At 60.5% G+C, this 51,086-nt stretch carries 47 protein-coding genes and 2 pseudogenes; 27 read left to right on the forward strand and 22 right to left on the reverse strand.

All coding sequences use genetic code 11. The features are described from left to right. Positions 1-495: 495 nt before the first annotated feature. From MUB52_RS18145 to MUB52_RS18160, 4 genes and pseudogenes are all read right to left on the reverse strand, one after another. Positions 496-1,143 (reverse strand): annotated as a pseudogene (locus MUB52_RS18145) (NapC/NirT family cytochrome c). A 109-nt stretch (positions 1,144-1,252) separates the two neighbouring features. Next, positions 1,253-2,395: an aldo/keto reductase gene (locus MUB52_RS18150; protein WP_263845571.1), complete on the reverse strand. Its 1,143-nt coding sequence runs from the start codon at positions 2,393-2,395 to the stop codon at positions 1,253-1,255. A 51-nt stretch (positions 2,396-2,446) separates the two neighbouring features. Next, positions 2,447-3,013: a nuclear transport factor 2 family protein gene (locus tag MUB52_RS18155; protein WP_263845572.1), complete on the reverse strand. Its 567-nt coding sequence runs from the start codon at positions 3,011-3,013 to the stop codon at positions 2,447-2,449. 84 nt (positions 3,014-3,097) lie between these two features. Further along, positions 3,098-4,012, reverse strand: coding sequence for a LysR family transcriptional regulator (locus MUB52_RS18160; protein ID WP_263845573.1), 915 nt, complete (start codon positions 4,010-4,012; stop codon positions 3,098-3,100). Between the two features lie 85 nt (positions 4,013-4,097). Between MUB52_RS18160 and MUB52_RS18165 the strand changes: the two genes are divergently transcribed. The 3 genes from MUB52_RS18165 to MUB52_RS18175 all read left to right on the forward strand — a co-directional run bounded on the left by MUB52_RS18165 (position 4,098) and on the right by MUB52_RS18175 (position 6,753). Then, positions 4,098-5,021 (forward strand): DMT family transporter, encoded by a 924-nt coding sequence (locus MUB52_RS18165; RefSeq protein WP_263845574.1) that lies wholly within the window; start codon positions 4,098-4,100, stop codon positions 5,019-5,021. After that, a complete protein-coding gene (locus tag MUB52_RS18170) occupies positions 5,018-5,713 on the forward strand; it encodes an SDR family oxidoreductase (RefSeq protein WP_263845575.1) in 696 nt (231 codons plus the stop codon). The genes MUB52_RS18165 and MUB52_RS18170 overlap by 4 nt, the downstream gene beginning before the upstream one ends. 314 nt (positions 5,714-6,027) lie before the next feature. Further along, positions 6,028-6,753, forward strand: coding sequence for an SdiA-regulated/phytase-like domain-containing protein (locus MUB52_RS18175; RefSeq protein ID WP_263845576.1), 726 nt, complete (start codon positions 6,028-6,030; stop codon positions 6,751-6,753). A gap of 165 nt (positions 6,754-6,918) precedes the next feature. On the opposite strand, the gene MUB52_RS18180 is transcribed toward MUB52_RS18175, so the two are convergent. Further along, positions 6,919-8,148: an L-rhamnose isomerase gene (locus MUB52_RS18180; RefSeq protein WP_263845577.1), complete on the reverse strand. Its 1,230-nt coding sequence runs from the start codon at positions 8,146-8,148 to the stop codon at positions 6,919-6,921. A gap of 18 nt (positions 8,149-8,166) precedes the next feature. Continuing rightward, positions 8,167-10,269: a bifunctional rhamnulose-1-phosphate aldolase/short-chain dehydrogenase gene (locus MUB52_RS18185; protein ID WP_263845578.1), complete on the reverse strand. Its 2,103-nt coding sequence runs from the start codon at positions 10,267-10,269 to the stop codon at positions 8,167-8,169. A 187-nt stretch (positions 10,270-10,456) separates the two neighbouring features. On the opposite strand from MUB52_RS18185, the gene MUB52_RS18190 reads away from it, so the two are divergent. The 7 genes from MUB52_RS18190 to MUB52_RS18220 all read left to right on the forward strand — a co-directional run bounded on the left by MUB52_RS18190 (position 10,457) and on the right by MUB52_RS18220 (position 17,573). Beyond that, positions 10,457-11,260: a DeoR/GlpR family DNA-binding transcription regulator gene (locus MUB52_RS18190; RefSeq protein WP_263845579.1), complete on the forward strand. Its 804-nt coding sequence runs from the start codon at positions 10,457-10,459 to the stop codon at positions 11,258-11,260. Positions 11,261-11,307: 47 nt separating this feature from the next. Continuing rightward, positions 11,308-12,306: a rhamnose ABC transporter substrate-binding protein gene (gene rhaS / locus MUB52_RS18195; RefSeq protein WP_263845580.1), complete on the forward strand. Its 999-nt coding sequence runs from the start codon at positions 11,308-11,310 to the stop codon at positions 12,304-12,306. Positions 12,307-12,378: 72 nt separating this feature from the next. Continuing rightward, positions 12,379-13,926: a sugar ABC transporter ATP-binding protein gene (locus MUB52_RS18200; RefSeq protein ID WP_263845581.1), complete on the forward strand. Its 1,548-nt coding sequence runs from the start codon at positions 12,379-12,381 to the stop codon at positions 13,924-13,926. After that, positions 13,923-14,903 carry an ABC transporter permease gene (locus MUB52_RS18205; protein ID WP_263845582.1) on the forward strand — a complete coding sequence of 327 codons (981 nt, stop codon included), beginning with the start codon at positions 13,923-13,925 and terminating at the stop codon, positions 14,901-14,903. The genes MUB52_RS18200 and MUB52_RS18205 overlap by 4 nt, the downstream gene beginning before the upstream one ends. Beyond that, a complete protein-coding gene (locus MUB52_RS18210; RefSeq protein ID WP_263845583.1) occupies positions 14,900-15,883 on the forward strand; it encodes an ABC transporter permease in 984 nt (327 codons plus the stop codon). The genes MUB52_RS18205 and MUB52_RS18210 overlap by 4 nt, the downstream gene beginning before the upstream one ends. Continuing rightward, complete coding sequence (rhaM, locus tag MUB52_RS18215) at positions 15,883-16,197, forward strand: L-rhamnose mutarotase (RefSeq protein ID WP_263845584.1); 315 nt, start codon at positions 15,883-15,885, stop codon at positions 16,195-16,197. Before MUB52_RS18210 ends, rhaM begins: the two co-directional genes overlap by 1 nt. After that, positions 16,194-17,573 carry an FGGY-family carbohydrate kinase gene (locus MUB52_RS18220; RefSeq protein WP_263845585.1) on the forward strand — a complete coding sequence of 460 codons (1,380 nt, stop codon included), beginning with the start codon at positions 16,194-16,196 and terminating at the stop codon, positions 17,571-17,573. The genes rhaM and MUB52_RS18220 overlap by 4 nt, the downstream gene beginning before the upstream one ends. A gap of 108 nt (positions 17,574-17,681) precedes the next feature. On the opposite strand, the gene MUB52_RS18225 is transcribed toward MUB52_RS18220, so the two are convergent. After that, a complete protein-coding gene (locus MUB52_RS18225) occupies positions 17,682-18,128 on the reverse strand; it encodes a MarR family winged helix-turn-helix transcriptional regulator (protein ID WP_263845586.1) in 447 nt (148 codons plus the stop codon). A gap of 78 nt (positions 18,129-18,206) precedes the next feature. Between MUB52_RS18225 and MUB52_RS18230 the strand changes: the two genes are divergently transcribed. The 7 genes from MUB52_RS18230 to MUB52_RS18260 all read left to right on the forward strand — a co-directional run bounded on the left by MUB52_RS18230 (position 18,207) and on the right by MUB52_RS18260 (position 22,991). Next, entirely contained in the window at positions 18,207-18,611 is a 405-nt protein-coding gene (locus MUB52_RS18230) for a VOC family protein (RefSeq protein WP_263845587.1), read from the forward strand. Then, entirely contained in the window at positions 18,611-19,075 is a 465-nt protein-coding gene (locus MUB52_RS18235) for a VOC family protein (RefSeq protein WP_263845588.1), read from the forward strand. Before MUB52_RS18230 ends, MUB52_RS18235 begins: the two co-directional genes overlap by 1 nt. A gap of 10 nt (positions 19,076-19,085) precedes the next feature. Further along, positions 19,086-19,439 carry a DUF1428 domain-containing protein gene (locus MUB52_RS18240; RefSeq protein ID WP_263845589.1) on the forward strand — a complete coding sequence of 118 codons (354 nt, stop codon included), beginning with the start codon at positions 19,086-19,088 and terminating at the stop codon, positions 19,437-19,439. A gap of 48 nt (positions 19,440-19,487) precedes the next feature. Further along, a complete protein-coding gene (locus MUB52_RS18245) occupies positions 19,488-20,648 on the forward strand; it encodes a WD40/YVTN/BNR-like repeat-containing protein (RefSeq protein ID WP_263845590.1) in 1,161 nt (386 codons plus the stop codon). 222 nt (positions 20,649-20,870) lie between these two features. Further along, positions 20,871-21,686: a winged helix-turn-helix domain-containing protein gene (locus MUB52_RS18250; RefSeq protein WP_263845591.1), complete on the forward strand. Its 816-nt coding sequence runs from the start codon at positions 20,871-20,873 to the stop codon at positions 21,684-21,686. 102 nt (positions 21,687-21,788) lie between these two features. Next, positions 21,789-22,355, forward strand: coding sequence for a tetratricopeptide repeat protein (locus MUB52_RS18255; RefSeq protein WP_263845592.1), 567 nt, complete (start codon positions 21,789-21,791; stop codon positions 22,353-22,355). Positions 22,356-22,439: 84 nt separating this feature from the next. Further along, entirely contained in the window at positions 22,440-22,991 is a 552-nt protein-coding gene (locus MUB52_RS18260; protein WP_263845593.1) for a hypothetical protein, read from the forward strand. Positions 22,992-23,078: 87 nt separating this feature from the next. Here MUB52_RS18260 and MUB52_RS18265 read toward each other — a convergent pair whose 3' ends face one another. Beyond that, on the reverse strand, positions 23,079-23,426 hold the full coding sequence (locus MUB52_RS18265; RefSeq protein WP_263845594.1) for an EamA family transporter: 348 nt from the start codon (positions 23,424-23,426) through the stop codon (positions 23,079-23,081). Between the two features lies 1 nt (position 23,427). Further along, positions 23,428-23,682 carry a hypothetical protein gene (locus MUB52_RS18270; protein ID WP_263845595.1) on the reverse strand — a complete coding sequence of 85 codons (255 nt, stop codon included), beginning with the start codon at positions 23,680-23,682 and terminating at the stop codon, positions 23,428-23,430. Positions 23,683-23,767: 85 nt separating this feature from the next. Here MUB52_RS18270 and MUB52_RS18275 point away from each other — a divergent pair, with 85 nt between their 5' ends. Next, positions 23,768-25,360, forward strand: a complete 1,593-nt coding sequence (locus MUB52_RS18275) for a glucan biosynthesis protein (RefSeq protein WP_263845596.1) — start codon at positions 23,768-23,770, stop codon at positions 25,358-25,360. A gap of 537 nt (positions 25,361-25,897) precedes the next feature. Here the strand turns inward: MUB52_RS18275 and MUB52_RS18280 are convergent. Together MUB52_RS18280 and MUB52_RS18285 are read right to left on the reverse strand one after the other, a co-directional pair. After that, positions 25,898-27,805 carry a S9 family peptidase gene (locus tag MUB52_RS18280; RefSeq protein ID WP_263845597.1) on the reverse strand — a complete coding sequence of 636 codons (1,908 nt, stop codon included), beginning with the start codon at positions 27,803-27,805 and terminating at the stop codon, positions 25,898-25,900. Positions 27,806-28,332: 527 nt separating this feature from the next. After that, a complete protein-coding gene (locus MUB52_RS18285; protein ID WP_263845598.1) occupies positions 28,333-29,016 on the reverse strand; it encodes an ArsR/SmtB family transcription factor in 684 nt (227 codons plus the stop codon). 75 nt (positions 29,017-29,091) lie between these two features. Between MUB52_RS18285 and MUB52_RS18290 the strand changes: the two genes are divergently transcribed. The 4 genes and pseudogenes from MUB52_RS18290 to MUB52_RS18305 all read left to right on the forward strand — a co-directional run bounded on the left by MUB52_RS18290 (position 29,092) and on the right by MUB52_RS18305 (position 31,591). Continuing rightward, positions 29,092-29,424 carry an NIPSNAP family protein gene (locus MUB52_RS18290; RefSeq protein WP_263845616.1) on the forward strand — a complete coding sequence of 111 codons (333 nt, stop codon included), beginning with the start codon at positions 29,092-29,094 and terminating at the stop codon, positions 29,422-29,424. Positions 29,425-29,429: 5 nt separating this feature from the next. Continuing rightward, a pseudogene (locus tag MUB52_RS18295) lies at positions 29,430-30,260 on the forward strand (alpha/beta hydrolase); the annotation flags it as partial. Between the two features lie 93 nt (positions 30,261-30,353). Next, entirely contained in the window at positions 30,354-30,698 is a 345-nt protein-coding gene (locus tag MUB52_RS18300) for an antibiotic biosynthesis monooxygenase family protein (RefSeq protein WP_263845617.1), read from the forward strand. Next, positions 30,695-31,591, forward strand: a complete 897-nt coding sequence (locus MUB52_RS18305) for a DMT family transporter (RefSeq protein WP_263845599.1) — start codon at positions 30,695-30,697, stop codon at positions 31,589-31,591. Before MUB52_RS18300 ends, MUB52_RS18305 begins: the two co-directional genes overlap by 4 nt. Before the next feature lie 459 nt (positions 31,592-32,050). Here the strand turns inward: MUB52_RS18305 and MUB52_RS18310 are convergent, their stop codons facing one another. From MUB52_RS18310 to MUB52_RS18340, 7 genes are all read right to left on the reverse strand, one after another. Further along, positions 32,051-32,518: an SRPBCC family protein gene (locus MUB52_RS18310; protein ID WP_263845600.1), complete on the reverse strand. Its 468-nt coding sequence runs from the start codon at positions 32,516-32,518 to the stop codon at positions 32,051-32,053. Further along, a complete protein-coding gene (locus MUB52_RS18315; protein WP_263845601.1) occupies positions 32,515-32,856 on the reverse strand; it encodes an ArsR/SmtB family transcription factor in 342 nt (113 codons plus the stop codon). The genes MUB52_RS18310 and MUB52_RS18315 overlap by 4 nt, the downstream gene beginning before the upstream one ends. A 310-nt stretch (positions 32,857-33,166) precedes the next feature. Next, complete coding sequence (locus MUB52_RS18320; protein ID WP_263845602.1) at positions 33,167-33,436, reverse strand: hypothetical protein; 270 nt, start codon at positions 33,434-33,436, stop codon at positions 33,167-33,169. Positions 33,437-33,598: 162 nt separating this feature from the next. Next, positions 33,599-34,225, reverse strand: coding sequence for an ATP-binding cassette domain-containing protein (locus tag MUB52_RS18325; RefSeq protein WP_263845603.1), 627 nt, complete (start codon positions 34,223-34,225; stop codon positions 33,599-33,601). Between the two features lie 111 nt (positions 34,226-34,336). Next, positions 34,337-35,986: an alpha-glucosidase gene (locus tag MUB52_RS18330; RefSeq protein WP_263845604.1), complete on the reverse strand. Its 1,650-nt coding sequence runs from the start codon at positions 35,984-35,986 to the stop codon at positions 34,337-34,339. A 68-nt stretch (positions 35,987-36,054) separates the two neighbouring features. Beyond that, positions 36,055-37,407, reverse strand: coding sequence for an ABC transporter substrate-binding protein (locus MUB52_RS18335; RefSeq protein ID WP_263845605.1), 1,353 nt, complete (start codon positions 37,405-37,407; stop codon positions 36,055-36,057). A gap of 121 nt (positions 37,408-37,528) precedes the next feature. Further along, a complete protein-coding gene (locus tag MUB52_RS18340) occupies positions 37,529-38,551 on the reverse strand; it encodes a LacI family DNA-binding transcriptional regulator (protein WP_263845606.1) in 1,023 nt (340 codons plus the stop codon). A gap of 84 nt (positions 38,552-38,635) precedes the next feature. On the opposite strand from MUB52_RS18340, the gene MUB52_RS18345 reads away from it, so the two are divergent. Continuing rightward, positions 38,636-40,216 carry an alpha-amylase family glycosyl hydrolase gene (locus MUB52_RS18345; RefSeq protein ID WP_263845607.1) on the forward strand — a complete coding sequence of 527 codons (1,581 nt, stop codon included), beginning with the start codon at positions 38,636-38,638 and terminating at the stop codon, positions 40,214-40,216. Positions 40,217-41,258: 1,042 nt separating this feature from the next. Here the strand turns inward: MUB52_RS18345 and MUB52_RS18350 are convergent. Both MUB52_RS18350 and MUB52_RS18355 read right to left on the reverse strand, forming a co-directional pair. Beyond that, positions 41,259-42,917, reverse strand: coding sequence for an alkaline phosphatase (locus MUB52_RS18350; RefSeq protein WP_318527442.1), 1,659 nt, complete (start codon positions 42,915-42,917; stop codon positions 41,259-41,261). A gap of 179 nt (positions 42,918-43,096) precedes the next feature. Beyond that, positions 43,097-44,125: a permease gene (locus tag MUB52_RS18355; protein ID WP_263845609.1), complete on the reverse strand. Its 1,029-nt coding sequence runs from the start codon at positions 44,123-44,125 to the stop codon at positions 43,097-43,099. Between the two features lie 85 nt (positions 44,126-44,210). On the opposite strand from MUB52_RS18355, the gene MUB52_RS18360 reads away from it, so the two are divergent. Next, a complete protein-coding gene (locus MUB52_RS18360) occupies positions 44,211-45,068 on the forward strand; it encodes a LysR substrate-binding domain-containing protein (RefSeq protein ID WP_263845610.1) in 858 nt (285 codons plus the stop codon). A 17-nt stretch (positions 45,069-45,085) separates the two neighbouring features. On the opposite strand, the gene MUB52_RS18365 is transcribed toward MUB52_RS18360, so the two are convergent. Beyond that, positions 45,086-45,604 carry a TetR/AcrR family transcriptional regulator gene (locus MUB52_RS18365; protein ID WP_263845611.1) on the reverse strand — a complete coding sequence of 173 codons (519 nt, stop codon included), beginning with the start codon at positions 45,602-45,604 and terminating at the stop codon, positions 45,086-45,088. A 131-nt stretch (positions 45,605-45,735) separates the two neighbouring features. Here MUB52_RS18365 and MUB52_RS18370 point away from each other — a divergent pair, with 131 nt between their 5' ends. Next, a complete protein-coding gene (locus MUB52_RS18370) occupies positions 45,736-46,527 on the forward strand; it encodes a crotonase/enoyl-CoA hydratase family protein (RefSeq protein ID WP_263845612.1) in 792 nt (263 codons plus the stop codon). Positions 46,528-46,763: 236 nt separating this feature from the next. Here the strand turns inward: MUB52_RS18370 and MUB52_RS18375 are convergent, their stop codons facing one another. Next, positions 46,764-48,842 (reverse strand): ATP-binding protein, encoded by a 2,079-nt coding sequence (locus tag MUB52_RS18375; protein ID WP_263845618.1) that lies wholly within the window; start codon positions 48,840-48,842, stop codon positions 46,764-46,766. Between the two features lie 60 nt (positions 48,843-48,902). Here MUB52_RS18375 and MUB52_RS18380 point away from each other — a divergent pair, with 60 nt between their 5' ends. Continuing rightward, a complete protein-coding gene (locus MUB52_RS18380; protein ID WP_263845613.1) occupies positions 48,903-49,301 on the forward strand; it encodes a hypothetical protein in 399 nt (132 codons plus the stop codon). A 667-nt stretch (positions 49,302-49,968) separates the two neighbouring features. After that, positions 49,969-50,910 carry a PAS domain-containing protein gene (locus tag MUB52_RS18385; RefSeq protein ID WP_263845614.1) on the forward strand — a complete coding sequence of 314 codons (942 nt, stop codon included), beginning with the start codon at positions 49,969-49,971 and terminating at the stop codon, positions 50,908-50,910. Positions 50,911-51,086: the final 176 nt, after the last annotated feature.

The following is a 51,086-nucleotide window of genomic DNA, read 5'->3' on the forward strand; positions in this document are numbered from 1 at the left end:
GGCAGCTTGGCCGAAAGCAGCCGGCCTGCGCTCCTCTGCTATTTCTCGTGCTGCGGACGTAGGGGCCGGGTCAATGCGCAAGAAGGTGAGAAGATTTTTCTTAACGCGGAATTCATTGCGCGTTCATTTGCCGTTTATTGGACTGTCAGGAGGTCGGCCAAAATCCCCCGCCAGCCTTCGAAAGCAGCAGTTTTCTGCTTGCTGTGTGGCTGTCGCGATGGCGCGTCCGACAACGTGCTTTCCGAGCGGAGTCGGACCTGTTGGGCCGCTGCACGTCACGAAGCCAAAACAACGGATCAGACGTATTGCGCCTGGGGTTGGACGACAGCGGTGCATTGCAAAACCGAGTGACCTTGCCCGCGCTCGACGAGACATATGCGCAAGATTAGGGGCTCAGAACCGGGAGATAAGGCAGGCTCAGCGGGTTGTCACCGATGGTTTCAACCAAGTTAACCCTCCTAACGTCTTCAGAGGTGGGCAGATCTTTCTTGCGCCTCATTCAGTATCCTTCATCGGGAGGAAACCGCGCAGTTGCGCGATGGGCTCCCCTCCCGCGCGGAGCGATGCCGGATGGCCTGCCATGAAGTCGTCGGCGATCTTCCGATACTGCTCAAGATGCCTGGCGGGCAGCGAATGCGCGACACCCTGATGGCAATCAATGCAACTCAGCCCGTGATCGAGCGCGCGCTTATGCTCGCCAGCCGCGCGGGTCTTTTGCAAGCTGGGATCCATGTATTCGAACGCATGGCAATTGCGGCACTCGCGGCTGTCGGAGGCATTCATCTTGCGCCAGACGGCGGTGGCCATGGTCAGGCGATGCGCGTCGTAGGCGGCAAGCGCTGCAATGGTACCGGCACTCTCGTGGTCGCCGTCTTTCACGGTCATGATCTCGACCTTCATCTTGTGGTTCTATTCCTTAAGCCGATGGCAATCGGAACAGACAGCGCGCACGTCGGAGTGGTTGTTGTCGTGGATCCTCTCGCAGTATTCGTCCAGGCTGGTTTCCATGGCATGGCACGACACGCAGTAGTCCTCGCTCTTCGTGATCTCCAGCGGCCATGGAACCCACCCCAGGACAAGATCCCCGCACCGAAGCCTGCAAAACGCGCAAAGCCCAGACTGAGGACGGGGATCGGGCTCCAAAACCAGTCTCAGAGGCGAAGGATGAAGTTGCAGCGGTTTTGAGGGTCGGTCTGCTCTGCGATCTCAAGTCTCCTGGCGCGCGGTCTGTTCATTTTGCAGTGGCGGACGATCAGACGTCCGGCGCCTCGACATCTGACCATTCAGCCACAAGCGCCGGAGCGCGGCCGCCTTGCACCTCGATGGCATCCAAAGCTGTCGTCAGTTCGGCCAACTCATCAGAAGTGAATGTGACCTCGGCGGCAGCGATGTTGGTCCGCAGATGCGGCATCTGCGTCGTGCCGGGGATCGGGACGATATTGTCGCCCTGGGCCAACAGCCAAGCGAGCGCGATCTGACCGGGCTTGGCACCTTTGCGCTCGGCCCACTCCCGGGCCAGTTCGACCAGAGCCATGTTCGATGCACGGTTCTCGGGCGCCATCCGCGAGGTGTTCGCGCGGAAATCGCTGGGTGCAAAGCTCGTCTCCATGTCGATGGCCCCGGTCAGAAAGCCGTAGCCCAAGGGCGCGAAGGGCACAAAACCGATGCCCAGCTCTGCGCAAAGCGGAAGGATATCCGCTTCACGTGCGCGCCACATCATTGAGTATTCACTCTGAACCGCGCTGACGGGTAAGAGTTCGTGCGCGCGCCGCAGCGTCCGCGGCCCCATCTCGGACAGCCCCCAGTGCAGAACCTTCCCTTCAGCCATCAGGTCCTGGACGGTCCCGGCAACATCCTCGATCGGGACATCGGGGTCGACGCGGTGCTGATAGAGCAAGTCGATCCGATCTGTGCCGAGACGCTGAAGCGAGCCTTCGACCGCGCGCCGGATCCGCTCGGGACGGCTGGTAACGGTGAAGTCCCACACGCCCGTTTCTGGATCGACGCCAAAGCCGAACTTCGTGGTCACTTGAATGTCGTCGCGGAACGGGGCCATCGCCTCGCCCAGAATGCGTTCGCACTCGAACGGGCCGTAGACTTCGGCGCAATCAAAGAAGGTCACACCTTGCTCGTAGGCCGCCCGGATCAGGGCGATCATGTCATCGCGGTCCGGCACGATGGTATGGAACGTGCGGTGCATGTTCTGGACGCCGAGGCCAAGCTCGGACACCTCCAGATTGCCGAGCATCCTGCGTCCGGGCGCGGCTGTCGCCGCTGTCTGCGTCGTCTGGGCCGCTGCGGGCGCGGCACCCAGAGCGAACGCTGCGGCCGTGGCGGGAATGCCGGCGAGAAATGCGCGGCGGTTGCGATTGATGTCGGGAGTGTCAACGGTCATATCAGGCTCCTTGGGTTCAGTCAGTGTCTCTGTTGTGTGAGGCGCTTTGGGTCAGCTGCCGGGTGTGTTGCGGACGAAGCTGTTGCCGCGTTCCGCAGTGGCGAAAAAGCTCATGGCATCCACGCGCCAGCCGTCTTCGGTGCGGGTGAAGCTGTGCTCATAGGTGCCCCAGACTTCCCAGAGCGCGTCACCGCCGTTCTCGGGCAAGGCGCCGCGATCCATGCGGTTCCAGGCATAGCCATGGCTGACCATGGTGGCTGCATCCTCGCTCTCGAAGGTGATGCGATGGTTGCCGCGCAGGTGGAACGAGGCCTTCTCCGCGGTCAGGTTTGCCGACCAGCCGTCGATCAGCGCATCCGCAGGGATCGTCGCCGGCGCGCCACCTGCCAGTGAGGTGAAGTCTATGCGGATCTCGTCGGTGAAGAAGCTGCGCGCAAGCGCCCAGTCCTTGGCATCGACGGCGGCATCAATGGCATCGGCGATGCGGATCATCTCGGCATGGGCAACAAGTGTGTCGACCGTGACCGGCGTTCCGGCTGTGGTCTCAGCGGGTGCCGGCGCGCTCATTGCAAGGGCAACGGCAGTGCTGGCGAGGGCGACTTTGAGTGTCCGTGTCATGTCTTGTCTCCGTCGTTGCGTGTTTCGATGGGATAGACATGGCAATCAGATTGGATAATTAAAAAGTCTGTTTAGGCATGAAATCTATAACTTTTCAGCATCTAATTTAAGAACAGTGTCGACCAGCAGCTGCGTCAGGCTGCCCCGCGTGCTTTGTGTAAGAAACAGGAACTCGAGGGGCACCGACAGCCCGTCCACCTCGCGGAACTGCACCCGGCGCGGTGGGCGCTGCATGTTGGCGGAATTGACAAAGGCACAGCCGACGCCGGCAGACACAAGGCTCAGCATCGTGGTCTCGTCAACCGCTTCCTGCACGATCTGCGGCGCGAACCCGATATCGGCGAGCGCACCGAACAGCCTATCATGGTAGGCCGGGGCGACGCTTCTGGGAAAGGTGACGATCGGCAGACCATCGATGTCTTCGAAGGACAGCGGCCCCTCCCGGTCGAAGACCAGATCGACGGAAGCGGCGAGCACCACGTCATCGATGCGCAGCGGGTGCACGGCCAGCGCGTCCTCGAGAATATTGTCCTGCCGATAAACGAAGGCCGCATCGATCTCGCCGGCCAGAAGCGCATCGATCTGCTCAACCGAACTCATGGGCCGAATGTCGAGCCGTATCCCGTCATGCTGTCGCTTGAAGCGACTGAGTGTCAGCGGCACGTGACCCGCCCAGGAGGCGCTTTCCAAAAGACCAACACGGATGGTGCCAGCTTCACCCTTGGCAATGCGGCGGGCCGCCTCCGCGGCGTCCTCCGTTTCTCTCAGAATGCCCCGTGCACGCTCCGCGAAAGCGCGCCCGGCATCGGTCAGGACCACCCGGCGTCCTTCTCGCGACAAGAGGTCGAAGCCAAGTTCGAGCTCCAGATCTCTGATCTGACGCGATACGGCGGGTTGTGCGATGTGCAGACGCTCCGCAGCATGGCTGATCCCACTGTGCTCGGCAACGGCCACGAAGTAGCGCAAGTGGCGAAGCTCCAATACATAACCCTCCGGCATGAGAACGATCAGGTCATAGCATTGGAAAGTATCAAATCAAAACGACATCTTGGTTTGTGCAGATACCGCGGGGAGGACCGATCCAATGCCCAGCACAACGACATCACCAGTTTCCGGGGTGGCCCTCGGCACTTTGACCGTGTTGTGCTGGGCCGGTTACAATGTTGCAGCGAAAGCGGGGATCGACGCCGGGCTGTCTCCGGCCGCGCTGAGTTTTCTGCGTTACCTCACACCCGGCCTCGTCGCGGTGCCGCTGTGGGTCTGGCAGCGGCGACGGTGGGAGAGCACTGGTCTACCCTTCATCCGCCTTATTGCGCTCGCAATCCTCGGGGGCCCCCTCTTCGGATTGATCGCGGTTGCCGGATACCAATTCGCGCCGCTGTCTTACGGGCTGCTCTTTGCGCCCGTTGCGGTCTTCATGACCGGATTGCTCTGGGGCGGGATTCTGCTGAATGAACCGATCACCGCCCCCCGCATTTTCGGGGCCATCGTGATGTTCGGTGGCCTCGCGCTTGTTGTCGGCGTTCATAGGGGCGGGCTCGGGCCCCAATGGCCCATCGGCATAGCGCTCTTCGTGATGGCGGGCTGCATGTGGGGCAGTTACACCGCATTGGTCAGATACTGGCGCATCCCGACGCTGGAAGGGACCGCTGCTGTCGCGTCGCTCGGCGCTGTCATCGCAGCTATTGCGCTTGGTCCCTGGGCCGTGGTGTCATTTGGAGAAGCGGAGGCCTCAATGCTTCTGACGCAGATCATCATGCAGGGGTTGGTGGGCGGCGTCCTGAGCGTCGTTGCGCTGATCGCGCTGCTGCGACGCGTGCCGGCCCAGATCGCGGCGATGCTGCCGACCTTCACACCGGCAGTCGCGCTGTTCATCGCCTGGGCCGCGCTTGGCACCAGACCGCAACCGGCCGAGCTTGTTGGTGCGGCCATCATCTTTGCTGGCTTCATGCTCGCGACCAGACCGGAGCTATGCACGCCCCCATTCATGAGACGGAGCACACCATGAGCAAACAAAGAAGACTGGCCCTCGTCACGGGTGCGAACCGGGGCATCGGCAAGGAGGTGGCGCGGCAGCTTGCGTCCGAGCATGACCTCCACACGCTCGTCGGATCGCGCGACCTTGCGAAAGGAGACGCCGCCGCAGCCGAGATCGGGCATGGCGCTGAGGCGATCCAGTTGGACGTGGCCGACGATGCCTCCGTGGCGAAAGCGTTCGATGAGATCGAGCAGCGTTTCGGCAGGCTCGACGTTCTGGTGAACAATGCGGGCGTCGACTACGACACCGACCAACGCGCAAGCTCCGCCGATCTCGGCAGAGTTCGCCAGACCTTCGCGACCAACCTCTTTGGCGCCTGGGCGGCCGCCCTCGCAGCGATCCCGCTTCTGCGTCGCGGCAGGTCGGCCCGCATCGTCAACGTCTCGTCAGGATCCGGATCCCTGAGCGACATGGGCGGCGGAACGCCCGGCTACGGGGTCTCGAAGGCGGCCTTGAATGCGTTGACGTTGAAACTCGCCGATGAGTTGCGGCGCGACCACATTCTCGTCAACGCGGTCTGCCCGGGTTGGGTGGCGACCGATATGGGTGGCGGCGGTCGGCCGATCCCGGAGGGTGCGCGCGGCGTGGTTTGGGCGGCGACACTGCCGGATGACGGACCGACCGGGGGTTTCTACAGAGATGGCAAGCGCATTGCGTGGTGAAACAGAGCCGAAACCCCCAGACATCAGCTCAGACAATGCAAGCAAGGATGCCCCAACGCAGTGTCAGCGGCGCGTCCGGCAGCCATATGTGCGGCTCATATGATGCCGCTGCGCGCCTGAGCGGAGGGCTTGGAAGACGGTGGTCGCCCGGCGGATTACGAGACGTCGACTGACACAGGGCTCACCCAAAGGCGCGACGACGACCCCAAGACCATTGACCCGCGTGTAAATCGAAACAGGTCAGGCACAGGAGCGGACTGTCGGGGGGTCAAATGCGCAGAAGGTTCACATGTGCCGCAGCGATGGTTGTCGCGATGCCTGCGACCGCCCTGGATCTGCAGGAAACGGGCCGATACGACCTCAACCGCCCCGCCAGCCTGGATTATGATCCGACCTTCTGCGGCCTCTGGATCGCCAACGAGGGACCCGAGGCTGTGCTGGTCACGCTGCAGGGCGAAGAGCTCAGGCGTGTGAGCAGTGATCTGTCCCGCATCAAGGCGATTTCGCTGGAAGGCGATCACCTGCTTGTGGCCGACGGGTTTGGCCAGATGCAACGGTTGACGAAAGACGGCGAAGTCATGGAGCCGCCTTTCGATCTGGACGGCGGGTATGCGGATACCGAAGGCATCGCGATTGCCGCGAGTGGCGACATCGTCACCGTCGAGGACGATCCCGAGCGCCTGTCCTGGTTCAGCCCGGCCGGTGAGCTGAAAACCCAGATTGACACGATGGATCTGTCCCCGCCGCTGAGCGAGGCGCAGGGGATCGCGATTGACCCGCGCACGGGCCACCTGCTGATCGTTGACGATTGGGAAGGGTCCAACAGCCTCTACGAGTTCACCTCGACGGGTGAGCTGCTCGCCCAGGCGAGTTTGCTGGAATATGGCACTGACCCGGAGGGCATCGCTATACGGCCCGGCTCCGATCAGCTGTTCATCGCATTTGACGGTGGGGCGCAGATCGTGACATTCGATTACACGCCCACCCTGCCGCCCGGTGCCGCGCCGTTGCCGCCTGGCGCCGACTGCATGATGTTTTGAACGCAAAGAGTCTGCCGAGTTGCGGGTCGTCCGTCTGGGCGTGCGCCGAAGGCGGGAAACGTCGGTCGGCCAGGTCGCTCGAAGACCGTGACGCGGCCCAAAAACAGCCGAAGAGCCACCGCAAGCGACGTTGTTCGCCGGTCCAGTCCGCAAGCACCCGCCTTGTCAGCGGTCGGCGACGGATGCCTGATACGCGTCGAGATCGCGAACCAGCGTCTGACCGGATGTCACATCGCTTCGCGCACAGAATTCGGCCCAAACACTGCCATAAGGAAGGTCCTTCAGCTCCTCCGTCAGGGTCAGCCGGGTGGTGAAGTCCAATGCGTCTTCCGCCGCGCGCAGGCGGCCCCACGGCTTCAGCAGCGCATTCAAAAGCGCCTTTTGCATGTTGCGGGTGCCGATCACCCAGGCAGCGGTCCGGCTGATCGTGGCGTCGAAGAAATCAAGCCCGATATGCGTGCGGCCGAGCAAGTCCGCGCTAACGAGTTCCTGCGCCATCGCGAGGATGTCGTCGTTCAGCAGGATCACGTGGTCGCTGTCCCATCGCATGGGCCGGGAGACGTGCAAAAGGATCTCGGGCAGCGACAGGGCAACGGCGGACAGCTTGTCGGCGATGCTTTCCGTGGGATGAAAGTGCCCCATGTCGAGGCAGAGCAGCGTGCCCTTGCGGATCGCGTAGCCGAGGTAGAATTCGTGGCTGCCCACGGTGCAGGCCTCGACCCCGATCCCGAAGAGCTTGGATTCGACCGCGTCGCGCATGTTCGGCTTCGTCTCACTCAGCATCGTATCGAGTGACTCTTCCAGCCGGCCGCGCGCCGCCATCCGATCGATCGGAAGGTCCTTGTAGCCATCAGGCACCCAGATGTTGTTGATCGCTGGGGAACCGAGGTCCCGCCCCATCTGGGCCGCGATATCGCGTGTCCGCTTTCCGTGTTCGATCCAGAACGCGCGGATGCCCGCATCGGGATGCGAAAGCGTCAGGTTGTCGTCGGCCTTGACGTGGGCGAAAAAGGTCGGGTTGAAATCGAGGCCGATGCCCTGATCTTTCGCCCAGTCGACCCATGGCACGAAATGACGATACTCGATTTCATCTCGGTCGGGCGCTTCGTCGGTGTCGAGGTACATGGCGTGCAGGTTTAGGCGGTGTTTGCCCGGAATCTGAGAGTAGGCAAACTCCAGATCCGCCCGCAACTCGTCCGGGTTGCGCGCCCGCCCCGGATGATTTCCCGTCGCCTGAATGCCGCCACCCGAAGAGCCCGTTCGGCTTTCGAACCCGACAACGTCGTCGCCCTGCCAGCAATGGACGGAAATCGGAATGCCCTTCAATCGCGCGATGGCAGCCTCGGTATCGACACCCCACTCCGCGAATTGTGCCTTGGCGGTTTCATATCCCATGACCGATGCCCCCCCTCTCTATCGCGTGAAGGCCTGAACGTTGCCTGCATCGACGTTCAGGATGTTGCCCGTCGACTTGGATGACGTGTCAGCCGCGAAGAAATAGCACGCCTCGGCGATGTCCTCCGGCAGGACAGAGCGTTTGAGCATCGAGCGGTTGCGGTACATCTCCTGCAGCCCCTGCTTGTCGGTTCCATAAGTCGTCGCGCGTTGTTCCAGCCATTCGCCTTCCCAGATTTTGGAGCCTTGCAGCACGGCATCCGGGTTCACCACGTTGACCCTGATCCCAACGTCGGCGCCCTCCAGCGCCAGACAGCGGGCAAGGTGGATTTCCGAGGCTTTCGCAGTGCAGTAGGCCGAGGCGTTGGGGGAGGCCGCAAGCCCGTTTTTCGACGCGACGAAGACGACCGACCCGCCCATGCCTTGGGTGCGCATGACCTTGAAGGCCTCGCGGCTCACGAGGAAGTAGCCGGTCGAGAGGATGTCCATGTTCCGGTTCCACAGCTCCAGCGTCGTGTCCTCGACGGGCGCAGATGACGCGATACCAGCGTTCGAGACCATTATGTCGATGCCACCAAACTCCACCGCCGTCTCTGCCAGCGCGTTTACCACTGCGGCCTCATCCGTCACATCCATCAGAACGGATCGCACCACATCCTGGCCGAACTTTTGCGTCAGAGCGGCTTTGGTGGCCTGCAGACCGTCGGCGTTGATATCGGCCAACATCACGCAGGCGCCTTCGGACAGATAGCGGTCCGCCGTTGCCGAGCCGATCCCGCCGGCGCCGCCGGTGATCAGTGCGACACGGCCGGCCAGTGATTTGGGCCTGGGCATGCGCTGCAGCTTCGCCTCTTCCAGGAGCCAGTATTCGATGTTGAAAGCTTCCTGTTCGGGCAGGCCGCAGTAGTCGCTTACCGCGCTTGCGCCGCGCATGACATTGATTGCGTTGACATAAAATTCACCCGAAATTCGTGCCGTCGCCTTGTCCTTGGCGAAGGTGATCATGCCGACACCGGGGATCAGGTAAACAACCGCATTGGGATCGCGCATGGCCGGAGAATTCTCGTGTTTGCAGCGCTCGTAGTAAGCGGCGTAATCCTCGCGGTAGGCTGCGATCTGTGCAGGCAGACCGTCCAGAACCTCCTCGATGTTGTTCTGTGCGGGATCGAACCCCACGACGAGGGGCCGGATCTTCGTGCGCAAGAAATGATCGGGGCAGGAGGTGCCAAGCGCCGCCAAGGGCTTCATGTCGCGCGCGTTCACAAACTCAAGCACCGTCTCGGTATCGTTGAAATGACCGACCATATGCTGGTTGCCGCTGACGAAGCCTCGGATCGCGGGCATCAGGCGGGCCGCCACGCGCCGACGGTCAGCAGGAGAGAGACTTTCGTGCACAGCACCGCCGAACGCCGGGACGTCTGCGGTGCGTTTGCCCAGCCAGTCGGTTGCGACGTTGATCACGTCGATGGTGCAATCGTAGCAGTCCTTTGCCGTCTCCGCCCAGGTGAAGAGCCCATGGCTTTCCAGCACTACACCCTCGGCCTCCGGAGTCTCGAGGCAGAATTTCTCCAACCAAAGCCCGAGTTCGTACCCGGGCCGCTTCCACGGCAACCATCCGATGCGGTCACCAAAGATCTCGCGTGTCAGGTCACGCGAGTTCTTTGACGCGGCAATTGCGATGATCGCATCAGCGTGAACGTGATCCACATGTTTGCGCGGCACGTAGGCGTGCAGCGGCGTGTCGATAGAGGCCGCCCGCGGGTTCAACTTGAACGTGCAGTGAGGCAGGTAGCCGACCATCTCATCTTCGAACTCCACCCCCCGATAGAGCCCCTTGAGCGCGGTCAGCTTGTCCATGTAGAGCGTCGCAAACCCGTCGAGCGTCATCGACCCGATGTCCCCGCCCGAGCCTTTGACCCAGAGGACTTCGACTGCCTCTCCCGTCAGAGGATCGGTTTCCATGACCTTCGCCGAGGTGTTGCCGCCACCGTAGTTGGTCACGCGCTTGTCTGCGCCCAAGATATTGGAGCGGTAGAGCAACAGCTCCGAATCGGATTTGCCTTTGGCAGCCTCGGGATCCCAGCGGTTTTCGAGAAGCTGATTATCGTCCGTTTTCAACATGTTGCTCTCTCTGGCGCTCGGGCCCGGTGGTGACATGGCGGTGCAGACAGGCTTAATCTGATGCGTCTATATGTCAATCAAGAACAATCATGTTCCGTCATGCTGCGATGCAGAATGACGGATTTTGACTGAAATTGATTGACAGGGATCGCGAATCTGCACACCGTTCCCCCAACGGGAGGCGCATTTGCACGAAAAAGAACGCCATAGGATCATCCTGTCCGCGGTTCAGGACCGGCCGGTTGTGACCGTCATCGACCTGTGCAGCCTGACCGGGGTGTCAGAGGCAACGATCCGGCGCGATATCTCGACACTGCATATGCAGCAGAAGTTGCGCCGCGTGCGCGGCGGCGCCGAGGCGATCACCCCGCCGCAATTCGTGGGTCTCGCCGGCCGACCCTTCGCGGTGAACGAGACGCTGAGGATCAACGAAAAGCAGGCGATCGCGCGCGCAGCGGTAGACCTGTGCGAGGATGGCGACAGTATCATCATCAACGGCGGCACCACGACATTCCAGATGGTGCATCCGCTCGCCAGCCGGCGATTGCAGGTTTTCACGAATTCCTTTCCGATTGCCGAGCACCTGCTGAAACACTCGAAAAACACCCTCATGCTGTCGGGCGGTGCGATCTACCGCGAACAGAACATCATCCTGTCGCCCTTCGACAATGATGTGACGCGCAACTTCTATGCCAAGCGGATGTTCATGGGCGCGCAGGGTCTGGGACCCATCGGCCTGATGGAGGCCGACCCGCTGCTGATTCAAGCCGAGCAGAAACTCATTGGCCAAGCCGATGAACTCGTCGTTCTGGTCGACAGCTCGAAATTCGCCCAACGATCGAGCCTCGTTCTTTGCCCGCTCGAACGTGTCGGCACGGTGATCACCGATGACGGCATCTCCGACACCGCGGCGGCCGTGCTCGAGGCCGCAGATGTTAACCTGATCGTCGCCCCTGCGGGCGGCGCTCAAGAGGAAGAGGCAGCCTCATAACCGCCTCAGAACCACACGTCCAAACGTGACCTTCAGGGAGGATCCAAATGAAACGTCGCTCATTCACTTCACTCGTCGCGGGGCTGAGCCTTGCGGCTGGTATGATGGGATCAACGGCCATGGCGCAGGACGACATGCGCATCGCGCTCGTCGTCAAAGCCCTTGGCATCGGCTTCTTCGAAGCGGCCGCGGAGGGCGCTGAAGAGGCCGCAAAAGAGCTTGGCAATGTCGAGATCATCTATACCGGTCCGACCGACACAACGGCGGAAGGCCAGATCGAGGTCATCAACGCGCTGATCGCACAGGGGGTCGATGCCATCGCGATCTCGGCCAATGATCCGGATGCGGTTGTTCCGGCGCTGAAGCGGGCGATGGATCGTGGTATCACCGTGATCTCATGGGATTCGGGTGTGGCCGAAGATGGCCGCCAGATGCACCTCAACCCCTCCTCGACGGAGCTGATCGGAAACACGATCATCAAGCTGGCTGCAGATCACATGCCCGATGGCGGGGACGTTGCCATCCTGTCGGCAACCGCCACGGCGACCAACCAGAATGCCTGGATCGAGGCGGCCAAGGGTGTCTTGCCGAATTACGAGGGCGTCAATCTGGTCACGACCGTCTATGGCGATGACCTGTCCGACAAATCCTACCGCGAAGCGCAGGGCTTGATGGCGTCCTACCCCGATCTGAAGGCGATCATCGCGCCAACGACAGTGGGCATCCTGGCCTCCTGCCAAGCGGTGACCGACGCCGGCAAGATTGGCGAGATCAACGTGACCGGACTTGGGCTGCCCTCTGAAATGGCCGGCTGCGTGGAGTCGGGTGCCACGAAAAGTTTCGCGATCTGGAACCCGATCGACCTTGGGTATTCCGCAACCATGCTGGCGCATGCCATCGCAAACGGAGCCGAAGCCGCTCCGGGTGCGGAGATTGCGATGGGCCGGATGGGGTCCGTCACGCTGGACGACACCAATTCGGCGGCGATGTCGGACCCCTTCACCTACGACAGCTCGAACATCGACCAGTTCAAGTCGATCTTCTGAACCGAGCAGGTCCGGCGCGGGCAGGCAGCTGCGCCGGACCACGACCCACCCGAGCGCAATCGAAGCGGGCTCATGCAGTTGGAGTTGAGAGCAGACGTGTCCACCCAGACCGCCTCCGGCGTGACACCGCTGCTGTCGCTTTCGGGGGTCACAAAGACCTTTCCGGGTGTGCGGGCGCTGTCGGATGTGTCGCTGAAGCTCTATCCCGGCAAGGTGACGGCGCTTGTGGGCGAGAACGGCGCGGGCAAGTCGACCTTGGTGAAGGTCCTGACGGGCATCTATCAGCCGGACGATGGCGACATCCGGATTGACGGTCAGCCGGTGCGGTTCCCGACCCCGCAGTCGGCCGAACACGCGGGCGTGACCGCGATCCATCAGGAAACCGTCCTCTTCGATGAACTGTCCGTGGCCGAAAACATCTTTCTGGGGCACGCCCCGACGGGGCGGTTCGGACTGATCGACTCGAGTGCGATGATGACACGCGCGAGAGAGATCCTGTCGAGCATCGGCGGGGCGATCGATCCCGGCACGACGCTGAAAGAGCTTGGCACGGCGAACAAGCACCTTGTCGCCATCGCCCGGGCGCTCTCCGTCGATGCGCGCGCGGTGATCATGGATGAACCGACGGCGGCGCTCAGCCATGCCGAGATCGAAGAGCTCTATGAGTTGGTCGAGGAGCTGAAACGGCAGGGCAAGGCGATCCTGTTCATCAGCCACAAGTTCGACGAGATCTTTCGCATCGCGGACTTCTACACGGTCTATCGCGACGGGCAGATGGTCGGCGAAGGTGCGATGTCGGAGGTGAGCGAGCCAGAGCTCGTCAAAATGATGGTCGGTCGTGATGTCAGTCAGATCTTCCCCAAGCGCGATCACAACATCGGGGCCGAGATCCTTGTGGTCGATGACTATCAGCACCCGACCGAGTTCGCAGATATCGGCTTCACGCTGCGGCGCGGTGAAATCCTTGGCTTCTACGGCCTTGTCGGCGCAGGTCGGTCGGAATTCATGCAGGCGCTGTTCGGGATCACACGGCCGTCTGGTGGCACGGTGAAGATCGACGGCGCACCGGTCACCATCCGCTCTCCTGCTGATGCGGTGGCCAGCGGCATCGTGTATGTGCCCGAAGACAGAGGCAGGCAGGGCACCATCGGTGCGCTGCCGATCTTCCAGAATGTAACCCTGCCCTCGCTGACCCGCACCTCGCGCAAGGGCTTTCTCAAGCTGGCCGAAGAATTCAAGCTCGCCCGCGCGTACGCCACGCGACTGGATTTGCGGGCCGCCTCGCTGGATACGGATGTCGGCAACCTGTCGGGCGGCAATCAGCAGAAGGTGGTCATCGCCAAATGGCTGGCCACCCAGCCCAAGGTCATTGTCCTGGACGAGCCCACGAAAGGGATCGATATCGGGTCGAAAGCGGCCGTACATGACTTCATGGCCGAGCTTGCCGCGCAGGGGCTGGCTGTCATCATGGTCAGTTCGGAAATCCCGGAAATTGTGGGCATGTCCGACCGGGTCATCGTGATGCGGGAGGGGCGGATCGCCGCCAGGCTCGATCGCGATGACATCACACCGGAAACGCTGGTCGGACATGCCGCTGGCCTCGGGGAGACCAGGCGATGAAACGGATCCTCGCGTCGCGTGAGGCTTTGCTTCTCGTGGCCATCGGGCTGCTTCTTGCGCTGATCGCAACGCGCTTTCCGGGCTTTGTCACCCCCTCGAACCTGGCGGCTGTCTTCAACGATACGGCCCCTCTGATCCTCTTGGCGATCGGCCAGATGATTGTCATCCTGACCAGATGCATTGACCTGTCGGTTGCGGCCAACCTCGCGCTGACCGGCATGGTCGTGTCATTGATCAATATCGCCGCCCCGGGGTTGCCCATCATCGCGATCTTTGCCGTCGCCATCGGCTTCGGAGCCCTCCTGGGGATGTTCAACGGCATATTGGTGTGGAAACTCGCCATCCCGCCCATCGTGGTGACCCTCGGCACGATGACCATCTTTCGCGGGATCATCTTCCTTCTGACCGAAGGCAAATGGGTCAACAGCCACGAGATGAGCGATGCGTTCAAGGCTGTCCCGCGGACCGTCATCCTGGGCCTTCCGGTCTTGAGCTGGATTGCGATTGCGGCGGTGATCCTGTTCAGCATCGTCATGACGCGCACGACCCTCGGCCGTGCGTTCTACGCGGCCGGGGGCAATCCGCACGCCGCGACATATGCCGGGATCAATGTGGGGCGGACGCAGTTCTGGGCCTTCACCACCTCGGGCGCCATCGCTGGGCTGACCGGATACCTCTGGGTGTCGCGGTTTGCGGTCGCCTATGTCGATGTTGCAGGCGGGTTCGAGCTGACCGTTGTTGCCGCTTGCGTCATTGGCGGCGTATCGATCATGGGCGGTATCGGATCGGTTCCCGGTGCACTTCTGGGGGCGCTCTTCCTCGGGATCATCGCCAACGCACTGCCCGTCGTGAACATCTCGCCGTTCTGGCAGATGGCGATCTCGGGCGCGGCGATCATCATCGCGGTTGTTCTGAACGCACAGGCGAACCGTTCACCCGGCCGCATCATTCTGAAACGTGCGGAGCGTGCGGGATGACCGCGAGCCGCGGCATCCCCGACCGCCTGCGCACCCCGATGGAGCGGAACCTGAAGAGTTGGGAGAGCCTGTTGATGCTGGTGGCCATCGGCATCTTCGTCGCCAACTCCTTCGCCTCACCGTATTTCCTGAATGCCTGGAACCTCAGCGACGCGACGTTCAATTTCACCGAAAAGGCGATGATCGCCTTCGCCATGGCGCTGCTGATCATCTCGGGCGAGATCGACCTGTCCGTGGCGGCCATTATCGCGCTGGCCTCCACGGCCATGGGGGCGGCGGCGCAGGCGGGTGTGGGGACCGAGGGGCTTGTTCTGATCGGGCTCTCTGTCGGGCTGCTCTGCGGTGCGTTCAACGGGATACTCGTGACCGGGCTTGGATTACCGTCCATCGTGGTCACCATCGGCACGATGAGCCTCTTCCGCGGGATCAGCTTCATCATCCTCGGGGACCAGGCCTATCGTGGGTATCCGCCGGACTTCGCCTTCTTCGGACAGGGATATGTCTGGTGGGTGATCTCATTCGAGTTCGTGCTGTTCGCGATCATCGCGGCCATCTACGCGGTACTGCTTCACATGACCAACTTCGGCCGCGCGGTTTACGCCATCGGCAACAATGCGACTGGGGCGCTCTTCTCCGGCATTCGAGTGGGGCGCGTGAAGTTCATCCTGTTCCTGTTGACGGGGCTGATGTCCGGGGTTGCGGCGATCTGCCTGACCTCTCGGCTTGGCTCAACCAGGCCCTCTATCGCCTTCGGCTGGGAGCTTGAGATCGTCACCATGGTCGTCCTTGGCGGCGTCAACATCCTGGGAGGCTCGGGTTCGATCCTGGGGGTTGTGATCGCGGCTTTCGTGATGGGGCTTGTGACCTTCGGTCTTGGCCTGCTGAATGTGCCGGGTATCGTGATGTCGATCGTGATCGGGGCGCTGCTGATCTCCGTCATCGCGTTGCCGCGGCTCTGGTCGATGTGGAGGGCAGGCTGATGGAGAAATACGCCTTCAAGATGCGCCTCAACCCCGGCCGCAAAGACGAGTACAAACGGCGTCATGACGAAATCTGGCCAGAGCTGGTCAGCCTTCTGAAGGATGCGGGTGTATCAGATTACTCGATTCATCTGGACGAGGAGACCAATACGCTCTTCGGTGTTCTCTGGCGGACCGAGGATCACCGCATGGACGCCCTGCCCCAGCACGACGTCATGCAACGCTGGTGGGCCTACATGGCGGACATCATGGAGACTAGGCACGACAACGAACCGGTGGCGGTGCCTCTGACGTCCGTCTTCCATCTGCCATGACGCCCGGCCACGTCGCCGTCATCGACATCGGCAAGACCAATGCCAAGCTCGCGCTTGTGGACACCTCTGATCTGTCCGAGATCGCCGTTGTCACGCGACCAAACACCGTACTTGCAGGACCGCCCTACCCTCATTTCGATGTGGAGACCATCTGGGCCTTCCTTCTGGATGCGCTGGCGCAGTTCCACAAGAAATACGGCATCGAGGCGATATCCGTGACGACGCACGGGGCCGCTGGCGCTCTGATCGCTGCGGATGGACGTCTGGCCGCGCCGATCCTCGATTACGAGCACCCCGGCCCAGACGACCTCGTCGACGCCTATGCCAAACTCCGGCCCGCGTTTGCGGAAACAGGCTCGCCCCGGCTGCCCATGGGCCTGAACCTCGGGGCTCAGATCCACTGGCAATTCTCGCAGGATCCAACGCTGCGGGGTCGCACCAGATCAATCGTGACCTATCCTCAATACTGGGGGCATCGGCTGACGGGGGGTCTTGCCAGCGACGTGACCTCCTTGGGGTGCCACACCGATCTCTGGAACCCGTTTGAAACCCACTTCTCCAGCCTTGTTGATCGCATGGACATTGCGGACAAGATGGCGCCGGCGCGGCACTCGGCGGAGGTGTTGAGCCCCCTTCTGGGCGAGGTCGCAGCACGAACCGGTCTCGATCCGGGCACACCTGTGTATTGCGGGATCCACGATTCCAACGCCTCGCTGCTGCCGCACGTGATACGCCGCGACCCACCGTTTTCAGTGGTCTCGACCGGAACATGGGTCATTGCCATGACCATTGGAGGCGCCGACGTGGCGCTGGATGCATCCCGCGACACGCTGGTCAACGTGAACGCCCTTGGTGCACCGGTGCCCTCTGCCCGCTTCATGGGCGGTCGGGAGTTCGAAATTGTCGGCCGAGGCCAGGCTGTGGCATGCAGCGCGGCGGGACTCGCATCCGTCGCTGAGCGTGGCCCCCTATTGATGCCCGCGGTCGTGCCCGACAGCGGCCCGTTTCAAGGGCGGCAGCATCGTTGGATCGGATCGGAACCGGAACCGGGAACAGCTGAACGTACCGCGGCGCTCAGCTTCTATCTGGCGATGATGACCGCGGAATGCCTGTCGCTGACCGGACATGAGGGGCCGATCGTCGTCGAGGGGCCATTCGCGGCAAATGCCGGCTACTGCGGGATGCTGTCAGTCGCAACGAAGTGCCGCGTTCTGACCGCCGGCAGCGCAACCGGGACCAGCCAGGGGGCTGCAATGCTCGCACTTGGATCGACCGAGATACCAAAGGTTGAAGACACAAGTGGGTTCGCACCAGAAGACGGCGGCATCTACACACGATACGCTGAGACGTGGCGACAGGCGGTTTGCGGAAGCTGAGGTCAGGCACTTGGTGTTGCGTTACTCAGGCAATGTTTCGAGCCTTCGGCCGCGATCTCGCATATCTGGCCTTGCATCAATGCGGGACGACCCGAATTCGACCGATGCTCAGTCGAACGACAAAGCTTTCAGGTCCTGCTTCAACGCTTCGTTGTCGTCCCGGCCAAGCATCTCATCGACGTCGTCGTGGGTTTTTCGCCATATCGGCACCGCTTGAACCAGCAGATCCCGCCCGTCGTCTGTCAGCGTGATCCGTCTGCTACGCTTGTCTTTCGGGTCGGCCAGCATCGCCAGAAGCCCCCGCCTTTCGAGAGGTTTGAGGTTGGCGGTCATTGTCGTCCGATCCATGGCGAGAAAATGCGCCAGCTCGCCGACGCGGGGCGCACCCGGACGGTTCAACGCCATCAGAAGCGAGTACTGGCCGTGGGTCAAACCGACCGGCCGCAGTGCTTCATCAAAGCGCCGTGCGATCGCTCGCGCAGCACGTTGAAGGTGAAGGCACAGGCACCGGTCGCGGACCTCGTGCGTTACCTCTATCGGCAAGTCTGCTCTCATGAAGAACCATTACGTTGACATCAACGTAATTGTCAATATTTTGGATGCCAGAGGAGTGATTCCTCAGTGAGGTTGCTCATGAACACCTATATCAACCTGCCGGTTCAGGATCTGTCGCGCTCAAAAGCGTTCTTCGAAGCGCTGGGGTTCAGCTTCAACGATCAGTTCTGTGATGACACCGCGCTGAGCATGGTGATCGGTGAGACATCCTTTGCCATGCTGCTGACGCACGAGAAGTTCGGCAGCTTCACTGACAAGGAGATCGCTGACACCAGCGAGACCAGCCAGGTGCTGATCGCGCTGCAACTCGAGAGCAAAGAGGCCGTCACGAATATGATGGAGACAGCTGTCGAACACGGCGGTAGGGCGACGCGCGCGCCAGAAGATCACGGCTTCATGTACGGTCACGCCTTCGCTGACCCGGATGGCCACATCTGGGAGCCGTTTTGGATGGACGCTGAAGCCGCCGTAGGGGCCGCATGATGCACCGGGTGCGCACATGTCTCTGGTTTGAACGGGGCGGCGCGGAGGCGGCGGAATTCTATGTCTCCCTGCTGCCCGACAGCCAGATGGAAACGGTCCTGGCCCCGGATGGCGCCGAGCCGCTGCTTGTGAACTTCACGCTGGCAGGCGCGCCATATCAAATCCTCAACGGCGGGCCGCATTTCAAATTGACGGAAGCGGCCTCGATCAGTGTGCTTGCCGACCGTCAGCAGGAAATCGACCGGCTTTGGGCCGCGCTCACTGCCGATGGCGGAGAGGAAAGCCAATGCGGTTGGCTCAAGGATCGCTGGGGTCTGTCGTGGCAGATCTACCCCCGCGCCCTGCTCGACATGCAAGCCTCCGACGATCAGGTGGCCGCCGAACGCGCCCGCCAAGCCATGTACAGCATGAAAAAGCTCGATATTGCCGCCCTGGACGCCGCATTTGCCGGCTCCGCATCATAAGGAGATCATAATGTCCTACATTACCGTCGCAGCCTATGCAGTACCGACCGCGAACCGAGACGCCTTCATTGCGCATTCGAAGGAGGTGACCCCGCTTTTCAAGAAGCACGGCGCCCTTGCCGCTGTTGATGCCTGGGGCGACGACGTACCGGATGGTGAGACAACCTCCTTTCCGATGGCTGTGAAATGTGGATCGGACGAGACGGTTGCGTATTCGCATATCATCTGGCCGGACAAGGAGACGCATGACGCGAACATGCAGAAGGTCATGACGGATATGGAGCGCGCCATGCAGGACAACCCCATGCCCTTCGATGGCAAGCGCATGATCTTTGCCAGTTTTCAGACTGTCGTCGAGGCCTAGAGGTGCAAGCCGGAAGGTAAGGCCCCATCAGATCAGGGAGAAGTCGCTATGCCCGAGACGGAGTTGACCATTCTTGTTGGCACCACGAAGGGCGCCTTCCTGCTTCGGCCTGAAAGCGCCAAGGGCCAATGGGCGATCAGCGGCCCGTTCTGTGACGGTTGGCCGATCAATCATCTGGCCAGCGATCCGGACACCGGCACGATCTGGGCCGGTGGCGGCGGAGACTGGAGCGGCGCGGGTGTGTGGCGGTCCGAGGATGGCGGGGAGACATGGGACGTCACGCGGCTGACCACGGGCGAGATGGACACCTGGGCCGCGAATGATCCGGAGTTTGCCAAGATGATCGGCTGGACGGAGAGCGAGTTGCCCTTCGGCGACAGGTTCTCGCAGATCTGGTCGCTGCATCACGCGGGCGGCACGCTTTACGCCGGGACCAAGCCCGCGAACCTGCTGGCCAGCGAAGACGGCGGAAAGACGTGGGAGCGCCTCGGCAGCCTGACCGAGCATGAGTCCGCAGACACATGGAACCCGGGCGCGGCGGGCCTGGTCCTGCACACCATCGTTTCGGATCCGGAGAACTCCAGGAAGCTCTGGGTCGGCATCTCGGCCGCCGGCGTCTTTGCAACGGAAGACGGCGGCAAATCATGGGAGCGCCGCAACCGACTGTCGAATGCACAGGAGTGTGGCCATCACGACCACCCCGCCGCACCGCGCGACGGAGAAACGGGGCATTGCGTGCACAACATCATGCGGGCCAAGGGGGCCGAAGACCTGCTCTACCAGCAAAATCACCACGGTGTCTGGCGGTCGTCCGATGGCGGCCGAAGCTGGGACGACATCACCAATGGCCTCCCGTCAACCTTCGGTTTTCCCATCCGCGTTCATCCGCGCGATCCCGAAACCATCTGGACCCTGCCCCTGAACGGGGACTCAATCGGTCGTTTTCCTCCGGATGCGGCCGCGGCCGTCTGGCGCTCGAGAGACGGTGGCGAAAGCTGGGAAGCCTTGCGTGCCGGACTGCCGCAGGAGGGCTGCTATTTCACCGTATTGCGACAGGCGATGGCCGGGGACACCTGCGACCCGGCGGGCATCTATTTCGGCACAAACAGCGGCTCCGTCTTTGCCAGCCATGACGAGGGCGACAGCTGGGACGAGATCGCACGGCACTTGCCGACAATTCTCGGCGTCGAAGTGATGGCGCGTAGCTAACAGTCCCGACCTGGCGGTTAACGGATCAAGGCGCGGCGCTCACGGGCGGCATTTGACCCCGCGAGGATGTCGTTCGATGCCGGCACGCAGTGGGGTTCCGGCTGGCGGATGCATCGGCAAGCCACCGTGCCCCTCCATAGAACCTAACGCGCGGAAACTGGACAAATGTCCACGTTAAATCAGCCCGAGGTTTCTGGTATACAGGCGAGTATGGTTCGACTGATGGCGATACTCTGCATGCTCTGCCTTATGGGTGCGGGCATTTTGCTTGTGCTGCCGGACCCGTGGGCCAAGGCGGAGCGAAGAGCGGCACAGGATGCCGCGGCGCTCGCCGATCTGATAGCCACACCCGACAAGATCAGTTGGCGGCTGATAGACGACGTGCCCTTGCTCCGCGCGATGGTTTGGGATGCCGATGGAGCACGTCATTACCCTCCGCCCCAGGGCATGGCCCCCTTGCCGTATGAGTTCTCGGATGAGGCGGAGCGGCAACTGGTTTCCTTTCAGGCAACGGTCGACGCGGTTGCATGGGCGCCATTCGACACCGCGGGTCGACAACTTCTCTACTGTGGGGCCGTGCCGGCCGTCTGTCTCGTCTACGATCGCGTGCTTCTGGAGGAGGCGTTAGGGCTTCGCGCGGGTGCGCTTGCCGCGAAACAGTCCAAAGGCAGCCTGGCAATTCTGCTGGCAGCGCTCTCCTGCCTGTTCGGCGGCTACGGCCTTTGGCTCGGGCAAAGGCCAAAAGAGGCAGGGCCGGCCTTCAAGATCGTGCCCGAGCGCCATATCGCCATACGCGACACGCTTGAGATCTCTCTGACCCCGCGCGATCTGAAGCTGCTGTCGATCCTGCAAGACCGCGACGGTGCTGTCGTCACGAAAGACGAACTCTACGACGCAGGCTGGGGACGCGATTACATGCCGAATTCGCGCTCCCTCGATCAGCATATCATCAACCTGCGTAGAAAGCTGGACCCCGACAAATCAAGACCTGTTCTGATCGAAACGGTCCATGGCGTGGGCTACCGGCTCGTCAACTGACCAGCTTTTTTGCAGGTTTTTTGCAATTCGCTTGCAGAAATCTAGCACATCCGAAGCAGCCAAGCGGTTCCCTGAGATGTGTCCGAATGCACGGAGGTCCGCATGAAACCGAAGGTGTCACCTTTTGCCCTTGCTCTCTGTCTGGCCACGACCTGTGCGCTGGCGGATGCTGGTACTCCGCTCAAGGTCGAAGACGACCATGGCGTCCTCAATCCCGATGACACGGGCAAAGAGATGATCGTCCGGAAGATCGAGATGGGGATCATCGACTCGGTGACATGCTCTCTGGGAATAAACGTGACCAAGAACGATGATCACCAGCTTGCAAGAAAGCTGACCCGGGAGTGCGCCGAGGCAGGCTTCACCAAGGCCATGACCTGGATGAGCCAACTTGAGGACAACGGCCTCGGGGGTGAGTACAATCCTGACGCCTCCGCCGAATGGGACCGTCGCGCCGCCGAAGCGGGCGACCCTGTGGGCAAGTTCAACCACGGGCTCAACCTGATGCGCGGTCATGGCATCGCGCAAGACGACGCCTTGGGGCGCCAATTCGTGGATGAAGCCGCGAACGACGGGCTGCCCATCGCCAAGCGTCTGCAAGCCGCGGGTTACGATCTCGATGAAGTCACGCCAGATGCGGACAACTGGAAGTATGCGCCGATGTTCTGAACGGCGGCAGCCAGTCCGATCGGTCTTCGGCATGGCTGGCAACTCGAAGGCAGATAGGCTGTTTCGACTAAATGGGAGGAAGACATGACAAAATTGACACGTCGTGAGGGTTTGGCCAGCATCGGTACCGCCGTGACCGCTGTGGCCCTGGGCGCGAACGCCAGCGAGGCCGCATCCCAGGCGGCAGCGGCGTTTGACCAATCCAACGTCAAGTGGAACACGCTCGAAGGTATTGACCACCTATGGTACCACGTCCTGAATGTGGACCGCGAGCTCAACGTGGTCGACCTGCTGTTGAAGTTCGCTGCCAACGAGCGCGTTGTGCTGCACAAGCACCATGCGGACTACAGTACGTTCATCATCCAAGGAGAGCTGCGTCTCTACAACGCCGAGGGCGAATTGACCGAAATACGCCCGACTGCGAGCTTTGTTCAAAAGTCTGCCGGTGGGGCGCCCCACACCGAAGGCGGGGGAGACGAGGATTGCATCGCCTGGTTCAGCAACAAGGGCACCGATGGGGTCATCTATGAAATCCTCGGGCCCAATGGCGACACTCTGGGAACGCTTGGTCTACCTGAGTTTGAAGCCTTGATGCAAACGCAAGACGAGCCCGTGCAACCGATCGTTCCGGGGTGATGCAGAGCGCCTGGCCGCATTGAACGGCTCTATCAGACGGACGCGCCCTCGGATTGTCTGTTCAGCCAGGCGCGAGGAACGCTCGGTTTACTCGTCGGACTCGGCTTGAGGCTTCGTCAAAACACCAGACGCAGCGACAGCGCCCATCACGACAAGGACCGCTCCCGCCACAGCGCCCCATGTCACAGTGGCCACGCCGAAGATGGCGAGCAGCGCAAGAGATCCGATGGGAGTGAGGTAGGCGATCCCGGCGATGGTCGAGGTAAAGCCCGCTCGCGCTGCCTTGTCCCAAAGCACATTGGAGAGCGTCAACGGGGCAATCCCGATCCCGGCAATGGCGAGCCACCGGGGCGCAGACAGAGGGGTCGGCTCTTCGAACAGCCAATGTGCCGCCAAGGCCAGAAGCGCCAGCAGACCCATCGACGGGCCAATCACCTCACCGCCGGTTTTCGCCGAAGACCAAGGCAGGAAGCAGCAAGCTCAGATTTCTCCTGATTGGTTCGGAATACCCGACTGCATGGAAAAGGATCAGCGCATCTGGTGGATTGCCCAATGGCTTGAGAGCCGCGAGGCCATATTTTTGAGACAGGTTTGAACGCCGTCCCACTTTTTCATCGCGCTCAAAACGCCTTTCATGCCCGCGCGCACGGCACTTTGACATCCGACCATCCGGAACCGAATAGCGCAGCATCGTGGTGGCATTTTGATGCACCACACCTTGTCACATTGGGGCCAGCACGCACTATAGCGCGAAACGAAGAAGGGTTGCGACTCGCATGATATTGACACAAACGCTTTCCCGCCGACACGTTCTGGCCGGGCTTCTGCTAAGTACGGCCCTCGCGCCCAACCTGCCCGCCGCGCAGACCGCCGCGCCAACGGAGACGCCTTTTTCCTTCGAGGACCTAAAGCGCGAGATGAAAACGCGCGCCGCCCTGCCCGACACACCGCCTGCGCTGCTTGACACATTTCTCGATGAGCTGAGCTACGACGACTACCGAAATATCTATTTCCGCCCCGAGGCCGCCCGTTTGATGCAGCCGGTGACCCGGTTTCGCCTGGAGGCCTTCCACCCCGGCTGGCTGTACAAGAAACCCGTCAAGATCCACGAGATCGTGGACGGCGTCGCCCGCCCCCTGACCTTCAGCACCAAGGATTTCGAATACCGCAATGAGGTTGCCGAAAAGCTTCCAGAAGCCCCCTCGCTGCCCGGTGTGGCGGGCGTCAAGATCAACACGCCATTCAACACCGCCGAGAAGTATGATGAGCTCATTACCTTTCTCGGTGCGAGCTATTTCCGGGCCCTTGGGGCGGGCAACAGCTATGGCCTGTCCGCGCGTGGGCTGGCTGTGAACACGTGGCGAAGCGGGCCGGAGGAGTTTCCCAGGTTTTCCGCCTTCTGGATCCAGCGCCCCACGCCCGAGGACAGCGCCATTGAAGTCTATGCCGCGCTGGACAGCGCTTCCGTCACCGGGGCCTATCGCTTTGTCATCGCCCCTGGCGCCGATACCGTCATCGACGTCGAGGCAGAGCTCTACTTTCGCGAGACGGTTCCGCATCTGGGCCTCGCGCCTCTGACTTCGATGTTCTATTTCGCGGAGCATTCCGAGCGACGCTTTGACGATTTCCGCCCACAGGTCCATGACAGCGATCTGCTGCGGATGGTCCGGACTTCGGGCGATGTTCTGGTGCGTCCACTCAACAACCCGCCGCGTGTCTCGAACTCCTTCTTCGCGGATGATGAGATCATCGAGTTTGGCCTGGTTCAACGCGACCGGAGTTATGAAGCCTATCAGGATGCGGGCGCGCAGTATCACGACCGCCCCTCGGTGATGATCGACCGCGTGGGCGATTGGGGCCCGGGCAAAATCCGACTGATCGAGATCCCGGCCAAGCTGGAGATTGACGACAATATCGTCCTTCTTTGGGTTCCCGACGAGGCCCCGCAAGCGGGCGAGACGCGCAACTACCGCTACCGCATGCACTGGGGCGCGCTTCCTGCGGACGGCAACGGCGAATTGGCCTATGTGTACAGTACCCGCACCGGGGTCGGCGGAGCGTCAGGCGTGCCGGTGGAGAACCCCAACCTGCGGAAGTTCGTCATTGATTTCCAGGGGGGCACCCTGGGCGGTCTCAACCCCGAGGCCCAGGTCATTCCGGTCGTTACGGCCTCGGCCGGCGAGATCTCCAACCCGGTCCTGCACAAGATCGACGATGCGGATCAGCGATGGCGGCTGTTCTTTGACGTCGACGGGCAAGACGCCGAGCTGATCGAGCTGGTGGCCCATGTCGCAGATCAGGAGCGCAAGCTGTCCGAGGTCTGGCTGTTCCAATGGGTACGCGAGGTCACGGCAGGGTCAGAGAACTGATCTCCGGGCCTCCTCTCGAGCAAGGCGAAGCGACACAGTCGCCTCACTTATTGCGCATCCTTGTCGCACTGATACGGTTGAAATTTGGGGCAGTAGCGAACCTCGTGGCCAAGTCAGTATCTTGGTTGTCTATCGCGGCGCGTCGATGGCCTCACAGTGGGTGGCGGGTGTTTTTGTGCCGTTTGAATGGGCAGAGATTGGCCCTGGGCTTTAGCGACCGATCATTCTCGCCTATCCACTGATGTCGGGCCAAAACGGTCGCTTGATGCCTTGCGCCATTGCGGGCCGGCTCTCGTAAAGTGGGCATCGGCGATACAGTAGATCAATGCGCGCTCATCGGACAAAACGCGATCATGCCAGGGCAGTTCGATTTCTGCGTTCCATATCGGTGCACTTTTTGCTTGGCATTGGAGCTCAAATTGGCTCTGGCCGATCTATCACGTCGAAGGTACCCGTAACAAATCCAGGGTGGCTTGAGCACGGTCGCGCAGCTTACTGCATCAGTCCTTTTTCTGGATGACGTCGAAGCATCGCTTCTCAATCAAGTCCGGCGTCTACCTCTTCGAGAAACCTCAGCGCTGCGCTGTTGATCCGGTGCCAATTGTGAGCTCCGCGGATGGAATGCCCCTGATCATCTATGATCAGCAGTTCATGGTCCTTGCCGGCGTTTTCCAGCACCTCCGCGAAGGATATCGAATGCAGGGCGGTGATCCTCTCGTCGTTCCGCCCGTGGAACAGGAAGATGGGGGCATCGATCTTGTCCAGATGAGAGGTGGCTGACAGGTAAGCCAGATGCGCGCGCTCCGTCTCCAGATCACCGAACTCCTTATCGAACCAACCGCGGATGTTCGTCTGCCCTTCCGGAGCCCCATCGGCCATCTGTAGTACGTCGTAGATCCCGGCACCCGCCATCGCAAAGCCGAAATCGAAATGCTCGGGCCCGGGATAGGACAGCGCCCTCACCGCCGCCCATCCCCCATGACTGAAGCCGATGGTGCCGATGCGGCGGGTATCTGCGAGCTCGAATTCCGCCTCGAGAAATCTCGCACCGGCGATCACGTCGAGGATAGGCGCATCGGCATTCTTGCCGTCATTCGCAGTCTCGAATTCCGACCCAAAGCGACTGTCGCCGCGCACGACCGGGCTGAGCACCGTGATCCCGACCCCGCACAGGCTGTGATATGTCCGGCTGAACGAATTGCCCCCGCCATAAAACGCCTCGATCACATACAACCTGTCCTCGGGCGCGATGGGGTCGAGCGGTTCGTAGAGATAGGCTTGTACCTCTGCGGGAGCCTTGGTTTCGCCGGGGCCGTCAATTGAATCGTATGTGACCAAACTCACACTGCATTGCGTCAGGCGTTCGTTCAGATCGTCAAGGCCCGCGACGAATGGGCCGCGCTCCATGCGCCCGCTCGCGTCGATTTCGACCAGCTCGAAGTCCGCGATGGTCTCGGCCGAGGTCTTGTAGAGGATCGCAATGTGGTCTTCGGCATGCTCGAATCCGATATCAACGTCGGTGACGAAATGATCGGTCCTCGACAGGCTGTTTCCCTCGACTGCGAATACCTCGTAGGTGGTCTTTGAGACGCCTTTCGTAAGGGCCTGCAGATACCTGCGCCCAGCGACCTCCGATGTAACGACCCGGAAGGTGTTCTCGAAGTCATTCAACTCGGTATTGGTGCCGGTCGGGATGTCGTGGAAGAAAAGAGACGTGTCTTGCGCATAAAGGATCTGAGCGCCGTCCTCCCACGAATTCATGACGCCAAGCCACGAGCCGTCAGACGCTGCTGCGATCTCGATGACCTCCTTCGAGGTTCGATCATAGCGGTAGAGTACTTTCCTGTTTCGGTCTCCATCCGCAAGCGCCGTAAATACGATGTTCTTGTCATCGATCCGAAGTGGCGCCCACCAATTCAGCGTAGCGGGCATCTTTTCGTCACTGTCACAGAAGAGCCGTTCCGTCGATGTTGCGCCGCTATCAGAAATCGAAAGGAGCTGCAGGCAACCCTCCTGATCATCTGAGTCACCATCGCGACTTACAAAAGCGATTGTGCGATGATCCGGCGATTGTGCGAAATCATAGACGTAGTCCACGTCCGTCAATTTGATCGGGTCCTGTTCTCGTTCGGAGAACAGCCAGAGGTTGATGTCCTCCCGCTTTCCCTCGTCCGCCATGACAACCAGAGCATCTAGGTTTCTATTGTATCTGCGGCCCCAGAAATTGATGCTTTCAATGTCGACGTCCGTGACGCGCTCGGCCGCTTCGGGATCGAAGTCGAACTGTCCGGTGTCGTTCCAAGGCTGCACGTAGAGATGCGAGCCACCATCGCGCTCGTCCTTGGTGTAGTAGACCTTCTGGGCCTCCAGGCTGACCTCCCTGATGTTGTAGGGAAAACCGAAGAAGTAAGGCGCCAGATCGACCGTTCTATCCCGGTACTCCACAAGCAACGGCTCCGCGCCAAGGCGCTCAGCCGTGATCAAGATCGATAAGAGGAGAGGTAGCCACAAAGCTCGCATAGGTCGCCCCAAGGGTTGCTTCATCAAGACATGGAAATGCAGGTGGTGGGTCGGAGGCTGCGGGATATCCGAGTGATGCACAACCACCTATGGTAGTATCGGCGAACTTGCGCCTCATCCTCTCAAAGGACGTTCGTTGTTCGGGCCGATGGCTACCTTCGGGTGGCCGGAGACAGCGTTTGCGAGAACCCTGGCAGACTTACTCAGCTATGCTGGGCGACATCCAGTCGCATGATCGCCGGGCGTTCGCGTCGATCCAGAGACTGTCGAAGGTCGGTTGGGGGGCCTTGAAACGGCCTGCCTAGGTGTCAGGCCTCGATCCGGCGCCGATCTGTAACGCGAAGCCTGTGAGCTGCCATTCCTGCGCCCGGAAACAGTGGTGATAGTACGCGTGCTTGCGGACCAAACCTGCGGTTCGTCCAAGGCTTGCACATCGAAAAGCAGAGCGGTTTTCAGCTCGCCGGAAATAGCGCGTTGAATGCCTTCGCGCCATTTTGTGAAAACGCAATAACCCGCGTCTTCTGATCTCGCTTTGCCCACGACAGCTCCTCAAAGCGGCTGAGAAACGCACGGCCCAGGCTGCCCGCGAGGTGCGATCTGCGTTCGCTCCAGTCGAGGCATTCTCGACAGACAGGCGCACGGGCCCTGAGCAAGCCGTCGATGTCGATCTCGAAATCCGCCACAAAGGCTGTACCTGTTTCGGTCAGTACCAATTCCTCACCATCCAGCGTCAGATGCCCCTGTGCGATCATGCTGTCGAACATCTGTGTGCCCATGTCACCGGCCAGATGATTGTAGCAGACACGGGCTTGCCGCAGCTCCGCGTCCCTTGGGCCGGTGCGTTTCCGCAAGTACCCCGAGCCCGCCGCAAGTCCCATCAGTCCCTCAAGGACATGCGCTACCTCGTCGCTGGCGAGCGCGAAATACTTGTGCCGCCCCTGCTTCCGCGGCCGCAGCAGGCCGCCGGCGTCAAGTTTGGACAGGTGCGAGCTCGCTGTCTGGATCGTCACCCCGGCCTCCTCAGCCAGTTCGCTCACCGTCAGGGCTTTCCCGCTCATGAGAGCGGTCAGCATGTTGGCGCGGGCGGGATCGCCGATCAACGCGGCGATATGAGCGATATCCGGACCTTCTTTCATGGTTCGATCTTAATCGAAGCATTTGCGGGACGCAAACATCTAGGATTGGGAAAATACTTTGAAAAGGAGTCCGTCATGCTGACCTGCGTGATCCGCTACCACATCGACCCGACAAAAAAGGCCCAGTTCGAGGAGTATGCCCGCAACTGGGGGCAAGCGATCCCGCGCTGCGGCGCTGATCTGATCGGCTACTATGCGCCACACGAAGGGTCTTCGACGCTTGCCTATGGCATCTACAACGTGGCGAGCCTTGCCGATTATGAAGTCTATCGCGCCCGACTTGCGGCCGATCCGCTCGGCCGTAAAAACTACGATTTTGCCCAGAAAGAAAAATTCCTGCTCCGTGAGGATCGCACTTGGCTCAAGCTCGCGTCCGCACCTCATCTGGCCGCAAGCACAGTACGATGATTTCTATGAGGATTAAAGGGCCGGGCGGCCTCGGACTTGCGCTGCATCACTATACGGACGCTCATAGCCACCCAGGTCGCACGCCCGTTCTTTACATACACGGCGCGACCTTTCCCTGCGCGCTCTCGGTCGGCTTCAAGTTCGACGGGCGCTCCTGGGCAGACGATCTTGCGGCGGCAGGGTACGATGTCTGGGGGCTGGATTTCCTGGGCTTTGGATCGTCTGATCGTATGCCTTTGAAGGAAGGCGCCATACCGGGTCGCTTTGACAGCGCTGTCGCACAGATCGAAGCGGCCGTCAGGGAAATCATGAACCAAACATCCTCCCCAACAATCTCCCTTGTTGCTCATTCCTGGGGAACACTTCCCGCTGGCGGTTTCGCAGCATCCAATCCTGATCTGGTAGACAAATTGGTCTTGTTTGGGCCGATCGCGCGCCGCACGATTGCCGCTGAGATGACGATGCCGTCGCCGACACGGGCCATCACCCTGCAGCACCAATTTGATCGCTTCACGGCCGATGTTCCCGACGGCGCGCCTGCGGTTCTGTCCGACAGCCACTTCACGAAATGGGGGCGGGCTTACCTGGAGACAGACCCCGAAAGCCGCAATCTGTCGCCGCCAGCGGTGACCGTGCCATCTGGTCCCGCCGCGGACATCTCGGCGGCGTGGAGCGGCCAGTTTCCGTACGATCCGTCTGACGTTCGCTGCCCCGTTCTTATTGTCAGAGGCGAATGGGACAGCCTGGTGACTGACGAGGACGCATCCTGGCTCTTTGATGCGTTCGCGAACGCCGCTGACAAGCAGGATGTCAAGCTGGCGCGAGCGACGCATTTGGCGCATCTGGAAACCGGCCGCTTTCGCCTACATGAAGCCACACGCAATTTCCTGCGAGCCAAGCCCGTAGAAGCCGAGCCCGAACACCCGCAAATTGCAGTGATATTCGAAGTCCAGCCAGCCGATGGCCGCAAACAGGACTACCTCGATATCGCCGCCGAGATGCGGCCGATGCTGGATGACATCGAGGGTTTCATCTCGGTCGAACGGTTTCAGAGCCTCACCGATCCGCACAAAGTCTTGTCCCTGTCGTTCTTCGAAGATGAAGACGCTGTGGCCCGCTGGCGTAACCTCTGCGCCCATAGGGGGGCACAAACGAAAGGGCGGAGCGGCGTCTTTGATGACTATCGCCTGCGGATCGCGAGCGTCATCCGGGACTATGGCATGTTCGACCGCGCGCAGGCCCCGGCCGACAGTCGAACGGCACATTCGACATGAGTTCTGCCGATTTGCGGACGGAACTGCCGCTGCTGGCCCTTCTCGCGCTGCTTTGGGGATCGTCCTATCTGTTCATCAAAGTCGCCGTGGCGGAAATCCCCCCCGCCACACTGATAGCGCTCCGCGTCCTGGGGGCGGCCATCTTTCTGATGCTGGTCATGGGCGCACGGTCCGAGCGATTGCCGCGCGATCCCCACACGTGGCGGATGCTTCTGGTGCAGGCCATATTCAACAGCATCGGAGCCTGGACCGTTCTGGCCTGGGGACAGCAATACGTCGGAGCCGGTCTCGCCAGCGTTCTGAACTCAACCTCGCCGATCTTCGTCTTTCTCATCACGGCATGTGTGACGCGCCACGAAGCGCTCAGCGGGCGCAAGCTCACAGGCGCCATTCTCGGACTGTTGGGTGTTGCGCTGATCGTCGGCATGGATGTCTTGCGCGGTCTCGGTGATCAGGTGGCCGGACAAATCGCCTGCCTTTTCGGGGCCGCCCTCTATGCCGGTGCCGCGATCTACGGCAAAGGCTTCGGCCATATCAGCGCGGCCGCGACCGCCACAGGCACGATGATCTGGGCATCGGTGGTTCTTGTACCGGTTGCTCTGCTGCTGGATCGACCTTGGACCCTGACCCCTGGTCCAGCGGCTCTGACAGCAGCGGCGATCCTGTCGATCCTTTGCACCGGCGTCGCGCTTCTGGTCTATTTCCGGCTGGTCAGGACGCTGGGGTCAATGGGTGTCGCCAGCCAAAGCTACCTGCGCGCGGGCATCGGCGTGATCCTGAGCCTCGTGTTTCTGGGCGAGATGGTCACTCTACCGGTCGCGGCGGGGCTCTGTGCAGCCATTCTGGGGGTCGCGCTGATCAATTGGCCCGCCGAACGGACAGCAGCATCGTAACGGTTCGGCGGACGGCACAGTATCATGTCCGATCATACGACCGGCTCAGGTAGAGAAGACAATCGGAGGACTCTTCCATATCTCGTATCTTGCTCATGTCCTTACACTCGAGATGCCATCTCGGACGGGTGAACATTGACCATCCGTATCGAACAGCGACAGCGCGCGATGCGGTAACGCTTGAGAACCCTGGGAAGTGACGAAAACAACAGACCGGCCGTTCGCCGGGTCTTGTCGCATGAGTGCCTTGGGTCCGAGGCCGCCATCGGAGACACAGCTGGACGGCCGAGTTGTCCTGGCAGACTGCCCCTGAGGGGCTCCAATTGTCACTCGACACGGTACCGAGATGCTGCGTCCACTGCCCGTCTTGCAGATGTTCGCTGCGGAAGCGATTTTGAGGGATGAAGGACATCACAGATCGCGGGGCGCGGCAGTCTCCAACGCAACGTCGGTTTTCGATCAGGTGAGCGATTGAGCATATGCTTCAAGCTGCGACGCAACCGTACCCCAGCCGTCGTAGAAGCCCATGTCTTCATGGCTTTTTCGGGCTTGCGGTGAGCGATGCCGGGCTGTCGCCGTATATGTCGTACCACCCTTTTGATCGTCCGCAAATTCGATGATCGCTGTCATGAACGGGTCGGCGGCAGGCTTCCATCCTTCGCTGTAGGTGTCAGTGAAGACAAGACGCTGACCGTCAACAATTTCAAGAAAGACACCTTCATTTTCCATCAGGTGGCCCTCAACATTCATCGTTGTGTTGAACTTGCCTCCGACTCGGAGGTCAATCTCGCACGCTTCGATACGATGTGGTGCGGGCACGAAGAAGTGCTTGATATGCTCTGGTGTCGTCCAGCACTCCCACAGCGTTTCTCGTGGAGCGTCGATGGTGCGGGTGAACGTCAGGTCGGTCTCTGGATCAAGTTTCATTTGCTGCGCTCCTGCGTGAGGTGAGTGACGTATTCGTCAAAGCGGTCGAGCCGAGCTTCCCAGATCGCGCTTTGCTCGCTCAACCAATCCTTTGCTGGTCCGAACGCATCTGGCGACAACGCACAAACTCGCGTGCGGCCTTGCTTTTGAGATGTGACGAGACCGGCCGCTTCGAGCTTCTTCAGATGCTCCATGAACGACGGCAGCGCCATGTCATGTGGAGCAGCCAACTCACTTACGGTCGCATTTCCACGCGCGAGACGCTGAAGAATCGTTCTTCGTGTCGGATCACCAAGGGCCGAGAAGCAGCGATCTAGGGCCAGGTCATACTTAGACATACCCCTAAGTAAAGACAATGGCAGGCGCAATCAAGATGTTTAGGAAGAGTCCTAAGTGATCTAAAGGCCGTCCTTCAGCGCGGTGCCTTCGCCTGATTGTCCGGACGCGAAGCAGACCCATAGAAGGTGCCACAATCGGTGAATGCTGCGCGAGCGCTTCAACGACGGATTTGTCGCGTACTCCTGAACGCGGAATGATGCCGGACCAACAAACAAGTAGAGATCGGCCTCAATACCTGGCTCCGGCAGTACGATCCCGGCCGACGGCACAAGGCCGCAAGCATGCAGCCACTCGCCTTAGACACCTGGCTCAAAAGTCGCCCGCGGAAATGAGCACGTACCGCCCTCCTCTATGATCGCCCCCAAAGCAGAGCGAAAAGCCGGAGCCTCGCGATCGCGCGGGGCTCAAGACCGGTTCAGCTTGTAGGGCCGTCGCAGCTTGCCGGGCCGTCTTGCCCGTCTTCTCCAGGTTCGCCGCCCGGACCCACAGCACCGCCTTCGCCGCCCGTTCCGCCGCCACAACGACCGTCGCCACCGTCACCTCCATCGCCGCTGCCGCAAGTTCCTCCGGCGCCTCCATCCCCTCCGTCGCAGTTCACGCCGCCTGAGATGAGTTCAAGTTCGTCCAGATCGAGATCTCGCATCGTACTTCCTTTCGTAGATTGCCAAAAGTTGCCTGTCGGCGGGGTCTCAGTCCTTTCTGCGATACACCGCGCCAACCCGACCGGAAGATGCGATGCGGCTATACCGATGCCCTGGCGGCGTGGACGGCGTGGCCAAAGGACCCGACGCGGTCAGTCAAGGCGATGGTGGAGAGGCGATGGGCCACGCAGATGCGCGTGAGCGACAGGTTTGCAACGGCCTGATTGATCACCCGTTCATTGGCCTCATCAAGATGGCTGGTGGCTTCGTCGAGAAGCAGGACGTGCGGTTTTCGGTAGAGTGCGCGCGTCAGGAAAACCCGTTGTTTCTGACCGCCGGAAAAGACGCTGCCCATATCGCCGACCAGCGTTTCATAGCCCATCGGCATTTGCTGGATCTCCGTGTCGATAGCGGCCACACGAGCACATTCGATCAGCCAGTCCCGACCGATCTCCTCGGCGAAACCGGCGATGTTTTCAGCGATCGAGCCGGCAAACAGACGATCTTCTTGCAGCACGCAGCCAGTCATGGCGCGATAGGTTGCCAAACCAAAACTCCCGAGTGGAACCCCACCGATCAGCACCTCGCCCCGGTCCGGCGTCACAAACCCCGCAAGCGATTTGAGTGCCGTCGTCTTTCCGCATCCAGAGGGACCCACAAGCGCCAAGCTTTCGCCAGCTTCCACGCGCAGGTTGACCTGCGCGCCTGGGGCGCTCAGATGCGGCAATCAATTCTGGTATGCCTTTGACGGTTCGGGACACACCTTGGAGGCTTGTCTTGTCTTTTCGGGCAAGTTCACTTGTCGCGGGCGCAGGTTCCATTTCGCGCATTCCGCTCATCAGCGAGTGTGCAGCTCTCGAACGACAAAGGACTCATACGCGCGCAAGTGCTGTGTCTGCAGGGACAGATCCCGCACACCAAGATGTGTTGACAGCAACACCTCGCCCGACTCCGGCAGACACGCCCGAGCGTCGAACTCCACCGTTCCGCTCGAAAGGTTCGCGACAACAACCCAACGGTCCCCGTTCTGGTCGCGCGCAAAAGAGAAAATTGCCGGGTGGTCGGGAAGCAGCAGCTGGTACCGCCCGTCACGAATGGTCGGCATCTCGCGACGCAATGCAATGAGGCGACGGTAATGCACAAAAACACCGTTGGGATCTCTGCGATCAGACGCGACATTCAGATGCTCGTGGCTCGGGTTCACCTCGATCCATGGCGTTCCGGTTGTAAAGCCAGCGTTTCGCCCTCCGGTCCACTGCATCGGTGTCCGGGCATTGTCACGACCGAAGGCATTTGCGACCGCCAGAAACGCCTCCGACGTGACGCCTTGCGCGGTCTGTTCCGCGTAATGACGGAGCGTTTCAATATCGCGGAACTGATCTATGCGCGTGAAGGTGGTGTTGGTCATGCCTATTTCTTCGCCCTGATACACGAAGGGCGTCCCCTTCATCAGGTGCATGACCGTGGCGAGTGTCTTGGCGGCTTCGACCCGGTATCGACCGTCGTCGCCATAGCGCGAGACCTGACGCGGCAGATCGTGGTTCGACAGGAAGAGCGCATTCCAGCCATCATCCGCCAACTTTTCCTGCCAGTCCCACAGAACACGCTTGAAGGCGACCAGATCGAAGCGCTTGGGGCACCTTTTTCCCTGAACCGGGTCCCACCCTTCCGGGACATGATGAAACTGGAACATCATGTCGAGTTCGCCCCGGTCACGCCCGCAGAAATCGAGCGCGGTATCGAGCGTCACATTCCAACTCTCGCCCACGGTCACGGCATCGCGACCCGCGAGGGTCTCTTGGCGCATTTCCCGGAGGTAGCGATGGATATGCGGGCCACCATCGTAGTGACCAGCGTCAATGTCTTTGCCGATCAGGTCGATCACGTCCATGCGGAAGCCGGCGATGCCGCGGTCGAGCCACCAATTCATCATCTCGAAGATCTCCCGGCGCAACTTCGGGTTGGCCCAGTTGAGATCGGGCTGTTCCGGCGAGAAGAGATGCAGGTAGTAGCGCCCCACCTCAGGCACATAAGTCCAGGCAGGCCCGCCGAAAAAAGCGGCGCGGTCGTTCGGCGGCCCGCCGTCAGGCGCCGGATCACGCCAGATGTAGTAGTCATGCTCGGCGGCCAAACGGCTGCTGCGGGCCGCTTTGAACCAGCGATGCTGCGAGGAGGAATGGTTGACGACAAGGTCCATCACGATCCCGATCCCACGGGCCGCTGCCTCCGACACAAGGTGGTCGAAATCCTCCAGCGTTCCAAACTCGGGCGCAATAGCGCGGTAGTCGGCGATGTCATAGCCATTGTCAGCCATCGGGGACGCATAGACCGGAGAGAGCCATATGAACCCGATGCCGAGGTCGGCAAGATAGTCGAACTTCGAGATGATGCCCGGGATATCGCCGATGCCGTCGCCGTTGCTGTCGCAAAAGCTGCGTGGATAGATCTGATATCCCGTAGCCCCGTGCCACCACTTTTCCGTCGGCATCCGCTTGGATTCCATCACCGGCAAGCGCGCCTTTGCCAGGACATCGGCCCGTGCAAATCAGATCGGGCTTAGCGGATCGACGACCAACGTGTCTGAACGGCGGATGCGGCATCGGCCGCACTGGTGCCGGTCACGTAGTCGACCATCGCCGTCCAGAACGCATCCGTCCCGATCTCGCCCGGCATGAGATCCGAGCCGTCAAAGCGAAAGACTGTCGCGCCCGTCAGGATCTCACCCAAGGCGGCCTGGGTCTCGGAGGGATAGGCCTCCGAATTGGCCTTGAGGTGCGGGGTCAGGAACTGGCCCTGGCTGATCGCAATCTCATGCGCGAAGGGGGTTTGCAGGAACGCGATGAAGGCCTGGGCAAGCGCGCTGTCTTTCATGACGGTGATAAGCCCGCCCGAGCCGAGGATCGGGCGCCCGAGGTCGGCGGATTCATAGGCTGGAAAGTAGAAAAAATCCACGTCTACGCCCACCTCTGCTCCTTCCGGAAAGAAGGTCGGGATGAAGCTGGCCTGGCGGTGCATGTAGCAGGTCGGCGGTAGAGTAAAGAGACCGTCAGGGCTGTCGCGAAAGTCCTCCGAGGCCACACCTTGCGGGCCTTGCGGTGTATATGCCTCGTTCAGCGCGAATTGGCCGAAGGTTTCTATTGCCGTGATCACGCGCGGATCGTCGAAAGGGATCTCGTTTGCGACCCACTGGTCATAGACCTCCGGGGGTTGGGTGCGCAGCATGATCTCTTCCACCCAATCCGTCGCGGGCCAGCCCGTAGCCGCCCCCGATCCGAGCCCGATGCACCAAGGGGTGCCACCGTTCTCGACGATCAGGTCGCTGAGCGCAATCAGGTCCTCCATGGTGTCCGGAACCTCATAGCCCATTTCGTCGAAGGCATCGGGACTGTACCAGACCAATGACTTGACGTCCGTTCCGAAGAACATGCCATAGGTGCGCTCATCGCCATCGGGTCCGGCGAAGGTCGCCAGGCTGGCCCAGGAGGCGCCCGCTGCGTAATTCTCTTCATACCAGCCAGCGACCTCCGGTGCGAGCGGCACAATGGCGCCGGCGCGCGCAAGATCCTGCACGAGACCCGGTTGCGGGAACATCGCAATGTCCGGCACCGTCCCGGCCTGCACCCCGATGGTGATGTCCTGCTCGAAACTGTCCGAGCCCGACAATGCGATCTCAGCACCCGTCGCGGCGCTGAAGTAGGCAAAGACGTTCTCCAGCTTGGTCTTGTCTTCGCCAGTGGACGCGCCTGCTATCCGGAGCGTCTGACCGGCAAAATCATTGCCCTCGGCAAAAGCCTCGTAGGCGGACCACGTGAAAGGGCCGGTTCCCGGCGCGTGCAGCAAGTCTTGCGTGCTTGCGGCGGTTGCAACGAGCGTCAATGCGGTGGTGGTCAGCTTCAGTCCTAGTGTCATCCGGCATCCTCCCTGTCGATCAAACCGATCTAGCTTCACGTTCTTTCACCAATCCGAAACGTTTCGGGAAATCTTGCAGACTGAATCGATTCGATCAAGCCGAAACGTTTCGGTTCGAGAGTCAGCACGTGGCCGAGGACGCTCGGACCGACAACTCGGGCGTGACGATGACTTGCCTACACTCGCGATCGGGCGGCGTTAGCCGCGTGGCGAGCGCATCCGCAATGGGACCCCACGCATCTGCCAGCGGCGATGTCGTTGCCGTCAATGACGGACGGAAATCCTGAATCGGGACGCGCGGAAGCCCGTCGTCGTGCGCGACCACTGACACATCATCCGGAATGGAGAGCCCCCGTTTCGCAAGCGCGGTGTAGATCCCGGTTGCGATCATCGTATTGCCCGCGATCAGTGCGGTCGGCCGATCTCCGCCCACTTCGAAGAGGGTGGCAACAGCCTCCTCACCTTTCTGCGCTGTCATTTCCACGTTGAGGACGCGACCTTGGGCGGGCTCGACACCGGCCACCGCATAGGCCGCCTGAAAACCCGCCGCGCGTCTGATGGCGAAAACCGCATGGGCTGGGCCGTCGATCAGCGCGATGCGCCGGTGCCCGAGGGACAGCAGGTGCTCAGTGAGCTTGAAGCCAAGCGCATGATTGTCGACGTCGAAGTAGGGATAGTCCGGTTGATCTGCATCTCGTCCGTGAACCGCAAAGGGAACACCAAGCGATCGCAGAAGTCCGATGCGAGCGTCGTTCGGGGCCGGATTCACGATGAGAAAGCCGTCGATCAGGCCGCTGCCGCACAGTTTGCGGTGCGTTGCGACAGGATCGTCGCCGTCGGTCGTCACGTGCAGAACGAACTGCATGCCACGTTTTGAAAGCTCTGCTGAAAGCCCGATGACCCCCGCGAGAAGGACGTCCGGCATCTCCCTTTCTTCTTCCGCGGCCACCACCATCGCCACGATTCCGGAGCGGCCCGACTTCAGCTTGCGCGCTGAGATATTGGCTGTGTAGCCAAGCTCACGCGCAGCTTTCGTTACGCGCTTCTTGGTGTCTTCGCTCACATCCGCATGATCGTTCAAAGCGCGACTGACTTGCGTGACCGAGAGGTCAAGATGCTTGCTGAGGTCTTTGAGTGTGGCCATCGGGGGACTTGAAATAATACCTACTGTCTGTCACGAGACTTGAAACCGAAACGTTTCGGAAGACAATAGGCGGGAGCAACGGTCATGACAAGTAGTTGGTGGCAAGGCGCTGTTATCTATCAGATTTATCCGCGCTCTTTTCAGGACGACAACGGCGACGGCATTGGAGACTTGAAGGGAATCATCCGCCGGCTGCCGCATGTCGCCGATCTGGGAGCGGACGCGATCTGGCTGTCGCCGGTCTTCACCTCTCCGATGGCGGACATGGGGTATGACGTGTCGGACTATCGCGATATCGATCCGACCTTCGGCACGCTGTCAGAGTTCGATGCCCTGGTTGCCCGCGCCCACCAACTTGGCCTGAAGGTCATCATCGATCAGGTGCTGTCGCACTCGTCCGACCGACATCCGTTCTTCCAGGAAAGCCGTCTGACGCGCGACAATCCCAAGTCCGACTGGTACGTTTGGGCCGATGCAAAGCCTGAAGGGTCACCACCCAACAACTGGCAGGCGATTTTCGGCGGCCCGGCCTGGAGTTGGGATGTGCGCCGCAGACAATACTACTACCACCAGTTCCTGCCGCAGCAGCCCGATCTGAACTTCCACAATCCCGAGGTGCAGGCCTGGGCGCTGGAAACGCTCGACTTCTGGCTCGATCGGGGCGTCGATGGGTTCCGGCTGGATGCAATGAACCACCTGTTCCACGATGCCGACCTGCGCGACAACCCGCCCGACATTCGGGCGAAAGACGGACCAGACTATAAACCCTTCGAAATGCAGTATCCCATCTATTCGAAGAACCGTCCCGAAACGGTGGCCTTCACCGAGCGAATGCGTGCACATGTCGATGCGCGCGGAGACCACGCCCTGCTCGCCGAACTCGGCGGCGACCATCACAGCGCCGAGCAACTGAGCGAATATACGGCACCGGGCCGGCTGCATCTGGCCTACAACAATGACTTGATGACCGCCGACTTCGGAGCGGACGTCGTGCGGAATGCCGTCTCGGGTGTGCAGACCGGGTCGCCCTGCTGGTCATTCTCGAACCATGACGTGCCGCGCCACATTGGCCGATGGGCTGCACATGGCGTGGACCAGGATGGGTTCGCGAAGCTTTGCTGTGCGCTTCTGCTGTGCTTGCCCGGCGCGATCTGCCTGTATCAGGGCGAGGAGCTCGGCCTCTTGAATGCGGAACTGTCCTATGACGAATTGGTGGATCCCGAAGGCCTAACATTCTGGCCGGACAACAAGGGCCGCGACGGCTGCCGCACGCCGATGCCTTGGGAGAACGGCGTAACGCATGCCGGGTTCTCCAACGCCGAGACCACATGGTTGCCGGTCAAGTCCGAACAGGCCGCCCGTGCAGTCGATCTTCAGGACAACGTCTCTGGCAGTGTCCTGAGCTTCTACCGCGACATGATCGCGCTGCGCCAGAAAACTGACGCCCTGAAGTCGGGAGCGACCCGGTTTGAAGACACGTCACCCGACCTGCTGGCGTTTTGGCGCGGGGAGACAGTCTTCTGTGCCTTCAATCTTGGAAAAAGCCGCTGGGAGCTGACGATGCCACCCGGCCTGTCGAGGATCATCGCGTCTGAGGGTGTCGTGGAACGAGGCGATTGCTTGGACATGCCCGCAAATGGATTTGCCTTGTTTGCTGCCTCGTAGTCCGCGCAGGCTCCTTCTTTCGATGCCGTCGATGATTGAAGTCTCAGCTGCTCGTGCTCTGCATACTTGCCGCCTGAACTTCAGGGCGGCAAGCGGTCGTTGAATTGACCTTGTCGAGGTGACCTGCCTCTGGGTCAATCGTCATTTGAAGCCCAACACGGCAAAGTCCAGTTGGCCAGTCGGGACCCATATGATCAAACACGCGACCGACATGTCGTGGCGAGATTGGGTTTCCGGAAAGCCAGCCTGCCGTCATGGCACACCCTGCGAGCGAGGTCGTTGACCCTGAGGTCGCGAGAGGCTTCGAGCTCAAGCTTGGGGCCGCAACCACCTGCGATGAGCGATTACTCACTCTCAATTATCTGTTCGCCAGTCCGGAGGCCTGCACGTCCAGCAAGGCTCACTTTGGGCGGGACGTCGCTGAGATGGCCGACAAGCATCGCGGCGCGATCTCCGATGCGCTGGGTTTCACGTCCAGGTTGGGGGGTGCACTGTTGACCGCCTCGCTGCGCTCTTTGGTCGTTGGGCGCACCCCGCCTTGCCGACTTCATGTATTTATGAGCTGTCGCGGGTTCACCTCGCCATGGGAAAGCCCGACGACAAGTTGTCCCGACTATCTCTTCAAATCTCCTAGAGGTCCGGTTGCCGGATAATGCGCCTCGGCAGAGGCACGCCGGATGCTGTAACATCATGCAAAAGGCGCAGCCGCGTTCGCATCTCGGGTGGCCAGCTTGCCGGCAAATTGGGTGCGCAGAAGTACCGTGGTCGTCGCCGGCGAGGACAGGAGCCCACCACTCAAGATAAGGACTATCCCCCCCGTTTGGGCAAAGCGTTTCGGAGGAGCGCTGCATTTCGCTCACCGGACGACCAAGCTGTCTAATTCCGAGGGCCAATGCTCGATTGGACCCTTGCTTGCGGACCTCATCGAAGCCAGTGGCGACCGCCGTGCAAACAGACCATCCCCGGCAGTCTGAGATCCTATCGCGCAGAAGGCAGTCTCAAACCTCCTTGGAGGGTATTGAAAACCCAAAGAGTCGCCCAATCAATCCGCCAAACCGCGGCGCCGAAGGCCAACCATCAATCCAAGGCCGACGAGCAACATCCATCCCGTCGCGGGAAGCGGCACCGGCGTGGGGGCGACCAGCCCCGCCGCGGTCCGGATGGCCGGGTTCACGCCAGTGATGTCGATGTAGCGACCGTCGTTGAACCCAAGGATCGATTGCAGAAACGGATCTTCTCCTACCACCATGGACAGAAGGTCTTCGGACCCGGCACCATTCGCCCAAAGAAGGGTGTTCTCGGTCGTGTGGTTGCCGGAATGCCAAAGAACGCCGGGCAAGACGCCCTTGCCGTTGTTCTCGATTGGCTGAAAGGCGATGCTGTCGGAATTCGGGCCCATCGGCGCACCGTTCCCGTGATCCGTCAGCACAATCATCAGCGTTTCGTCCCAAGAGGAATTGGCCGACACCCAATCAACGGCGGCACCCACGGCGTGGTTGAAATCGATCTGTTCCTCGATGACCCGACCGGTTGCGTTCGCATGTGCCATCCAGTCCACAGCGCCACCTTCAACCATGAGGAACAAGCCGTCTTCATCCTTGCCAAGATGGTTCAGCGCCCCTGCCGTCATCGTTGCCAGCGTGGGCACATTCGGCAACAATTCGTGTCCGATCGGGAAGCCGAGGTTCGGTGAACCGGGCGCATCCGGATCAGGCGGTGTCGTCAAGGGATCGCGGTTTGCCTGCAGCGTTGCGCCCGCTTCGGGAAGGCCGATCAGGCGCCCCTGGATCTCAAGGGAGCCGTCAGCGAGCGCTTCGAAATCCGATGTGGTTTCGATCAGCGTCATGGGCGCATCGGGCCCATTCAAAGCCGTCCAGTCTTCCTCTGACAGCCAATCGTACTCGGGCGTGGCGCGCCGCTGCGCGTTGTCGTCGAAGTTCGGGTTGCCCCCGCCCATGATCAGATCGAGCGTGCCTTCGTTGATCATCTGATGCGCGATCGCGTGAGTATCGCCGCGGTTGACGTTCTGCGCACCGAAGACGGCTGGTGTCGCATGGCTGAACCCAACGCTGGAGACCACACCAGTCGACCGACCCGACGCCTTCATCTCCTGCGTGATGAAGGGCAGCGGGTTGCCCTCGGCATCGGTGGAGATCCGGCCATTGGATGTCTTGACACCGGTCGCCAAGGCCGTGCCAGCCGCCGCGCTATCCGTCGCGCCTTGCTTGATCGCCTTGTAACCCTCGAAATAGTCATCATCGCCCGTCGGCGTTGGATCCCACGCCGCGCTGGGGTCATAGGTCGCTTGCGGGTTCGACAAGGGCTCTGTCGTCATTCCCAGCTTTACCGCGAAATCGTCGTAGGGCTGGCGACCCCTCTCGCCGAACTCCCAGTAGCTGGCCATGTCGACAGTCCCCCAGGAGGCGCCATCGGAGATGAACAGGATAACGTTTTCGACCGGTGCGCCAGACGACCAGCTCGGAGCCGTGAGTGCACAGGCTGTGGCGATAACTGTAGTGCAGTTTTTGAGGGACTGTCGCATGCATTTCTCTCCGAAGAAACAACCTGGTCCGACGATGTCTACGACAGTGGCGGACCTCCACGGACAGCCTGCACAACGGCCAAAAAGACACGGTGACGAAACGATGAAAGTTTTACAAATGTTGCAGCAAGGACCGCTCGCAATGCTGCCTCTTCTCATGGAACACTCCCGGGTAGTCGCGGTGCGCCAGAAACGCTTCCTTATCAAATCAACCTTAACTGTCCCGTTGGCGCTGACGTCGGAAAGCTGCCAGCGCGAAATCTTGGAGTGCCAGGGCGCGCATCGCGGAGATGGGCTTTGACGTAAGCCGTCAAAGTGGTCGCTGTCGCCTCTCGCGCCTAGCCCAGGTGAAGCCACCCAAAGGCGTATCCCGCCGCAAGTGACCCCACGAGGGCCAGAAGCAAGTACAACAGAAAAGGCTTCAGCTTGAGGACCGGCGCGATCGCCATGGCGCCCCAGATGCTGACCACTCCGCCTGACACCAGAAAGGCCATCGCCGCGCCCTCTGACATGCCGTTGTCTATCAGGCCGCGGGTGAGCGGAAGGGCGGCGTACCCGTCAATATAGGCGGGCGCGCCGACAAAAACGGCAGCTGGAATAGCCCACCATTGATCCTCGCCAAAATAGGCCGCGAGCGCGCCGGGGGTCAGGGCCGCGTTCAAGGCATATTCAGCTGCGAATGCCGGGATGAGACAGATCAGAATGAGGCGCGCCGCTGCGCGGAACTGTGCGGCAAAGGCGCGCCGGCGGTCCTCGCTGCGCCAGACCCAGGGATCGAAGGTTTGAGCCCCGCCACATCGAGCCGTGCTCAGCTGACGTGCCAGACCGTTGTCGCGGAGCGCGTGTCGGGCCCATGGTCTTCCGGAAAGCAAGCCCGTGACTGCACCGCCAAGCAGCCCCAGCCCAAACGCCGCGACCGTCTTGCCGAGCGCAAAGCTCAGCCCAAGGGTGGCCGCAGTCGTCGCGAGCATGGCCGGATCCGTGACTGGTGAGGACAGCCAGAACGCCATGATCGGGGCAAGCGGGACACCGGCCGCAAGAAGCCCTGCCATGAGAGGCAACACAGTTACTCCGCAGACCGGCGTGATGGCCCCGATCAAGGACGCGGCCACAACCGTGCGCACTGTTTTCCCCTCAAAGACGCGAGCGACTTGCGAATCCGCACCGCTGGCGATGATCCACGCCGCGACAACGATGCCCGGCACCACGATCGGCGCGACAGCGATCAACCCCCAGACGACAAACTTGGCGGCTTCGGTGGCATGTTCCGGGACCGCAAGGCCAATGCCCAGCAGGGCTGCGACGCCGATGCCCCAGGCGCGCAATCTCTTCGTTGACGCACGCGGGCTGATTGTGTGGTCGGTCATCGGATGCTCCTTCTCTCTTGAGAAGTAGCCGTTTATAATCCATAAGTTAAACGAATAGTATTAAACTCTGGTATTGGCAGAACGCATGGAAAGCCTTGACAGTGATTTGCTGCGCACCTTCCTGGCGGTGGCCGAGGCAGGCAGTGTGACCGACGGAGCATCGCGCATCTATCGGTCGCAATCCGCGACAAGCCTCCAGATCAAGCGCTTGGAAGACATCCTTGGCCGACCGGTCTTTGAACGCCACGGTCGCGGCGTGCGACTGAGCGAGACCGGTCGTCAGATGTTGCCGGTTGCACAGGATGTCACTGCACGTCTGGACGGGTTGCTGAGAGACATTTCGCAGGACGCCATCACCGGCAAGCTGCGCGTGGGCATTCCCGACGATCACGGTCGCACGACACTTTCAGGGATCATCGCCCATTTCGCACGTCAGCATCCCAAGGTCGAACTTGATGTCACCTGCGCGTTGAGCGCCGACTTTCCCGACGCACTGAAGAAGGGGTTGCTGGACCTTGCGATCTACGAGGTTGAAAGCCCGTCTCACCACGAGGAGCTGCTTTTTGAGGACCCGACCTGCTGGGTGTCGTCTGCGCGGCATTCTTTTGCCAGCGATGAAAGCCTGCCCGTGGCCTTGTTTGATCACGCCTGCTGGTGGCGCGAGGCCGCTTTGGCGTCCCTGAGGGCGCAGCAAAAGCCCTTCCGCGTGGTCTATTCCAGCCAGAGCGTCTCTGGTGTCATAGCGGCTGTTGAGGCCGGAATTGCGGTCGGCTTGCTCGGCCGCTCATCTCTGCATGCTGGCCTCTCCGTCGTCGGGGAGACGCTTGGCCTGAGGAACACACCTTCTTCCAAACTGGTGATGGCAGGCGTTGAAACTCAGAATGCGGGCCCGCAAAACGCCATGAAAGCCGCCATTCGGACTGCGTTTCTGGCCAAAAGATAGAGACAGCCCGGCGCTGATCAGGTCGCGGTTGCGACCATCGCATGCGCTGCCCTGCCCGCGGAGGTGATGTAGTCAGGATCGCGGTGCACAAGGACGGTCGAAAAGGCCCCATCCATGAGCAGCACAATATGCCGAGCAAGCTCACGGGACGCTTGCAATTCGCGCTCTTCGAACTCGTCACCAAGCCAGGCCTCGAACTTCTTTTTGTGTTCGGCACCCACTTTCATGGCAGGATGACCGGGCATGTTTGCAAGCTCGGCCGCGGTGCGTAGAAAGCCGCAGCCGTTCCATTTCGGGTGGCGCGCGGATTGTGCGAGATTTGAAAAGACGGCTTCCACCTTATCGGCAAGATCACCCTCTGCCGCGTCGAACCACTTTTTGTAGAGCGCCAGATTCGGCTGGTCCCGGGACGTCAGATAGGCCGCGACCACATCATCCTTGCTCTTGAAGTGGTAATAGATCGTTTTCTTCGTGATGCCCGCCTTTTCGGCAATCGCATCGACGCTGACCGCACGGATACCCTCACTGTAAAACAAGCGACTGGCGGCATCCAGAATTGCAGCTTTTGCAGAACGAGTTTCAGCTGTCATGCCTGATGTATACTGGACAGAGAGTATACGTCAAACCCGACCCGATCTACCGTCTCCAAAACGATACGGAGATCACAATGCCGGACCTGGTAGTTTTCGAAAAGCATGGCGCCATCGCCCTTCTCACCTTGAACAGGCCCGAGAAGCTGAATGCGCTGAACTACGCCACCAATGATCGCTTGCTTGAGCTGCTGGATGCAGTTGAAGCTGATCCTGCGATCGGCGCCGTCGTTCTGACCGGTGCCGGGGATCGTGCGTTTTCCGCCGGTGGCGATATTCACGAATTCACCGAAAGCATAAAATCAGACATCGATCTCGCCGTCAGAGCGTTCTGCAGGCGAGGCCAACGCATGACCGCGCGGCTGGAGAGCTTTCCAAAGCCGATCATTGCCGCGGTCAACGGTCTCGCCTTCGGTGGCGGGTGCGAGATCACCGAAGCCGTTCACATGGCCATCGCAAGCAAGACGGCCACATTCGCAAAACCGGAGATCAACATCGGCATCCCGCCCACATTCGGGGGCACACAGCGGTTGCCGCGCCTGGCCGGTCGAAAGCGGGCTTTGGAACTCCTTCTGACGGGAGACCCGTTTTCCCCGGATCGGGCCTACGAGATGGGACTTGTGAACAAGGTCGTCGCGCCTGACGACGTGCTGCCGGCTGCCTTTGAGTTGGCGGAACGTATCCTGCGGCACTCTCCGCTCGCAGCTGCCCGGATCATCACAGCGGTCACGCGGGGGCTCAACACAACCATCGATGAAGGCTTGCGGATCGAACGTGAGCAATTCGCCCGCATGGCCGCAACACAAGACGCGCGCGAAGGCCTGGACGCGTGGATCGCACGCCGGGCACCACGCTACGTCGGGGCGTAAGATCCAAGACCGTCAGTTTCACACCGGTTTCTCCGGACACACCCGGAACCGGCTACGCGAACGTGCCGACCAATCGTCGGGTTGACCAAGTTCTCAGTCAGCGGAGCCTGCTACCGTTCTGGGATTGCTGGCGTTTTGGACTCCGATAGGCTCATGGCACCCAAATTCGACAAACTCAGAAAGGATCAGCTAACCCAATCCTTGTCTTGATAAGGACTGCCTTTAGCGACCCGACATCAACGTTTCGCTTTCCGGTAAAGGACTTCGCTTAGTTGAACTGTGTCGATGGGCTTGTTCAAAACGACACTTTCGGCCTCCCCGACATCGGCTTCGTCGCTCATCCGGGGCGGGTAGCCCGACATGAAGATCAGCTCCAGATCGGGGCGCATCCGGATCGCACTGCGGGCAAAGTCAATCCCGCTGACACCACCGGGCAACATGATATCGCACAGGGCGACGACGATGTCTTGGTGATCAGTGAGCACCGCATGGGCGGATTTGGCATCGCTGGCGGGAAGCGGTTCGTAGCCCATCAGTTTCAGAACTCGAATGAGATAGGCTCGGACATCGGGCTGATCTTCGAGCACGAGAATCTTTTGCCCTCGACCTCTTTGTCGCCATTTTGACGCCTCCTCCAGCATGGTCATCTCAGGCGGAACATCTGCGCGCGGCAGCAAGACGGACACGGTTGTACCGACGCCTGGCTGGCTGATGATCTCGGCATGCCCCCTGGACTGTTTCGCGAACCCGTAGACCATGGACAGCCCCAATCCACTGCCCATGCCAACTTCCTTGGTGGTGTAGAAGGGTTCAAAGACGTGGGACAGAACCTCCGGTGCCATGCCCGTTCCGGTGTCAGCCACGGAAATCTTGACGTAGTCACCCTCCTCCAATTCTTCGTCATCTTGGTCTTCGCGGTGCGCATTCTCACAAGTGATCTGCAGCGCTCCGCCATCCGGCATCGCGTCGCGCGCATTGATCGCAAGGTTAAGCAGCGCGTTCTGAACCTGGTTCGGATCAGCCCTTGCGGGCCAGAGGTCCGGTGCATGTTTGAAGCTGATCTCGACGTTATCGCCAAGCGTTCGCCGAAACAGCTCGATCATCTCCGATACAAGATGAACGAGATCGATGACGCGCGGGGTCAGAGGCTGCTGCCGGGAAAATGCCAGGAGTCTTTGTGTCAGGTCTCCGCCTTGCTTGACTGCACGAAGGACCGGCTGCACGTAGTCCGAGGCATTGTGCGGATCCTCGACAATCAGTTCTATGTTGCCGCCAATGACCGTGAGCAGATTGTTGAAATCATGGGCAATACCGCCGGTCAGTTGGCCGACGGCTTCCATCTTCTGAGCCTTGTGAAGACGTTCTTCGGACTTCAGACGCTCGGTTATGTCAACGGACGTCAGCAAGAGGCGCGCATAGGTCTCTTCATACCCCGGCAGAACCGTCCAGTTGCCCGCGATACGGCAGGCATCGCCTTCCTTGGGATAGATCGATAACTCATAGCTCATGCTGGTTTTTCCAGCATGTATCGCCTCGAGCGTTTGCCGGAAGACGCGCATGGAGTCCGGACTGAGGGTCCGTACCACGCTGGACTTTAACAGCTCTTTGCTTGGATACTTGTGCATCGCTTGCGAGGCACGGTTTGCATCCACAACAACGATCAAATCCCGGCATCTTTCGAGGAAATCTGGATTGTCATCAAGATATCTGGAGAACTCCTCGTGATCCGCGATATCCAGAGCATCAATCGCTTTCTTTATCCCTGACACATCCTCCTCTCGGATCGGGATCGGTGCGTTTTCAAACAAGCTCTTGAACCGGGCCTCACTTTCGCTTCTTTGGGTCTGGGCTGTTTTGCGCTCTTCTATCTCGCGCCGCAAATCTGCGTTCGAGCGCTCCAGGTCGCGATTGCGATCCTGTATCTCTTCGCGGGCCAGCGCTGTGGATCGCGCCATCGCATTGACACCGGCCTGCAGGGACTTCAATTCCCGCAACGCAATCGGAGATCGCGGGAGCATCCGGTTCTGAACATCATGCCCCGCGCCGAGGTCGGACACATGAGCTTCAATGAACTGGATCCGGCTGGACAGAAGGAATGATGCAGCCGCGGCGAGGATAAAAGACAACGCAAGACCCAGCGACATGATGATCAGCGCGTCTCGATTGAAGGCATCTGCAACCTCTTCCAACTCGCTGATGGGTTGCGGAACCATGACCCCCCAACCAGAACCCGGTAGAGAGCTAAATCCCGAGATCATCGAGACGTTCATTGCGGGTGAAAAGAAGGTCTCAACGCCGGTTTCGCCTGCCATCATACGCTGCACGGGAGGAAGCTCCGACAAGTCATGGGCGCTCTGCGTCCAGTCCGCTTTTGGATGAGCGAGAACACGACCGGTGTGATCCACGATCGCAGCATGGCCAAGGCGGCCAAAGCTGATGCGGCGCTGAAGGTTCCTGAAGAAATCGGTGTGAACGGCACCCACGACCAACTGGTCACCGACCTGCTTTACGACGAAGATCCGAGGAGCCTCGTCTTGTGGCGCAAAGACGTGGGACAGACCAACACCCCCGTCGGCGGCCAAGTCGAGAAACATCGCGAAGCGGGCGGCCGGGATGATGTCGGGGCATTCATGGATGTCAGACAGATAGGAGCGTTGGACTTTGCCCTTGACCACATCCGCCACGCAGACATGTCGGAAATAGAGGTTTTTGAAAATCGGTTTTGCGTCTTCTCCGTTCCCGGCCGCAATCGGCCGGGAAAAGCTCTCCATTGAGGCGATGAGGTCGCGATGATAGGTCTCCATGGCGGCCCCGAGGTTTTCTGCGATCAGCAGATGCCGCTCCCTCACTTCATCGTATTTGCTCGCCAGAATGCCTGAATAGGGCCAAAGCCAGAAGACCAAGAGAGGCGCCATTGCGGTGATTGTGAAAGCCGCAAAAAGATAGGTACGGACGCTCAGCTGCAATGTTGTGGCCTTGGGCAAGAAATACTGATTGTGAGAGTTCCCTCAAATTGCAGTTTTGACTAGTTGTTCTGTGACAAAAAGATGAAACGTGTTGCTTGACGGTTGGTTGGGGGAAGCCAGGTTTGGACGACGCAGTTCATCGCCTCACCGGGACTGAGTTTCACACTGGGTCAACTGAACATCTGGCTCGACAGCACGGCCAGGATGTCTCTCGATGGCCTTGGTGAAACCTGCAGTTCTGGTTGACGGCAGGTTTATGCTTCTCGACGAAAGCAGCCGCCGTCAGAGTCCCACGTCCGACAGGTCTCTGGTAATCGTTGGAAACAAAAAATTCTATGCTGGGCTTTGTCTTTCATCCAAAGACGGCGACGCCGAAAGGTAGGTTACGTGCAAACCGCCCCGATATCCGCCTTAAGTCAGCGAAATCAAGTATTGCACGTTGAGTGGTGTCACCATCTAATTCACCAAAGATTGGATGTACCGCTTTCTGTGGCGTCTGGAGCAGCAAGAGCGGAGGGCGAAATTGACGACTTTTGAGGGTGGCCCGCCTATCCCCGACAAGATCCGCTTGGCGTCAGCGGTCACCAGAACCCTGGTGGACATGAGATTTGATGCTGTGAGCGATCTGTTCAAAGCTCATGGTACAGGCTCGCCCACCATCATTTGGAGCCCCTCTCCGTACGACTTCTCACAGGCAGTCATCAAGAGATTTGCTGCATGTACGACGGGAAATGGCGCGCAATCGAAATGCCTGACGGTGCGCGAGTTCGAGCATCTGAACACTCAGGATTTCGAGCCGTGGATGATGGTGTTGGAGCCGTCGACTGACTGCTCGGACTTCCGATACCTGAAGTATGGGTCGGAAATCGCAATCATGTTCGGTCGCGATATGACAGGCCACCGAACATCGGAGCTTGGCGGCCACATCTCGGACTTCTTCATAGCGCTTTACACTGCGGTGGTGATCCGCAAAGAGACTGTCTTGAGCGTTCACGAACCGCCCTCCGACGTCTTCGCGACAACGTGGCGAAGGCTGATCATTCCCTTGGTCGATGAGGTTGGTCGTGTGTGCAGACTCGCCGCCGTGAACGTCCCCGACAATGAGCTGAGAGCGGGCATGGACGCATTACCCGATCCCGCTCTTGTCGTCAGACCTGACGGGATGATGGTGTACTCGAACTCACACGCGCGTCGCATTTTCGGCGATCCGAGCGCGCATCGGGTGCAAATCTCCGACTACTGTGACATGGCGATTGACTTACCTGAAAGTGCCGAAAAAATGCTACGGGACAAAACGTTTGTGGTCAGCCGAAGTATGGGTGTGCAGAACCAGGTCCTCGTGCACTTCGAAGTGAGGGTCAGCGCAACCTTCTATCGAGAGAAACCCTACTTTGTGATCATACTGAAACCACATTAGCCGCCTCAGGACCTGGGCAAGCAGAACAGTGGCCCGTCACGCGAGTGGCAATTGCTGTCCTGGACGTGTCCGTCGTCAGGGTTTTTGGGACAGATGGTTGCCTGATTTAAGAGAGTGTCTGGCGCATCTGGCTTGATTGATGATGCGGCGGATTTGCGGTGAAGCGAACGTCGCGC

It is taken from the genome of Roseobacter sinensis, assembly GCF_025755255.1.
GTDB classification, from domain to species: Bacteria; Pseudomonadota; Alphaproteobacteria; order Rhodobacterales; family Rhodobacteraceae; genus Roseobacter; species Roseobacter sinensis.

What these genes read in the sequence shown, in the direction of transcription:
- MUB52_RS18245 (WP_263845590.1), top strand. Translation starts at nt 19,488, where the DNA reads ATGCCCGAGACGGAGTTGACCATTCTTGTTGGCACCACGAAGGGCGCC.
- MUB52_RS18160 (WP_263845573.1), bottom strand. Translation starts at nt 4,012, where the DNA reads ATGCCGGAGGGTTATGTATTGGAGCTTCGCCACTTGCGCTACTTCGTG.
- MUB52_RS18350 (WP_318527442.1), bottom strand. Translation starts at nt 42,917, where the DNA reads ATGAGAAGAGGCAGCATTGCGAGCGGTCCTTGCTGCAACATTTGTAAA.
- MUB52_RS18250 (WP_263845591.1), top strand. Translation starts at nt 20,871, where the DNA reads ATGGCGATACTCTGCATGCTCTGCCTTATGGGTGCGGGCATTTTGCTT.
- MUB52_RS18340 (WP_263845606.1), bottom strand. Translation starts at nt 38,551, where the DNA reads ATGGCCACACTCAAAGACCTCAGCAAGCATCTTGACCTCTCGGTCACG.
- MUB52_RS18175 (WP_263845576.1), top strand. Translation starts at nt 6,028, where the DNA reads ATGCCTGCGACCGCCCTGGATCTGCAGGAAACGGGCCGATACGACCTC.
- MUB52_RS18275 (WP_263845596.1), top strand. Translation starts at nt 23,768, where the DNA reads ATGATATTGACACAAACGCTTTCCCGCCGACACGTTCTGGCCGGGCTT.
- MUB52_RS18370 (WP_263845612.1), top strand. Translation starts at nt 45,736, where the DNA reads ATGCCGGACCTGGTAGTTTTCGAAAAGCATGGCGCCATCGCCCTTCTC.
- MUB52_RS18315 (WP_263845601.1), bottom strand. Translation starts at nt 32,856, where the DNA reads ATGTCTAAGTATGACCTGGCCCTAGATCGCTGCTTCTCGGCCCTTGGT.
- MUB52_RS18170 (WP_263845575.1), top strand. Translation starts at nt 5,018, where the DNA reads ATGAGCAAACAAAGAAGACTGGCCCTCGTCACGGGTGCGAACCGGGGC.
- MUB52_RS18200 (WP_263845581.1), top strand. Translation starts at nt 12,379, where the DNA reads ATGCAGTTGGAGTTGAGAGCAGACGTGTCCACCCAGACCGCCTCCGGC.
- MUB52_RS18380 (WP_263845613.1), top strand. Translation starts at nt 48,903, where the DNA reads ATGAGCGAGAACACGACCGGTGTGATCCACGATCGCAGCATGGCCAAG.
- MUB52_RS18285 (WP_263845598.1), bottom strand. Translation starts at nt 29,016, where the DNA reads ATGAAAGAAGGTCCGGATATCGCTCATATCGCCGCGTTGATCGGCGAT.
- MUB52_RS18240 (WP_263845589.1), top strand. Translation starts at nt 19,086, where the DNA reads ATGTCCTACATTACCGTCGCAGCCTATGCAGTACCGACCGCGAACCGA.
- MUB52_RS18360 (WP_263845610.1), top strand. Translation starts at nt 44,211, where the DNA reads ATGGAAAGCCTTGACAGTGATTTGCTGCGCACCTTCCTGGCGGTGGCC.
- MUB52_RS18355 (WP_263845609.1), bottom strand. Translation starts at nt 44,125, where the DNA reads ATGACCGACCACACAATCAGCCCGCGTGCGTCAACGAAGAGATTGCGC.
- MUB52_RS18260 (WP_263845593.1), top strand. Translation starts at nt 22,440, where the DNA reads ATGACAAAATTGACACGTCGTGAGGGTTTGGCCAGCATCGGTACCGCC.
- MUB52_RS18210 (WP_263845583.1), top strand. Translation starts at nt 14,900, where the DNA reads ATGACCGCGAGCCGCGGCATCCCCGACCGCCTGCGCACCCCGATGGAG.
- MUB52_RS18375 (WP_263845618.1), bottom strand. Translation starts at nt 48,842, where the DNA reads ATGATGGCAGGCGAAACCGGCGTTGAGACCTTCTTTTCACCCGCAATG.
- MUB52_RS18180 (WP_263845577.1), bottom strand. Translation starts at nt 8,148, where the DNA reads ATGGGATATGAAACCGCCAAGGCACAATTCGCGGAGTGGGGTGTCGAT.
- rhaM (WP_263845584.1), top strand. Translation starts at nt 15,883, where the DNA reads ATGGAGAAATACGCCTTCAAGATGCGCCTCAACCCCGGCCGCAAAGAC.
- MUB52_RS18185 (WP_263845578.1), bottom strand. Translation starts at nt 10,269, where the DNA reads ATGTTGAAAACGGACGATAATCAGCTTCTCGAAAACCGCTGGGATCCC.
- MUB52_RS18205 (WP_263845582.1), top strand. Translation starts at nt 13,923, where the DNA reads ATGAAACGGATCCTCGCGTCGCGTGAGGCTTTGCTTCTCGTGGCCATC.
- MUB52_RS18290 (WP_263845616.1), top strand. Translation starts at nt 29,092, where the DNA reads ATGCTGACCTGCGTGATCCGCTACCACATCGACCCGACAAAAAAGGCC.
- MUB52_RS18345 (WP_263845607.1), top strand. Translation starts at nt 38,636, where the DNA reads ATGACAAGTAGTTGGTGGCAAGGCGCTGTTATCTATCAGATTTATCCG.
- MUB52_RS18305 (WP_263845599.1), top strand. Translation starts at nt 30,695, where the DNA reads ATGAGTTCTGCCGATTTGCGGACGGAACTGCCGCTGCTGGCCCTTCTC.
- rhaS (WP_263845580.1), top strand. Translation starts at nt 11,308, where the DNA reads ATGAAACGTCGCTCATTCACTTCACTCGTCGCGGGGCTGAGCCTTGCG.
- MUB52_RS18310 (WP_263845600.1), bottom strand. Translation starts at nt 32,518, where the DNA reads ATGAAACTTGATCCAGAGACCGACCTGACGTTCACCCGCACCATCGAC.
- MUB52_RS18225 (WP_263845586.1), bottom strand. Translation starts at nt 18,128, where the DNA reads ATGAGAGCAGACTTGCCGATAGAGGTAACGCACGAGGTCCGCGACCGG.
- MUB52_RS18335 (WP_263845605.1), bottom strand. Translation starts at nt 37,407, where the DNA reads ATGACACTAGGACTGAAGCTGACCACCACCGCATTGACGCTCGTTGCA.
- MUB52_RS18155 (WP_263845572.1), bottom strand. Translation starts at nt 3,013, where the DNA reads ATGACACGGACACTCAAAGTCGCCCTCGCCAGCACTGCCGTTGCCCTT.
- MUB52_RS18320 (WP_263845602.1), bottom strand. Translation starts at nt 33,436, where the DNA reads ATGGAGGCGCCGGAGGAACTTGCGGCAGCGGCGATGGAGGTGACGGTG.
- MUB52_RS18235 (WP_263845588.1), top strand. Translation starts at nt 18,611, where the DNA reads ATGCACCGGGTGCGCACATGTCTCTGGTTTGAACGGGGCGGCGCGGAG.
- MUB52_RS18150 (WP_263845571.1), bottom strand. Translation starts at nt 2,395, where the DNA reads ATGACCGTTGACACTCCCGACATCAATCGCAACCGCCGCGCATTTCTC.
- MUB52_RS18230 (WP_263845587.1), top strand. Translation starts at nt 18,207, where the DNA reads ATGAACACCTATATCAACCTGCCGGTTCAGGATCTGTCGCGCTCAAAA.
- MUB52_RS18385 (WP_263845614.1), top strand. Translation starts at nt 49,969, where the DNA reads ATGTACCGCTTTCTGTGGCGTCTGGAGCAGCAAGAGCGGAGGGCGAAA.
- MUB52_RS18165 (WP_263845574.1), top strand. Translation starts at nt 4,098, where the DNA reads ATGCCCAGCACAACGACATCACCAGTTTCCGGGGTGGCCCTCGGCACT.
- MUB52_RS18220 (WP_263845585.1), top strand. Translation starts at nt 16,194, where the DNA reads ATGACGCCCGGCCACGTCGCCGTCATCGACATCGGCAAGACCAATGCC.
- MUB52_RS18330 (WP_263845604.1), bottom strand. Translation starts at nt 35,986, where the DNA reads ATGCCGACGGAAAAGTGGTGGCACGGGGCTACGGGATATCAGATCTAT.
- MUB52_RS18270 (WP_263845595.1), bottom strand. Translation starts at nt 23,682, where the DNA reads ATGCTGCGCTATTCGGTTCCGGATGGTCGGATGTCAAAGTGCCGTGCG.
- MUB52_RS18255 (WP_263845592.1), top strand. Translation starts at nt 21,789, where the DNA reads ATGAAACCGAAGGTGTCACCTTTTGCCCTTGCTCTCTGTCTGGCCACG.